General features: G+C 62.7%; 53 protein-coding genes and 1 other RNA gene (1 of these 54 only partly in view). 41 read left to right on the top strand and 13 right to left on the bottom strand.

Translation table 11 applies throughout. The features are described 5' to 3' along the window. The first annotated feature begins 59 nt into the window (after positions 1–59). The 5 genes from trxA to BGP85_RS28385 all read left to right on the top strand — a co-directional run bounded on the left by trxA (position 60) and on the right by BGP85_RS28385 (position 5,335). Positions 60–389, top strand: a complete 330-nt coding sequence (gene trxA, locus BGP85_RS28405) for a thioredoxin TrxA (RefSeq protein ID WP_016392405.1) — start codon at positions 60–62, stop codon at positions 387–389. 231 nt (positions 390–620) lie between these two features. Next, positions 621–1,880, top strand: coding sequence for a transcription termination factor Rho (gene rho, locus BGP85_RS28400; RefSeq protein ID WP_003253661.1), 1,260 nt, complete (start codon positions 621–623; stop codon positions 1,878–1,880). Positions 1,881–2,003: 123 nt separating this feature from the next. Further along, the gene (gene ubiD, locus BGP85_RS28395) at positions 2,004–3,470 is read left to right on the top strand and encodes a 4-hydroxy-3-polyprenylbenzoate decarboxylase (protein ID WP_027920866.1); all 1,467 of its coding nucleotides are present in this window, start codon (positions 2,004–2,006) and stop codon (positions 3,468–3,470) included. Beyond that, entirely contained in the window at positions 3,470–4,438 is a 969-nt protein-coding gene (locus tag BGP85_RS28390; RefSeq protein ID WP_103446192.1) for a CDP-6-deoxy-delta-3,4-glucoseen reductase, read from the top strand. The genes ubiD and BGP85_RS28390 overlap by 1 nt, the downstream gene beginning before the upstream one ends. Before the next feature lie 246 nt (positions 4,439–4,684). Next, positions 4,685–5,335, top strand: a complete 651-nt coding sequence (locus BGP85_RS28385) for a gamma-glutamylcyclotransferase (protein ID WP_103446191.1) — start codon at positions 4,685–4,687, stop codon at positions 5,333–5,335. A 96-nt stretch (positions 5,336–5,431) separates the two neighbouring features. Here the strand turns inward: BGP85_RS28385 and BGP85_RS28380 are convergent, their stop codons facing one another. Further along, a complete protein-coding gene (locus BGP85_RS28380) occupies positions 5,432–6,409 on the bottom strand; it encodes an NADPH:quinone oxidoreductase family protein (RefSeq protein ID WP_103446190.1) in 978 nt (325 codons plus the stop codon). 169 nt (positions 6,410–6,578) lie between these two features. Between BGP85_RS28380 and BGP85_RS28375 the strand changes: the two genes are divergently transcribed. After that, positions 6,579–6,983, top strand: coding sequence for a flagellar basal body-associated protein FliL (locus BGP85_RS28375; protein WP_027920870.1), 405 nt, complete (start codon positions 6,579–6,581; stop codon positions 6,981–6,983). Positions 6,984–7,074: 91 nt separating this feature from the next. Here the strand turns inward: BGP85_RS28375 and BGP85_RS28370 are convergent, their stop codons facing one another. Further along, positions 7,075–7,527: an EVE domain-containing protein gene (locus tag BGP85_RS28370; RefSeq protein WP_060485681.1), complete on the bottom strand. Its 453-nt coding sequence runs from the start codon at positions 7,525–7,527 to the stop codon at positions 7,075–7,077. Positions 7,528–7,705: 178 nt separating this feature from the next. Between BGP85_RS28370 and BGP85_RS29020 the strand changes: the two genes are divergently transcribed. Further along, a complete protein-coding gene (locus BGP85_RS29020) occupies positions 7,706–7,855 on the top strand; it encodes a hypothetical protein (protein ID WP_165837333.1) in 150 nt (49 codons plus the stop codon). Positions 7,856–7,875: 20 nt separating this feature from the next. Here the strand turns inward: BGP85_RS29020 and BGP85_RS28365 are convergent, their stop codons facing one another. The 4 genes from BGP85_RS28365 to BGP85_RS28350 all read right to left on the bottom strand — a co-directional run bounded on the left by BGP85_RS28365 (position 7,876) and on the right by BGP85_RS28350 (position 9,237). Beyond that, positions 7,876–8,484, bottom strand: coding sequence for a 5-formyltetrahydrofolate cyclo-ligase (locus tag BGP85_RS28365; protein WP_103446189.1), 609 nt, complete (start codon positions 8,482–8,484; stop codon positions 7,876–7,878). A 56-nt stretch (positions 8,485–8,540) separates the two neighbouring features. Beyond that, positions 8,541–8,720: non-coding RNA, 6S RNA (gene ssrS / locus BGP85_RS28360), on the bottom strand. 17 nt (positions 8,721–8,737) lie between these two features. Further along, positions 8,738–9,058, bottom strand: a complete 321-nt coding sequence (locus tag BGP85_RS28355) for a cell division protein ZapA (protein ID WP_103446188.1) — start codon at positions 9,056–9,058, stop codon at positions 8,738–8,740. Then, on the bottom strand, positions 9,055–9,237 hold the full coding sequence (locus BGP85_RS28350; protein ID WP_029886233.1) for a TIGR02449 family protein: 183 nt from the start codon (positions 9,235–9,237) through the stop codon (positions 9,055–9,057). The genes BGP85_RS28355 and BGP85_RS28350 overlap by 4 nt, the downstream gene beginning before the upstream one ends. 182 nt (positions 9,238–9,419) lie before the next feature. On the opposite strand from BGP85_RS28350, the gene BGP85_RS28345 reads away from it, so the two are divergent. The 10 genes from BGP85_RS28345 to gcvP all read left to right on the top strand — a co-directional run bounded on the left by BGP85_RS28345 (position 9,420) and on the right by gcvP (position 21,698). Continuing rightward, a complete protein-coding gene (locus BGP85_RS28345; protein WP_103446187.1) occupies positions 9,420–9,974 on the top strand; it encodes a YecA/YgfB family protein in 555 nt (184 codons plus the stop codon). A gap of 22 nt (positions 9,975–9,996) precedes the next feature. Further along, positions 9,997–11,331, top strand: coding sequence for a Xaa-Pro aminopeptidase (gene pepP / locus BGP85_RS28340; protein WP_103446186.1), 1,335 nt, complete (start codon positions 9,997–9,999; stop codon positions 11,329–11,331). Next, on the top strand, positions 11,328–12,527 hold the full coding sequence (gene ubiH / locus BGP85_RS28335; RefSeq protein WP_103446185.1) for a 2-octaprenyl-6-methoxyphenyl hydroxylase: 1,200 nt from the start codon (positions 11,328–11,330) through the stop codon (positions 12,525–12,527). Before pepP ends, ubiH begins: the two co-directional genes overlap by 4 nt. Beyond that, entirely contained in the window at positions 12,524–13,006 is a 483-nt protein-coding gene (locus tag BGP85_RS28330) for a DUF4442 domain-containing protein (protein ID WP_103446184.1), read from the top strand. Before ubiH ends, BGP85_RS28330 begins: the two co-directional genes overlap by 4 nt. A 9-nt stretch (positions 13,007–13,015) precedes the next feature. Continuing rightward, positions 13,016–14,233: a 2-octaprenyl-3-methyl-6-methoxy-1,4-benzoquinol hydroxylase gene (locus BGP85_RS28325; RefSeq protein ID WP_181004454.1), complete on the top strand. Its 1,218-nt coding sequence runs from the start codon at positions 13,016–13,018 to the stop codon at positions 14,231–14,233. Positions 14,234–14,349: 116 nt separating this feature from the next. Further along, positions 14,350–15,351 (top strand): extracellular solute-binding protein, encoded by a 1,002-nt coding sequence (locus BGP85_RS28320; RefSeq protein WP_103446182.1) that lies wholly within the window; start codon positions 14,350–14,352, stop codon positions 15,349–15,351. 15 nt (positions 15,352–15,366) lie between these two features. Continuing rightward, a complete protein-coding gene (locus BGP85_RS28315; RefSeq protein WP_103446181.1) occupies positions 15,367–16,989 on the top strand; it encodes an ABC transporter permease in 1,623 nt (540 codons plus the stop codon). 123 nt (positions 16,990–17,112) lie between these two features. Next, entirely contained in the window at positions 17,113–18,195 is a 1,083-nt protein-coding gene (gcvT, locus tag BGP85_RS28310) for a glycine cleavage system aminomethyltransferase GcvT (RefSeq protein ID WP_103446180.1), read from the top strand. 48 nt (positions 18,196–18,243) lie between these two features. Next, positions 18,244–18,627: a glycine cleavage system protein GcvH gene (gene gcvH, locus BGP85_RS28305; protein ID WP_103446179.1), complete on the top strand. Its 384-nt coding sequence runs from the start codon at positions 18,244–18,246 to the stop codon at positions 18,625–18,627. Between the two features lie 197 nt (positions 18,628–18,824). Then, complete coding sequence (gene gcvP, locus BGP85_RS28300; protein ID WP_103446178.1) at positions 18,825–21,698, top strand: aminomethyl-transferring glycine dehydrogenase; 2,874 nt, start codon at positions 18,825–18,827, stop codon at positions 21,696–21,698. 29 nt (positions 21,699–21,727) lie between these two features. Here gcvP and BGP85_RS28295 read toward each other — a convergent pair whose 3' ends face one another. The 3 genes from BGP85_RS28295 to BGP85_RS28285 form a co-directional block, all read right to left on the bottom strand. Next, positions 21,728–22,042, bottom strand: coding sequence for a DUF2388 domain-containing protein (locus BGP85_RS28295; protein ID WP_085676392.1), 315 nt, complete (start codon positions 22,040–22,042; stop codon positions 21,728–21,730). An 89-nt stretch (positions 22,043–22,131) separates the two neighbouring features. Then, the gene (locus tag BGP85_RS28290) at positions 22,132–23,808 is read right to left on the bottom strand and encodes a GspE/PulE family protein (RefSeq protein WP_103446177.1); all 1,677 of its coding nucleotides are present in this window, start codon (positions 23,806–23,808) and stop codon (positions 22,132–22,134) included. A 99-nt stretch (positions 23,809–23,907) separates the two neighbouring features. After that, complete coding sequence (locus tag BGP85_RS28285) at positions 23,908–24,225, bottom strand: hypothetical protein (protein ID WP_103446176.1); 318 nt, start codon at positions 24,223–24,225, stop codon at positions 23,908–23,910. A 127-nt stretch (positions 24,226–24,352) separates the two neighbouring features. On the opposite strand from BGP85_RS28285, the gene BGP85_RS28280 reads away from it, so the two are divergent. Then, on the top strand, positions 24,353–24,823 hold the full coding sequence (locus tag BGP85_RS28280) for an Lrp/AsnC family transcriptional regulator (protein ID WP_079230134.1): 471 nt from the start codon (positions 24,353–24,355) through the stop codon (positions 24,821–24,823). 84 nt (positions 24,824–24,907) lie between these two features. Here the strand turns inward: BGP85_RS28280 and BGP85_RS28275 are convergent, their stop codons facing one another. Then, positions 24,908–26,284 carry a CYTH domain-containing protein gene (locus BGP85_RS28275; protein ID WP_103446175.1) on the bottom strand — a complete coding sequence of 459 codons (1,377 nt, stop codon included), beginning with the start codon at positions 26,282–26,284 and terminating at the stop codon, positions 24,908–24,910. 114 nt (positions 26,285–26,398) lie between these two features. On the opposite strand from BGP85_RS28275, the gene argE reads away from it, so the two are divergent. Together argE and argA are read left to right on the top strand one after the other, a co-directional pair. Beyond that, positions 26,399–27,541 (top strand): acetylornithine deacetylase, encoded by a 1,143-nt coding sequence (gene argE / locus BGP85_RS28270; RefSeq protein ID WP_103446174.1) that lies wholly within the window; start codon positions 26,399–26,401, stop codon positions 27,539–27,541. A gap of 125 nt (positions 27,542–27,666) precedes the next feature. After that, positions 27,667–28,965: an amino-acid N-acetyltransferase gene (gene argA / locus BGP85_RS28265; RefSeq protein ID WP_103446173.1), complete on the top strand. Its 1,299-nt coding sequence runs from the start codon at positions 27,667–27,669 to the stop codon at positions 28,963–28,965. A 63-nt stretch (positions 28,966–29,028) separates the two neighbouring features. On the opposite strand, the gene BGP85_RS28260 is transcribed toward argA, so the two are convergent. Further along, positions 29,029–30,405: a glutamine synthetase family protein gene (locus BGP85_RS28260; protein WP_027920891.1), complete on the bottom strand. Its 1,377-nt coding sequence runs from the start codon at positions 30,403–30,405 to the stop codon at positions 29,029–29,031. A gap of 574 nt (positions 30,406–30,979) precedes the next feature. Between BGP85_RS28260 and BGP85_RS28250 the strand changes: the two genes are divergently transcribed. The 21 genes from BGP85_RS28250 (at position 30,980) to BGP85_RS28150 (ending at position 53,814) form a co-directional block, all read left to right on the top strand. Further along, positions 30,980–32,338 (top strand): glutamine synthetase family protein, encoded by a 1,359-nt coding sequence (locus BGP85_RS28250; protein ID WP_103446171.1) that lies wholly within the window; start codon positions 30,980–30,982, stop codon positions 32,336–32,338. Between the two features lie 46 nt (positions 32,339–32,384). Then, positions 32,385–33,746, top strand: coding sequence for an aspartate aminotransferase family protein (locus tag BGP85_RS28245; RefSeq protein WP_103446170.1), 1,362 nt, complete (start codon positions 32,385–32,387; stop codon positions 33,744–33,746). 169 nt (positions 33,747–33,915) lie between these two features. Next, entirely contained in the window at positions 33,916–35,013 is a 1,098-nt protein-coding gene (locus BGP85_RS28240) for a polyamine ABC transporter substrate-binding protein (RefSeq protein WP_103446169.1), read from the top strand. 174 nt (positions 35,014–35,187) lie between these two features. Then, the gene (locus tag BGP85_RS28235) at positions 35,188–36,282 is read left to right on the top strand and encodes a polyamine ABC transporter substrate-binding protein (RefSeq protein WP_103446168.1); all 1,095 of its coding nucleotides are present in this window, start codon (positions 35,188–35,190) and stop codon (positions 36,280–36,282) included. A gap of 70 nt (positions 36,283–36,352) precedes the next feature. Next, positions 36,353–37,495, top strand: coding sequence for a polyamine ABC transporter ATP-binding protein (gene potA, locus BGP85_RS28230; RefSeq protein ID WP_103446167.1), 1,143 nt, complete (start codon positions 36,353–36,355; stop codon positions 37,493–37,495). A gap of 35 nt (positions 37,496–37,530) precedes the next feature. Next, a complete protein-coding gene (locus BGP85_RS28225) occupies positions 37,531–38,412 on the top strand; it encodes an ABC transporter permease subunit (protein WP_178083369.1) in 882 nt (293 codons plus the stop codon). Continuing rightward, positions 38,409–39,302, top strand: a complete 894-nt coding sequence (locus BGP85_RS28220; RefSeq protein WP_103446165.1) for an ABC transporter permease subunit — start codon at positions 38,409–38,411, stop codon at positions 39,300–39,302. Before BGP85_RS28225 ends, BGP85_RS28220 begins: the two co-directional genes overlap by 4 nt. A 228-nt stretch (positions 39,303–39,530) precedes the next feature. Continuing rightward, positions 39,531–40,619, top strand: coding sequence for an efflux RND transporter periplasmic adaptor subunit (locus BGP85_RS28215; protein ID WP_103446164.1), 1,089 nt, complete (start codon positions 39,531–39,533; stop codon positions 40,617–40,619). Next, the gene (locus BGP85_RS28210; protein WP_103446163.1) at positions 40,616–41,680 is read left to right on the top strand and encodes an efflux RND transporter periplasmic adaptor subunit; all 1,065 of its coding nucleotides are present in this window, start codon (positions 40,616–40,618) and stop codon (positions 41,678–41,680) included. The genes BGP85_RS28215 and BGP85_RS28210 overlap by 4 nt, the downstream gene beginning before the upstream one ends. Further along, on the top strand, positions 41,677–44,742 hold the full coding sequence (locus BGP85_RS28205; protein WP_103446162.1) for an efflux RND transporter permease subunit: 3,066 nt from the start codon (positions 41,677–41,679) through the stop codon (positions 44,740–44,742). Before BGP85_RS28210 ends, BGP85_RS28205 begins: the two co-directional genes overlap by 4 nt. Positions 44,743–44,926: 184 nt before the next feature. Further along, on the top strand, positions 44,927–45,109 hold the full coding sequence (gene oscA, locus BGP85_RS28200) for a sulfur starvation response protein OscA (RefSeq protein ID WP_099814438.1): 183 nt from the start codon (positions 44,927–44,929) through the stop codon (positions 45,107–45,109). Positions 45,110–45,159: 50 nt separating this feature from the next. Next, the gene (locus tag BGP85_RS28195; RefSeq protein ID WP_103446161.1) at positions 45,160–46,167 is read left to right on the top strand and encodes a sulfate ABC transporter substrate-binding protein; all 1,008 of its coding nucleotides are present in this window, start codon (positions 45,160–45,162) and stop codon (positions 46,165–46,167) included. A gap of 99 nt (positions 46,168–46,266) precedes the next feature. Further along, a complete protein-coding gene (cysT, locus tag BGP85_RS28190; RefSeq protein WP_103446160.1) occupies positions 46,267–47,085 on the top strand; it encodes a sulfate ABC transporter permease subunit CysT in 819 nt (272 codons plus the stop codon). A gap of 10 nt (positions 47,086–47,095) precedes the next feature. Then, on the top strand, positions 47,096–47,968 hold the full coding sequence (gene cysW, locus BGP85_RS28185) for a sulfate ABC transporter permease subunit CysW (RefSeq protein ID WP_085676373.1): 873 nt from the start codon (positions 47,096–47,098) through the stop codon (positions 47,966–47,968). Between the two features lie 3 nt (positions 47,969–47,971). Further along, positions 47,972–48,961 (top strand): sulfate/molybdate ABC transporter ATP-binding protein, encoded by a 990-nt coding sequence (locus BGP85_RS28180; RefSeq protein WP_054885475.1) that lies wholly within the window; start codon positions 47,972–47,974, stop codon positions 48,959–48,961. A 296-nt stretch (positions 48,962–49,257) separates the two neighbouring features. Further along, complete coding sequence (locus BGP85_RS28175; protein ID WP_103446159.1) at positions 49,258–50,043, top strand: energy transducer TonB; 786 nt, start codon at positions 49,258–49,260, stop codon at positions 50,041–50,043. A gap of 30 nt (positions 50,044–50,073) precedes the next feature. After that, the gene (locus BGP85_RS28170) at positions 50,074–50,793 is read left to right on the top strand and encodes a MotA/TolQ/ExbB proton channel family protein (protein WP_103446158.1); all 720 of its coding nucleotides are present in this window, start codon (positions 50,074–50,076) and stop codon (positions 50,791–50,793) included. Position 50,794: 1 nt separating this feature from the next. Beyond that, complete coding sequence (locus BGP85_RS28165) at positions 50,795–51,196, top strand: ExbD/TolR family protein (protein WP_103446157.1); 402 nt, start codon at positions 50,795–50,797, stop codon at positions 51,194–51,196. A gap of 179 nt (positions 51,197–51,375) precedes the next feature. After that, positions 51,376–51,957: an alpha/beta hydrolase gene (locus BGP85_RS28160; protein WP_103446156.1), complete on the top strand. Its 582-nt coding sequence runs from the start codon at positions 51,376–51,378 to the stop codon at positions 51,955–51,957. 65 nt (positions 51,958–52,022) lie between these two features. Then, a complete protein-coding gene (locus BGP85_RS28155; protein ID WP_103446155.1) occupies positions 52,023–52,853 on the top strand; it encodes a sigma 54-interacting transcriptional regulator in 831 nt (276 codons plus the stop codon). Positions 52,854–53,028: 175 nt separating this feature from the next. After that, on the top strand, positions 53,029–53,814 hold the full coding sequence (locus tag BGP85_RS28150; protein WP_103446154.1) for a MetQ/NlpA family ABC transporter substrate-binding protein: 786 nt from the start codon (positions 53,029–53,031) through the stop codon (positions 53,812–53,814). A 246-nt stretch (positions 53,815–54,060) separates the two neighbouring features. On the opposite strand, the gene BGP85_RS28145 is transcribed toward BGP85_RS28150, so the two are convergent. Beyond that, the gene (locus tag BGP85_RS28145; protein WP_103446153.1) at positions 54,061–54,879 is read right to left on the bottom strand and encodes an alpha/beta fold hydrolase; all 819 of its coding nucleotides are present in this window, start codon (positions 54,877–54,879) and stop codon (positions 54,061–54,063) included. Between the two features lie 40 nt (positions 54,880–54,919). After that, on the bottom strand, positions 54,920–56,195 hold the 3' portion of the coding sequence (locus BGP85_RS28140) for a penicillin acylase family protein (protein ID WP_103446152.1). 1,094 nt of this gene lie beyond the right edge of the window; 1,276 of the gene's 2,370 nt are visible here — the last part of the coding sequence; its start codon lies beyond the right edge, outside the window — the gene reads right to left on this strand; its stop codon occupies positions 54,920–54,922.

Here is a 56,195-nt window from a genome sequence, read left to right as displayed (position 1 = left end):
TAGGGCCTGGGTGCCGCTATCATGGGCCACGTTTTTTGCTTACGACCCTGGAGATATCCATGAGCAGCGATCTGATCAAACACGTCACCGACGCCACCTTCGAAGCCGAAGTCCTGCAGGCTCAAGGCCCGGTGCTGGTCGACTACTGGGCTGAATGGTGCGGTCCATGCAAGATGATCGCTCCGGTTCTGGACGACATCGCCGCTACCTACGAGGGCAAACTGACCGTCGCCAAGCTGAACATCGACGACAACCAGGAAACCCCGGCCAAGCACGGCGTGCGCGGCATCCCGACCCTGATGCTGTTCAAGAACGGCAACGTCGAAGCCACCAAGGTCGGCGCCCTGTCCAAATCGCAGCTGGCCGCGTTCCTCGACGCCCACCTGTGATGTGAAGCAAAAAACCCCGCAAATGCGGGGTTTTTTCTTTTTCAGAGCACTAGACGCAGAAAAAAGCAAGTGTTACATTCGGCCTCGCACTGCTTCTCCAGTGCCCTCTGCACGCCGTCGCCGAAGCATCCCTAATTCGAATCAGTACGCGATCCTGTCGCCATCTAGCGGCGCGGCCTCATTAAGCCAAAGCTTAATTCTCCCTTCTTACATGATTACGTCACTCCCCTTATGAACCTGACTGAACTCAAGCAAAAGCCGATTACCGATCTTTTGGAAATGGCCGAACAGATGGGCATCGAAAACATGGCCCGTTCGCGCAAACAGGACGTGATTTTCGCCCTGCTGAAGAAGCACGCGAAAAGCGGCGAAGAGATCTCGGGTGACGGCGTGCTGGAGATTCTCCAGGATGGTTTCGGTTTCCTGCGTTCGGCTGATGCGTCCTACTTGGCCGGCCCCGACGACATCTACGTCTCGCCAAGCCAGATCCGCCGTTTCAACCTGCGTACCGGCGACACCATCGTCGGCAAGATCCGCCCACCGAAGGAAGGGGAGCGTTACTTCGCCCTGCTGAAGGTCGACACCATCAACTTCGACCGTCCGGAAAACGCGAAGAACAAGATCCTGTTCGAGAACCTGACGCCGCTGTTCCCGAACAAGCGCCTGAAGATGGAAGCCGGTAACGGCTCCACCGAAGACCTCACCGGTCGCGTCATCGACCTGTGCGCCCCGATCGGCAAAGGTCAGCGTGGCCTGATCGTCGCTCCGCCGAAAGCCGGTAAGACCATCATGCTGCAGAACATCGCGGCGAACATCACTCGTAACAACCCCGAGTGCCACCTGATCGTCCTGCTGATCGACGAGCGCCCGGAAGAAGTGACCGAAATGCAGCGCACTGTGCGCGGCGAAGTGGTCGCCTCGACCTTCGACGAGCCGCCAACCCGCCACGTGCAGGTTGCCGAAATGGTCATCGAGAAGGCCAAGCGCCTGGTCGAGCACAAGAAGGACGTGGTCATCCTGCTGGACTCCATAACCCGTCTGGCGCGTGCCTACAACACCGTGATCCCGAGCTCCGGCAAGGTGCTGACCGGTGGTGTCGATGCCCACGCCCTGGAGAAGCCGAAGCGCTTCTTCGGTGCCGCGCGTAACATCGAGGAAGGCGGCTCGCTGACCATCATCGCCACCGCGCTGGTCGAAACCGGCTCGAAGATGGACGAAGTGATCTACGAAGAGTTCAAGGGTACCGGCAACATGGAGCTGCCCCTGGACCGTCGCATCGCTGAAAAGCGCGTGTTCCCGGCCATCAACATCAACCGTTCCGGTACCCGCCGCGAAGAGCTGCTGACCGCCGACGACGAACTGCAGCGCATGTGGATCCTGCGCAAGCTGCTGCACCCGATGGACGAGATCGCCGCCATCGAGTTCCTGGTCGACAAGCTCAAGCAGACCAAGACCAACGACGAGTTCTTCCTGTCGATGAAGCGCAAGTAAGATCGTCGTACCACGCGAAAAGCCGGGGAAACCCGGCTTTTTGCTATCTGTACTTTGGCTATTGCGGCCCTATCGGCGCTACACTCTGCACCCCGACCGATACGGCCAACACGAGGCTCATGCATGCAGTATCGCGATTTGCGCGACTTCATCCGTGGCCTGGAGCAGCGCGGTGAACTCAAGCGCATCCAGGTTCCGATTTCCCCTGTCCTGGAAATGACCGAGGTCTGCGACCGCACCCTGCGCGCCAAGGGTCCGGCGTTGTTGTTCGAAAAGCCCACTGGCTTCGACATCCCGGTACTGGGCAACCTGTTCGGCACGCCAGAGCGCGTGGCCATGGGCATGGGCGCCGAGTCGGTCGACGAACTGCGCGAGATCGGCAAGCTGCTGGCCTTCCTCAAGGAACCCGAGCCGCCGAAAGGCCTGAAGGACGCCTGGTCCAAGCTGCCGATCTTCAAGAAGGTCGTGTCGATGGCGCCGAAGGTGGTCAAGGACGCGGTGTGCCAGGAAGTGGTCATCGAGGGTGACGATGTCGACCTCGGCCAACTCCCGATCCAGCACTGCTGGCCAGGCGACGTGGCGCCGCTGATCACCTGGGGCCTGACCGTGACCCGTGGCCCGAACAAGGACCGCCAGAACCTGGGCATCTACCGCCAGCAGGTAATCGGCCGCAACAAGGTGATCATGCGCTGGCTGAGCCACCGTGGCGGCGCCCTGGATTATCGTGAGTGGTGCGAAAAGAACCCGGGCCAGCCGTTCCCGGTTGCCGTAGCCCTGGGCGCTGACCCGGCCACCATCCTTGGCGCCGTGACGCCAGTGCCGGATACCCTTTCCGAATACGCTTTCGCCGGCCTGCTGCGCGGCAACCGCACCGAGCTGGTCAAGTGCCGGGGCAGCAACCTGCAGGTGCCGGCCACCGCCGAGATCATCCTCGAAGGCGTGATTCATCCGGGCGAAATGGCCCCGGAAGGCCCGTATGGCGATCACACCGGCTACTACAACGAAGTGGACAGCTTCCCGGTGTTCACCGTCGAGCGCATCACTCACCGGCAGAAGCCGATCTACCACAGCACCTACACGGGCCGGCCGCCGGATGAACCGGCGATCCTGGGTGTGGCGCTGAACGAAGTGTTCGTGCCGATCCTGCAGAAGCAGTTCCCGGAAATCGTCGACTTCTACCTGCCGCCGGAAGGCTGCTCATACCGCATGGCGGTGGTGACCATGAAAAAGCAGTATCCAGGTCACGCCAAGCGCGTGATGCTGGGTGTGTGGTCGTTCCTGCGACAGTTCATGTACACCAAGTTCGTTATTGTCACCGACGACGATATCAACGCCCGCGACTGGAACGATGTGATCTGGGCCATCACCACGCGCATGGACCCCAAGCGTGATACGGTGATGATCGACAACACGCCGATCGACTACCTGGACTTTGCGTCGCCGGTATCGGGGCTGGGGTCGAAGATGGGCCTGGACGCCACGCACAAGTGGCCGGGCGAGACTACACGCGAATGGGGCCGGGTCATCGTCAAGGACGAGGCCGTCACCCGCCGTATCGATGAGCTGTGGGATCAGTTGGGAATAGATTGATGCAGGTAACGTTGCAGCCGTCCGGGGCGGTGCTGGCGCTCGAACCCGGGGAAAGGATCCTGGATGGAGCGCGGCGGCTGGGCTATGACTGCCCAAACAGCTGCCGCAATGGCAATTGCCATGTCTGCGCCGCGTTGTTGGTCGAAGGAAGCGTGCGTCAGGACGGTGTAGTCCGTGACCATGGCGAGTTGTTCACCTGCATTGCCGAACCGCTGGAGGACTGTGTGTTGCTCTGGGATGGTGTGCTTGCCCTGGGCGAGCTGCCAGTGCGCAAGCTGGCGTGCAGCGTGAGCGAATGCGTCGAGGTCGGTGGCGACGTCTGGCGCGTGCGCCTGCGCGCGCCGGCCGGCAAGCCGCCGCGTTACCATGCCGGGCAATACCTTATGATCGAGCGCGAGGGCGGCAAGCCGGCGGCCTTCTCACTGGCCTCTGCGCCGCATTCCGGGCGGGACCTTGAACTGCATGTGCTGGGCCGCGAAGCCAGCGCGCTGCAGTTGCTGGCGCAACTGCAGCGTGACCGCGTGGCGCGTATCGAAATGCCGTTCGGCGATACCCACTTGGCCGAGTTGCCTGACGGGCCGCTGGTGCTGATTGCCGCTGGCACCGGCATGGGCCAGATGCACAGCCTGGTCGAACATTGCCGCGCCCAGGGCTTCAAGCATCCGGTGCACCTGTACTGGGGTGTCCGTCGCCCGGAGGACTTCTACAGCATCGAGCACTGGGCTGAATGGGAGCGCTTGCCCAACTTGTTCCTGCACAAGGTGGTCAGCGACCTGTGTGGCTGGGAAGGGCGTTGCGGCATGCTGCACGAAGCGGTGTGCGAGGACGTGAAAGACCTCAATACCGTGCATGTGTATGCCAGCGGCTCGCCGAACATGGTCTACGCCACCCTCGACGCCCTGGTCGAGGCCGGCATGGATGCGCACCGCATGCGCGCCGATGTGTTTGCCTACGCACCGCGCGGTTAATAACCGAAGTTTGAAGTAAGGGGTATAAGGCGGTCATTGTTACCGCCTTGGTCATTAACTTTCGCGGCCATCGAAATAATACTTCCCAGTCGTCGGAACTGTGCATGAAACTCTGTTCATGGGACTTGAGTATTGGCGCATTTCTATCCTATGGTTACTGCAAGCGCTGCTGGCGCGGCCGCGCAGGCCGCGTCATCAGAGCCTCCCGCTTTATGCGTAGTAAACAGGGAATAATGGCGGCAGCTTATGTCGGCACTTGAAAGTTTGTCCTGGGAAGTTGCATATCCTCCGACGCTCGACTTCGGTCAGCAACTGACCCGTGAGCAGTTGCTCAATTCCATGCAAATGACCATGTCGCGCCATGAAGGTGGCCCTGTCTGGTTGTTTGCCTATGGCTCGTTGATCTGGCGGCCTGAATGTAATTCGGTGGAGCGCCAACGGGCGCGAGTACATGGTTATCACCGTGGGTTGTACCTGTGGTCGCACGAGCACCGGGGGACGCCGGAAACGCCAGGCCTGGTGTTCGGCCTCGATCGCGGCGGCTCCTGCAGCGGTTTTGCCTACCGACTTGAAGACAGCAACCTCGATGATTCGCTGATGGCCCTGTGGCAGCGGGAAATGCCTTATCCGGCGTATCGGCCGCACTGGCTCAGCTGCCGGTTGGGCGATGGCAGCAAGGTGCAGGCGTTGGGGTTTGTGCTGGAACGGCATCTGCCGTGCTATGCGGGCAACCTGCCGGATACCTTGCTCAGCCAGATTCTAGCGAGTGCCAAGGGGCGCTATGGCACCACGCGAGACTATGTCGAGCAGACATTGAATGCGCTGCGCAGCCATCAGATGCCAGATCGGAACCTTGAGGCGCGGTTCAGGCGCTGCCATAACCTGCGCGAGGTGTGAGCAGCTGCCGGCCCTTTCGCGGGACAAGCCCGCTCCTACAGGGAAAACGCTATCCCTTGTAGGAGTGGGCTTGCCCGCGAAGGGGCCAGTCCCTGCTTATGTGGCCAACACCACCAACTTACCCACAGCCTTGCGCTGCCCCAGCTGCTCGATTGCGGCCCCCGCTTCAGCCAGTGGATAAGTCTTCGACACCAACGGTTTCAACTTGCCCTCGGCATGCCAGGCAAACAATTGCCGGAAGTTCGCCGCATTATCCTCTGGCTGGCGCTGGGCAAACGCCCCCCAGAACACCCCAAGTACCGCCGCCCCCTTGAGCAGCACCAGGTTCGCCGCCATCTGCGCAATCGTCCCGCTGGCAAATCCCACCACCAGCAGCCGGCCCTGCCACGCCAGCCCGCGCACGGCCTGGTCGAACAGCTCGCCGCCCACCGGGTCGTAGATCACGTCCACGCCCTGGCCGCCGGTCAGGCGCTTGATTTCTTCCTTGAGGCTGGCCTGGCTGTAGTCGATCAGTTCGTCAGCCCCGGCAGCCTTGGCAACGGCGAGTTTCTCGGCGCTACTGGCTGCGGCGATCACTCTTGCGCCCATGGCTTTGCCGATTTCCACCGCTGCCAGGCCAACGCCACCGGATGCGCCGAGCACCAGCAGGGTTTCGCCTGGCTGCAACTGGCCGCGCTGCTTGAGGGCATGCATCGAGGTGCCATAGGTCATGCCGAACGCCGCTGCGGTGGCAAAATCCATGTGCTCGGGGATCGGCATCACGTTGTAGAACGGGACCGCCACTTGCTCGGCGAACGCCCCCCAGCCGGTCAAGGCCATCACCCGGTCGCCCACCTTGAAAGTACCGGCCCGTTCGCCGACCGCAGCGACCACGCCGGCGGCCTCGCCACCTGGCGAGAATGGCAGCGGGGGCTGGAACTGGTATTTGCCTTCGATGATCAGCGTGTCGGGGAAATTGACCCCGGCAGCCTGCACATCGAGCAGGATCTCGTTCTTCTTCGGCACCGGGCTGGCCACGTCTTCCAGCACCAGGTCGCGAGCCGGGCCCAGGGTTTTGCACAACACAGCTTTCATCGGGGCTATTCCTTTGCGTGGAGTGGCCGATAAGTGTAGGAGGGTCGCCTGCCGGGTCAACGAGCATGCCCCGCCCTGATGTGCTGACATAAGTGCTGGCACAAGCCCGTGCTTGGGTTTGCGCGGCATGCTGGGTAAGCTGGCGCCAACTGTTTTGAGGAGCGAATTCGTGAAAGCGTGGATCTTGATGGTACTGGCGCTGATGCTGCCAGCGGCGGCCATGGCCGAAGAAGCCAAGGAAGGGGAGCCGAAAGTTTCCTACATCACCCTGAGCCCACCCTTCGTCGGCAACTACGCCCTCGATGGCAGCCCCAAGCTGCGCGTGTACAAGGCCGATGTGGCTTTGCGCGTGACCGGTGATGCCGCGGCTGCTGCGGTCAAGCACCAGGAGCCGTTGATCCGCAACCAGTTGGTGGCCCTGTTCACCCAGCAGACGGTGGATAGCATGAGCAACGTCGACGCCAAGGAGAAGCTGCGCCAGGAAGCGTTGAAGCAGGTGCAGCAGGTGATGGAATCGGAAGAGGGCAAGCCGATTGTCGAGGATCTGCTGTTCAATAACTTGATTGTGCAGTGATTGGTCTGGCTTTAGAGATCTGGCGCCTGTGATATCGAGCGTCGCCCGCGCGGCGCTCGATCGCATACGCGCTGCAACACTCAAGCCGAACTCAGCGCGCCAGTGCGATGATCGCCGCCCACTGCTCTTCAGTCACCGGCATCACTGACAACCGCGTGCCTTTCTGCACCAGTGGCAACTCTGCCAGCGCACTCTGCTGCTTCAGCAGCCCCAACCCCAGCACCTGTCGGAAGGTCTTCACATGGGCCACGTCTACCGCACTCCAAGGGTTCTTTTCGGCATTGGCCTTGGCGTCGAAGTAGTGGCTTTCCGGGTCCAGTGCCGTCGGGTCGGGGTAGGCCGCTGCAGTGATGCGGGCGATGCCGGCAATGCCCGGTTGCGGGCAACTGGAATGGTAGAAAAAGAACTCGTCGCCTACGCTCATGGCCCGCATGAAGTTGCGCGCCTGGTAATTGCGTACGCCATCCCAGCGTGCCTCGCCCAGGCGGCCCAGGCCTTCGATCGACAGCTCGTCGGGCTCGGATTTCATCAGCCAATAGGCCATGGATACTGCTCCTGAAAAGGTTTGAAATAACCTGTTGCATGAAACCGACAGCCGGTTGGCGTCAACGTTTGCGTGAAGACTCAGGTTGTCGGAAAATGCGCCGATTTTAAAGCTAGACGCTCCGGCGGCACCTAGAAGGTCGCCGAGCCTGAACGTATGCCTAGGGGGGCATTCTTCGATGAATCAACGCAAACCGGATCTACTGTGGATCCTGGTCTTCATCTTTGGCCTTGGTGTGGTCACCACCGGTTATGCCCAGGGCATCTGGGAGCGCAAGCTGGATACCGCCTATCAGACGCCAGTCGACGCCAACCCTCAGCAACGCTGATATCCCCTCGCTGACGCCGCTTACTTCGGCGCCAGGTACCAGCTACGGTCGCTGACCGTGCCCTGCAGCGGTACATCCCAACTGGCCTGCGCCAGTCGTTCGACCTTCTGGCATTCATGCGCCAGCCCCAGCAGCAACGGTTTCTTCCAGGTCTTGCGCCGTGCCTGGTAGGCCAGGCTGCGGTCGTAGAAACCCCCGCCCATGCCCAATCGCCCGCCGACTTCATCGAAGCCGACCAGCGGCAGCAGGATCAGGTCCAGCGACCAGATCGGGCGCTGGCGCCGACGATCGGTCAACGGTTCGGGAATACGGAAGCGGTTGCGCTTGAGCTTTTCGCCCTGTTCAAAACGCTGGAACACCATGCGCGTACGCGGCCAGGCATGCAGCACCGGCAGGTAGGTGCGCTTGCCCCGGCGCTGGGCCTCGCGCAGCAGCAGGCGCGGGTCGATTTCACCGTCATTGGGCAGGTACAAGGCGATATGTCGGGCGCGGCGGAACAAGGGGTGCTGCGCCAGTTGGCGGAACAGGCCGCGTGAAGCCTGGTGCTGTTGGGCGGGTGTGAGGGCGCGGCGGGCATTGCGAAGCAGGCGACGAAGCTGGGGGCGGGTGAGCGGCGCAGTTTCGGTCATGGCACTGGTTATCCCAGGTGTCGGATTGCCCAGCCGAGCGCTGGGCAGGAAGAATCAGGCTCCCCGATAAGACCGCTATCGGTGTAGCCCTTGAACCCGAAAGTTCAAGGTGGAGATTGCAGGGGGCGTTAAGGCTTTCCGTCGGGCGGACATGCACACCGGCCCCAGCGTGCAACCCCCGTGGTTGTGCGTATCGGCTCAGGGACATAACCGACTGGCGCATCCCCCAGGGAGTGGCGCCAGTATACCAATCTCAGCCGTTTTTGGTACCCGCGTCGTCGGACAAAGCCTGATCGACCCGTTCCAGCAGGTCACGCACCTGTTCACGGCTGGTGCCACTCACCGGCGCGTCACTGCGTTCCTCCTGGCGGTGCAGCATCTCGTGAGTGATGTTCAACGCCGCCATGACCGCAATGCGGTCGGCACCGATCACCTTGCCGCTGCTGCGGATCTCGCGCATCTTGCCGTCCAGGTAGCGCGCGGCGCTGACCAGGTTGTTGCGCTCTTCCGGCGGGCAGATGATCGAATACTCCTTGTCGAGGATCTGCACGGTGACGCTATTGCTTGAACTCATGAGTCTTGCTCCAGGGCCTTCAGGCGTAAAATCATCGACTCGACCTTGCGCTTGGCGATCTCGTTCTTTTCGATGAGGTGGGCGCGCTCCTCGCGCCAGGATTTTTCCTGAGCTACTAGGAGTGCATTTTGCCGTTTTAGTTGCTCGACGCGTTCAATCAGCAACTCGAATCGGCTCATCAGCGCTTGCAGGTCGTTCTCTTGCGTGGGTTGCACTCGATTCGCTCCGTCGTTGAATCACCCTGCGATGATGCCTCTCCCTGCGCAGCGGCGGCCAGTGCCGATGGTCTTGGCGCGCCTGCCGGTGCTAGGATACAAGGTCTTCATTCTAGTCAAATGCGCCGTCTGGCGCCTAGCCGACCATGCCTAATACTCAATCGCCTTACGTTGCTTTTGCCATGCTGCTCTCGAGCAATGGCCATCCTGTCACCCCTGCCGAGCTGCACGGCCTGCTGATCGGGCGCAGCTGCGCCGGTGCCGGCTTCGATGCCGAGGCGTGGCTGGCCGACGCCGCCCAACTGCTGGAAACCGAACCCGGCGACACCGTGCGCAATGCCCTGATCGGCCTGCAAGATATGGTCAAGGGCGAGCTGAACAGCGAAGACATGGCCATCATCCTGCTGCTGCCGAGCGACGATGCCGCGCTGGCCGACCGCGCAGAGGCGCTGGGCCAGTGGTGCCAGGGCTTCATCACCGGCTTTGGCCTGAACGCCGGTGGCAAGGACCTGTCTACCGAAGCCAAGGAAGTGCTGCAGGACTTGGTGGCCATTTCCCAGGTCCAGGAAGCCCTCGAAGAATCCGAAGACGGCGAGAGCGACTACATGGAAGTCATGGAGTACCTGCGCGTCGCACCGCTGCTGCTGTACACGGAGCTGGCGGCGCCTGCCGCACCTGCACCAAAACCTTCGCTGCACTGATCAACCGGGGGTAGTCCTGCCCATGAGCCACATACCCAAGGCCGAGTATGCCCGTCGGCGCAAGGCGCTGATGGCGCAGATGGTCCCCAACAGCATTGCCATCCTGCCGGCTGCCGCGGTTGCCATTCGCAACCGCGATGTCGAGCACGTGTACCGCCAGGACAGCGATTTCCAGTACCTCAGCGGCTTCCCCGAGCCAGAGGCGGTGATCGCACTGATCCCTGGCCGCGAGCATGGCGAGTACGTGCTGTTCTGCCGCGAGCGCAACCCGGAGCGCGAGCAATGGGACGGGCTGCGCGCCGGCCAGGAAGGCGCAGTCCGTGACTTTGGCGCGGACGATGCCTTCCCGATCACCGACATCGACGAGATCCTGCCGGGCCTGATCGAAGGCCGCGAACGGGTCTACAGCGCCATGGGCAGCAACGCTGAGTTCGACCGACGCTTGATGGACTGGATCAACGTGATCCGCTCCAAGGCGCGCCTCGGCGCCCAGCCGCCGAACGAGTTCGTTGCGCTGGATCATCTGCTGCACGACATGCGCCTGTATAAATCGGCAGCGGAAGTGAAAGTGATGCGGGCCGCCGCTGAGATCTCTGCGCGCGCCCATGTACGGGCCATGCAGGCCTGCCGCGCCGGGCTGCACGAATACAGCCTTGAAGCCGAGCTGGACTACGAGTTCCGCAAGGGCGGGGCGAAGATGCCGGCCTACGGCTCGATCGTCGCCGCCGGGCGCAATGGCTGCATCCTGCACTACCAGCAGAACGATGCCCCGCTCAAGGACGGTGACCTGGTACTGATCGATGCTGGCTGCGAGATCGACTGCTACGCCAGCGATATCACCCGTACCTTCCCGGTCAGCGGGCGTTTTTCGCCCGAGCAGAAGGCCATCTACGAGCTGGTGCTCAAGGCCCAGGCCGCCGCATTTGCCGAGATCGCTCCGGGCAAGCATTGGAACCACGCCCACGAGGCGACCGTGCGCGTCATCACCGAAGGCCTGGTGGAACTCGGCTTGCTCAAGGGTGAGGTGCAGGCGCTGATCGACAGCGAGGCCTACCGGGCCTTCTACATGCACCGTGCCGGGCACTGGCTGGGCATGGATGTGCATGATGTTGGCGAATACAAGGTGGGCGGCGAGTGGCGGGTGCTGGAGCCTGGCATGGCGTTGACTGTCGAGCCCGGCATCTACATTGCCGCCGACAACGAGTCGGTCGCAAAAAAATGGCGCGGCATTGGCATCAGGATCGAGGACGACGTGGTAGTGACCAGGCAAGGCTGTGACATTCTGACCTCCGGTGTGCCTCGTACGGTCGCCGAGATCGAGGCGCTGATGCAGGCTGCACGTAAGGACGCGGCATGAACCGGGTCAACCTGGCGATTATCGGTGGCGGTCTGGTCGGCGCAAGCCTGGCCCTGGCCCTGCAGGCCGGCGCCAAGGCACGTGGCTGGAAGATCCTGCTGATCGAGCCGTTCGCCCCCGGCGACAGCTTCCAGCCCAGCTACGATGCACGTTCCTCGGCATTGTCTTTCGGCACCCGGCAGATCTACCAGCACCTTGGCCTGTGGCAAACCATCAGCCCGCGCGCCGAGCCGATCCGACAGATCCAGGTCTCTGATCGGGGCCGTTTCGGTGCTACGCGCCTGGATGCCACGGAGGAGGGCGTACCGGCCCTGGGTTACGTGGTGGAGAACGCCTGGCTCGGTCAGTGCCTGTGGCAAGGGCTGGACAGCGAGGTGGTGAGCTGGCGCTGCCCGGCCGAAGTGAAGGCGATGCAGGCCGTCGAAGGTGGCTACCGCCTACTGCTGGACGACGACACCAGCCTGGAATGCGACCTGGCGGTGCTGGCTGACGGTGGCCGCTCCGGCCTGCGCGAGCAACTGGGTATCCATGTGCGCCGTACGCCCTACGAGCAGAGCGCGCTGATCGCCAACATCACCCCGGGCGAGGCCCACTGCGGCCAAGCCTTCGAACGCTTCACCGAGCAAGGCCCGATGGCCTTGCTGCCCTTGCCTGAAAACCGCTGCGCGCTGGTCTGGACGCGGCAGGGGATGGATGCCCGGCGCCTGGCCGAAATCGACGAGCGCAGCTTCCTGCGTGAGCTGCAGGATGCCTTTGGCTATCGCCTCGGCGCCCTGCGCCAGGTCGGTGCCCGGCATCTCTACCCGTTGGCGCTGATCGAAGCCCAGGAGCAGGTTCGCCCGCATCTTGTAGTGCTGGGCAACGCCGCGCACAGCCTGCACCCGATTGCCGGGCAGGGCTTCAACCTGTCGCTGCGTGACGTGCAGTCGCTGGCCGATGCGCTGCTGGCTGGCCCGCAACATCCGGGTGATCTTGCCAGCCTTCAGACCTATCACCAGCGCCAGCGCCTCGACCAGGCCCTGACCATTGGCTTCTCCGACCAGGTCACCCGCCTGTTCGGCAGCAACCAGCCGCTGCTGGCGGCGGGGCGCAATATCGGCCTGCTCGGGCTCGACCTGCTGCCACCGGCCAAAAGCTGGTTCGCCCGCCAGGCCATGGGCCTCGGCACCCGCCCCGATCCGCGGGGTCAGGCATGAGCAACCCGCGCAGGCTGGCGCGCCGGGCGCGCATGTTGCGCTGGCTGCTGAACTTCTACCCGCCGTACCTTGGCGCTGGCATCCACATCCAGCACATCAGCCTGGACATGCGCAGCGTCAAGGTGCGCATGAAACTGACCCGCTGGAACCGCAACTACGTCGGCACCCAGTTCGGCGGCAGCCTGTATTCGATGGTCGACCCGTTCTACATGCTGCTGTTGATCGAGCAGCTGGGCCGCGAGTACATCGTCTGGGACAAGGCTGCCAGCATCGATTTCATCGCCCCGGGCAAAGGCACGGTGTACGCCGAATTCCACGTCGATGACGCGTTGCTGGACGAGATCCGCCAGCAGACCGCCACCGGCAAGAAGTACCTGCCGCGTGTGCAGGTCGATATCCGTGACGAAGCCGGCGAGCTGGTGGCACGGGTCGATAAAACCCTATACGTGCGGCTCAAGCCGCAAGCGAGGCAGGCGTAAAGCATGGAAATGCGCGCAGATCTGTTGATTGTCGGTGCCGGTATGGTCGGCAGCGCCCTGGCCCTGGCGCTTCGCCACAGCGGCCTGGAAATTCTCCTGCTCGATGGCGGCCCGCTGTCGGTGAAACCGTTCGATGGCGCCGCTCCGTTCGAGCCACGGGTCAGTGCCCTGTCGGCAGCCAGCCAGCGCATCCTCGAACGCCTGGGTGCCTGGGAAGGCATCGCCGGGCGGCGCGTGTCGCCGTATTCCGACATGCATGTGTGGGACGGCAGCGGTACCGGTCAGATTCATTTCTCGGCAGCCAGCGTGCATGCCCAGGTGCTCGGCCATATCGTCGAGAACCGGGTGGTACAGGACGGTCTGCTGGAGCGCCTGCACGACAGCGACATTGGCCTGTTGCCCAATGCCCGCCTGGAGCAGCTGCGCCGCTCCGGTGACGAATGGCTGCTGACCCTGGCCGACGGCCGCCAGCTGCGGACACCGCTGGTGGTGGCCGCCGATGGCGCCAACTCGGCGGTGCGCCGGCTGGCCGGCTGCGAGACCCGCGAATGGGATTACCTGCATCACGCAATCGTCACCAGCGTGCGCTGCAGTGCTGCGCACCAAGCCACCGCCTGGCAGCGTTTCACCGATGAGGGGCCGCTGGCGTTCCTGCCGCTGTCGCGTGACGGCAAGCAGGACTGGTGCTCGATCGTCTGGTCGACGACGCCGGAGCAGGCCGAGCAGATCATGGCACTGGATGAGCAGGCCTTCCTCAAGGCCCTGGAACGCGCCTTCGAGGGGCGTCTGGGGGATGTGCTGGAGGCCGACCCGCGCGTCTGCGTGCCGTTGCGCCAGCGCCACGCCAAGCGCTACGTGGACGAAGGGCTGGTGTTGATCGGCGATGCCGCGCACACCATTCACCCGCTGGCCGGGCAGGGCGTCAACCTGGGCTTCCTCGACGCCGCAGTACTGGCCGAGGTGCTGGAGAATGCCTGCGAGCGCGGTGAGCGGTTGGCGGATGTAAAAGTGCTCAGCCGTTATGAGCGCCGGCGCATGCCGCACAACCTGGCGTTGATGGCGGCGATGGAAGGCTTTGAGCGGTTGTTCCAGGCCAATCCGCTGCCGCTGCGCTGGTTGCGTAACAGCGGGTTGAAGCTGGTGGACCAGATGCCGGAGGCCAAGGCGCTGTTCGTGCGCCAGGCGTTGGGGTTGACCGGGGACCTACCTGATCTTGCCAAGGCTTGAGATTGCTGGGGCTGCTTTGCAGCCCTCTGCAACATCCAGTAACTGCTCGGATGATGAGCTGGAAAATGGGATTCACTACCATTTGCACCTCTCATACGATCCGAGGAGTGCTTTCCATGTTGCCACGCAAGCCCCTACTAGCCGCCCTGGCCCTGACCCTGTTCGGCGGCACTGCCCAGGCGGCCGACGAAGTGGTGGTGTACTCCTCGCGCATCGACGAGCTGATCAAGCCGGTATTCGATGCCTACACCGCCAAGACCGGGGTCAAGGTCAAGTTCATCACCGACAAGGAAGCCCCGTTGATGCAGCGCATCAAGGCCGAGGGCGAAAACGGTGTGGCTGACCTGCTGCTCACCGTCGATGCCGGCAACCTCTGGCAAGCTGAGCAGATGGGGATCCTGCAGCCGATCAAGTCGGACATCATCGACCAGAACATCCCCCCGCAGTACCGCGCTTCGTCCCATGACTGGACCGGCCTGAGCCTGCGTGCACGGACCATCGTCTACTCCACCGAGCGAGTCAAGCCGGCCGAGCTGACCACCTATGAAGCCCTCGCCGACAAGCACTGGGAAGGCCGCCTGTGCCTGCGCACCGCGAAGAAGGTGTACAACCAGTCGCTGACCGCCACGCTGATCGAGAACCACGGCGAGGCCAAGAGCGAGCAGATCGTCAAAGGCTGGGTCGGCAACCTGGCCACCGATGTGTTCTCCGACGATAACTCGGTGATCCAGGCCATCGAAGCCGGCCAGTGCGATGTGGGCGTGGTCAACACTTACTACTACGGCCGCCTGCATGCCCAGAACCCGAATCTGCCGGTCAAGATCTTCTGGCCCAACCAGGGTGATCGTGGCGTGCACGTCAATCTGTCGGGCATCGGCCTGACCAAGCATGCACCGCACCCGGAAGCCGCCAAGAAGCTGGTCGAGTGGATGACTGGCGAGGAGGCGCAGAAGCTGTTCGCCGACATCAACCAAGAGTTCCCGGCCAACCCGAAGGTCAAACCGTCGGAAGAAGTGGCAGCCTGGGGCAGCTTCAAGGCTGACAGCATTCCAGTGGAAGTGGCCGGCAAGCGTCAGGCCGAGGCCATTCGCCTGATGGATCGGGCCGGCTGGAACTGAGTCGAGAACAGCATCTTGCCCCACACCTCCGAGCGCCGCTGGTACCTCCCGGTCACCCTGACAGCCGCCCTGGTCCTCCTGCCCCTGAGCGTGCTGTTGCTGTCATGGCAGTCCATCGACCTGCAGATCTGGTCGCACCTGCTCGACACCCAGATGGGTCGCCTGTTGGGCAATACCGCGACCTTGGTGGTCGGCGTCGGGATCGGCGTCACCCTGCTCGGCGTCAGCCTGGCCTGGCTGACCAGCCTCTGCGAGTTCCCCGGCCGACGCTGGCTCGACTGGGCGCTGATGCTGCCGTTCGCCATCCCTGCCTACGTGCTGGCCTTCGTCTTCGTCGGCCTGCTCGATTTTTCCGGCCCGGTACAGAGCGCCCTGCGCGAAGTGTTCGGGCCGATGCGCCTGCCGCGGGTACGCTCGACCGGTGGGGTGATCATCGTCCTGGTGCTGGTGTTCTACCCCTACGTCTACCTGCTGGCGCGCACGGCATTCCTGGCCCAGGGCAAGGGCTTGATGGAGGCCGCGCGGGTACTGGGCCTGTCGCCCCTGCAAGCCTTCTGGCGGGTGGCCCTGCCGATGGCGCGGCCAGCGATTGGTGCGGGCATCGCCTTGGCGCTGATGGAGACCCTGGCCGATTTCGGTGCAGTGTCGGTGTTCAACTTCGATACTTTCACCACGGCCATCTACAAGACCTGGTACGGCTTCTTCAGCCTGTCCAGCGCGGCCCAGCTGGCCAGCCTGCTGCTGTTGGCGGTGATGCTGGTGCTGTACGGCGAGCGCCGCGCCCGCGGCGCAACCCGCAGTGGCAACGAGCGCCCGCGTGGGCAGGCGCTCTATCACTTGCGTGGGGTCAAAGCGCTACTCGCCAGCGGCTGGTGCCTGCTGGTGTTCGCCTGCGCATTTGTCATTCCGCTGCTGCAGTTGCTGGTGTGGTTCTGGCAGCGCGGTCGGCATGATCTGGACGATCGGTATGTCGGCCTGGTGCTGCATACCTTGTACCTGGGCGGCATGGCCGCTCTGATCACCGTTTGCGTGGCCCTGCTGCTGGCCTTCGCCCGCCGTCAGGCGCCGACGGGCGGCATTCGTGCCGGCGTTGGCCTGGCCAACCTGGGCTATGCCTTGCCCGGCTCGGTGCTGGCAGTGTCGATCATGCTGGCGTTCAGTTATCTGGATAATCAGCTGGTCATTCCGCTGTCGACCTGGTTGGGCGGTGCGGGCAAGCCTCTGCTGCTGGGCAGCCTGGCCGCCTTGCTGCTGGCTTATCTGGTGCGTTTCATCGCCGTGGCCTATGGCCCATTGGAGAGCAGCCTGGAGCGTATTCGGCCCTCATTGCCGGAGGCTTCGCGCAGTCTTGGCGTCGGTGGCGTGGGTTTGTTTTTCAAGGTGTATCTGCCGCTGCTGGTGCCCGGGGCTTTGAGCGCTGCGTTGCTGGTGTTCGTCGACGTGCTCAAGGAAATGCCCGCCACCTTGCTGATGCGCCCGTTTGGCTGGGACACACTGGCGGTCAGGGTGTTCGAGATGACCAGCGAAGGCGAATGGGCGCGCGCCTCGTTGCCGGCGCTGACCTTGGTGCTGGTAGGGCTGCTGCCGGTCATCGGGCTGATTCGCCGTTCCGCTCGGCGTCCGGGTCACAGTCACTGAGGATGCCAGCTTGCGCCCTTGCGGCTACAATGCGCGGCATTCGCGCGGCGGGTCCTACAAGAAGAGCTGACGATTAAACGTCATCGACCGCCGCCGCTTCGCCACGCCCGGAAGGAGAAACCCATGGGACAGCGCACGCTTTTGTACGACTTGCACCTGGCGCTCGGTGCCAAGACGGTCGATTTCGGCGGCTGGGACATGCCGCTGCACTATGGCTCGCAGGTCGAGGAGCACCATCAGGTGCGCAGCGACTGCGGTGTCTTCGATGTTTCCCACATGACGGTCATCGACATCACCGGCGACGACGCCACACGCTGGCTGCAACGTCTGCTGGCCAACGACGTGGCCCGTCTCGACGGCACCGGCAAGGCGCTGTACAGCCCGTTGCTCAGCGAAGACGGCGGAGTCATCGACGACCTGATCGTCTACCGCACCCAAAGCGGCTACCGCCTGGTCACCAACGCGGCCACTCGGGCGAAGGTCATCGCTTGGCTGGAGGTGCAGAGTGCCGGTTTCAGCGTCACGTTCGACGTTCGCCCTGACCTCGCCATCCTCGCCATCCAGGGCCCCCATGCCCGCGAGAAAGTCGCCGCGCTGCTGACCCCGGCCCGCGCCGCGCTGATCCGTGAACTGCGCCCGTTCGAAGGTATTGCCGAAGGTGACTGGTTCATCGCCCGCACTGGCTACACCGGTGAAGACGGCCTGGAAATCATCCTGCCGGGTGATGAGGCCGTAGCGTTCTTCAACGACCTGGTTGGCGCCGGCATCGCGCCGAGCGGCCTGGGCGCGCGCGACACGCTGCGTCTGGAAGCGGGCATGAACCTGTACGGCCAGGATATCGATGAAAGCCACACCCCGCTGACCTCTAACCTGGGCTGGTCTATTGCCTGGGAGCCGGCTGCGCGCAACTTCGTCGGCCGTACCAGCCTGTTGGCGGAAATCGAGCGGGGTGTGCAGGAAAAACTGGTTGGCCTGGTGCTGGAAGAACGCGGCGTTTTGCGTGCCCACCAGGTGGTGCGTGTAGCCGGGATTGGCGAAGGGGAGATCACCAGTGGTAGTTTCTCGCCTACGCTGAGCAAATCCATCGCCTTGGCGCGCGTGCCCATGGCGACCGGGGACCGCGCCGAGGTCGAAATCCGCGGTAAATGGTACCCGGTGCGGGTGGTCAAACCGACCTTCGTGCGCCATGGCAAGATTTTGATCTGAACATTCAACGGCGGGCCGAACCGCTGACCCAAACGAGGAATTCAAGACATGAGCAATATCCCCGCCGACCTGCGTTTCGCCGAAAGCCACGAGTGGGCGCGCCTGGAAGCTGATGGCTCCGTCACCGTCGGCATCAGCGACCACGCCCAGCAAGCACTGGGTGACGTGGTGTTCGTCGAGCTGGCCGAAGTCGGCAAGGTGTTCGGCGCTGGCGACGCTGCCGGCGTGGTCGAGTCGGTCAAGGCTGCCTCCGACATCTACGCCCCGGTTGCCGGTGAAGTGATCGCGGTCAACGAAGAACTGGCGGATAGCCCGGAGCTGCTCAACGAAGAACCTTACGATTCGTGGATCTTCAAGCTGAAGCCAAGCGATAAGTCGGAGCTGGACAAGCTGTTGGACGCTGCTGGCTATCAGGCACTGATCGGCGAGTAAGACCGCGTCGCCTGGTTCGCGGGGCAAGCCCGCTCCTACAGGGACAGCATCCGCTCGCGGGGCTGTCTATGACTTGTAGGAGCGGGCTCGCCCCGCGAAAGGGCCGGGCCTGCAAACGCAAGATTCCCCGCAGAATCGGCAATCCTTCCTAGACTTATAAGTCTCCATGAGACCTGGTCTAGGAAGAGAGCGTCGACATGTCCCAGTCGCCATCCCTGCATCAACTGCAAGAGCTCAACCCATTCCTGCGCCGCCACCTGGGGCCCGATGCCTCGGAGCAGCAGGCAATGCTCAGCACCCTCGGCCTCAACAGCCGCAGCGAGCTGATCGAGCAGACCGTGCCGCCAGGCATCCGCTTCAACCGCGCCCTCGACCTGCCGCCGGCCCTGGATGAACAGGCTGCGTTGGCCAAGCTCGCCGGCTACGCCGAGCAGAACCAGGTGTGGACCAGCCTCATCGGCATGGGTTACCACGGCACCGTCACGCCCACGGTCATCCTGCGCAATGTGCTGGAAAACCCCGGCTGGTACACCGCCTACACGCCCTATCAGCCGGAAATCGCCCAAGGCCGTCTGGAGGCGCTGCTCAACTTCCAGCAGATGGTCATCGACCTCACCGGGCTTGCCCTGGCCAATGCCTCGTTGCTCGATGAAGCCACGGCCGGTGCCGAAGCCATGGCCCTGGCCAAGCGAGTGGCGCGCAACCAGAGCAACGCCTTCTTTGCCGACCAGCACTGCCACCCACAGACCTTGTCGGTACTGAAAACCCGCGCGGAAGGCTTCGGTTTCCAGCTGATCATCGACACTGTGGACAACCTTGCCAAACATCAGGTATTCGGTGCCCTGCTGCAATACCCGGACACTCACGGCGAAGTGCGCGACCTGCGGCCATTGATTGACCAGTTGCACACCCAGCAGGCCGTGGCCTGTGTGGCCGCCGACCTGCTCAGTCTGGTGATGCTGACTCCGCCCGGTGAGCTCGGAGCCGATGTGGTGCTGGGTTCGACCCAGCGCTTCGGCGTACCGATGGGCTACGGTGGCCCGCACGCGGCCTACTTCGCTTGCCGTGACGACTACAAGCGGGCGATGCCCGGGCGCATCATTGGCGTATCCCGCGATGCTCGTGGCAACACGGCTCTGCGCATGGCCCTGCAGACGCGCGAGCAGCATATCCGCCGGGAAAAGGCCAACTCCAACATCTGCACCGCCCAGGTGCTGCTGGCCAACATCGCCAGTTTCTATGCGGTGTATCACGGCCCGCAAGGCCTGCAACGCATCGCTCAGCGGGTGCATCGGCTGACCTTCGTGCTGGCTGCAGGCCTTGAGGCCAAAGGCATCAAGCGCGTCAACCAGCACTTTTTCGACACCTTGACCCTGGACGTCGGCGGCGCTCAGGCGGCGATCATCGAAAGTGCCGAGGCCGCCCGCATCAACCTGCGCATTCTGGGGCGCGGCCATCTGGGCGTGAGCCTGGACGAAACTTGTAACGAAGCCACCGTGCTGCGGCTGTTCGATATTTTCCTGGGTGTCGATCACGGCCTGGATATCGCCGCGCTCGACCAGCACGCGCTGCCCGAAGGCATCCCCGCTGCGCTGGTGCGCCGCACGCCGTTCCTCAGCCACCCGGTGTTCAACCTGCACCACAGTGAAACCGAGATGCTGCGCTACCTCAAGCAGCTGGAAAACAAGGACCTGGCACTGAACCAGTCGATGATCCCGCTCGGCTCTTGCACCATGAAGCTCAACGCCACCAGCGAAATGATCCCCATCACCTGGCCTGCTTTCGCCCAGCTTCACCCCTTTGCGCCCGCCGCACAGGCCACCGGCTACAAGGCAATGATCGATGAACTGGAAGGCTGGTTGTGCGCCATTACCGGCTTCGATGCCATCTGCATGCAACCCAACTCCGGCGCCCAGGGTGAATACGCCGGGCTCATGGCCATCACCCGTTATCACCGCAGCCGTCATGAGCCTCAGCGCACGCTGTGCCTGATCCCATCGTCGGCACATGGCACCAACCCGGCCTCGGCGCAGATGGCGGGCATGGAGGTGGTGATTGTCGATTGCGATGATGCTGGCAACGTCGACCTCGAAGACCTCAAGGCCAAGGCACATGCCGCCGGGGCCAGGCTGTCGTGCCTGATGGTCACTTATCCCTCGACCCATGGTGTGTACGAAGAAGGCATCCGCGAGATTTGCGAGGTGGTCCACCAGCACGGCGGCCAGGTGTACATGGATGGTGCCAACCTCAACGCTCAGGTCGGCCTGGCGCGACCTGCGGATATCGGTGCCGATGTTTCGCACATGAATCTGCACAAGACGTTCTGCATCCCCCATGGCGGTGGCGGCCCAGGCATGGGGCCAATCGGCATCCGCGCTCATCTTAAGCCGTTCGTCGCCAGCCACCCGGTCGTACCCGTTCCCGGCCTGGATCCGAACAACACTGCGGTCAGCGCCGCGCCCTGGGGCAGCGCGAGCATCCTGCCGATCAGCTGGATGTACATCGCCATGATGGGTCCGCAGCTTGCTGATGCCAGCGAAGTGGCGATCCTCTCGGCCAACTACCTGGCCAGCCAGCTTGGCGGTGCGTTCCCGGTGCTGTACCGCGGGCGCAACCAGCGCGTGGCGCACGAATGCATCCTCGACCTGCGCCCTCTCAAGGCGCAGACCGGCATTACCGAGGAGGACGTCGCCAAGCGCCTGATGGACTATGGCTTCCATGCCCCGACCATGTCATTCCCGGTGCCGGGGACCTTGATGGTCGAGCCCACCGAAAGCGAGTCGAAAGCCGAGCTGGATCGCTTCGTCGAAGCGATGCTGGCGATTCGCGCAGAGATTGCCGAGGTGCAGGAGGGGAACTGGCCTGCGGAAGACAACCCGCTCAAGCATGCGCCGCATACCCTGGCCGATGTGCTGGCACCCTGGAATCGGCCTTATAGCTTGGAGCAGGCGGTTGCGCCCAGTGCCCATGTGCGCCTGCACAAGTACTGGCCAGCGGTGAACCGGGTCGACAACGTGTATGGGGACAGGAATCTGTTCTGTGCTTGCGTGCCGGTAGAGGCTTACCGCTGAAAAACTGGGGGCGCAGAGCGCCCCAGGCCTTACTCAGCTACCGCGTTCTTGGCCAGGATGGCGTTGGCCAGATCCATGTCCGAGGCTTGCATCCCTGGGTTCTCGGCACGCACCTGTTGCAGTGCCTGCTCCAGGAACGGCCCGCGAATCGCGCCCTCGCTGGCGACGAAGCTGCCGGCGTCATCCTGTGCCGCGAGCACCAGCTTGTGGTCGTGCGAAGTGATGTAGCTCGACGCCGTGGTGGCGCCGGAAGTCATTACGTTACGCCAGAAGGTATCGGCCATGGCAGAGCCAACAGGCAGCGAAAGCAGGGCAGCAGCTGCGATGGCAGTTTTGAGACGCATGATGAAACACCTCGAAGGGTGAGGGTTGGGAATGGTCGTTTTGATCCCGCAAAATGGGCGTAAGTTCCTTGAATACAAGGGTTTTTTGCTCACGAACAGACCCGTAGCACCTCCTCGGAACGGGTCAGCCCACGGGCCACTTTTGCCTCCCCACAGCTGCGTAAATCCTGTAACCCTTCAGCTAGAGCCTGCCGTTGCAGCTCGGCCAGATCGTTGCAGGTGCCTATCCGTGCACGCAGGCTTTCGCTCGGGATCAGCAGTTCGAACAAGCCGGTACGGCCAAGGTAGCCGGTGCCTCGACAGACTTGGCATGGATCGTTCGATGGGCGGCCCTGGCAGGCGTGGCAGAGCAAGCGCACCAGGCGTTGGGCCATGACCCCGACCAGGGTCGCCCGGATCAGGTAATCGGCCACACCCAGCTCAAGCAGACGGGTAATGGCGCTACAGGTGTCATTGGTGTGCAGCGTCGAGAGCACCAGGTGCCCGGTGAGCGCAGCCTGAACCGCCACCAGTGCGGTCTCGCGGTCGCGGATTTCACCGATCATGATGATGTCCGGGTCCTGGCGTAGCAGGGTGCGTACGCCATCGGCAAAGCCCAGGCCCAGGGCTGGCTGCACCTGCATCTGGTTGAACGCCGGCTCCAGCCGCTCGATCGGGTCTTCGATGGTGCACAAGTTGACCTGCGGGGTGGCCAGCTGCTTGAGGCTGGCGTAGAGCGTGCTGGTCTTGCCGGAACCGGTAGGCCCGGTGACCAGCAGGATGCCTTGGCGGCGCTGCAGCAGCGTTTGCCATTGGGCCAGTGGCTCGCCCTCCAGGTCCAATTGATCGAAGTCCTCCTGCAACTGGCGCGGGTCGAACAAGCGCAGCACCAGTTTTTCACCAAAGGGCGTCGGCAGCGTCGAAAGGCGCAGCTCAACTTCGCTGCCGCCTGGCAGGCTGCTCTTCACCCGACCGTCCTGCGGGCGGCGCTTTTCGGCTACATCCATGCGGCCCAGGTGTTTCAGGCGGCTGACCACGGCCAGGGTGACACTGGCCGGGAAGGCGTAGACCGTGTGCAGCAGACCATCGATGCGGTAGCGCAGGTGGCCTTGATCACGGCGTGGCTCCAGATGGATATCGCTGGCGCGTTGCTCGATGGCGTACTGCAGCAGCCAGTCGACGATATGCACGATGTGCGCGTCATCGGCCGTTGCCTCTGCTTGCCGTTTGCCGAGCTCAAGCAAGTGCTCGAGCTCGCCCAGGCTGGTTGCTTGCTGGTGCTGCGCACCTTGTACCGAGTGGGCCAGGCGAAACAGCGACTGGCCCAGTTGGCGAATCTGCAGCGGGCTGGCCAGCACGCGGCGGATCGGTTTGCCCAGGCTACGCGCGAGGTCAGCCTGCCACAGCTGTTGGTAGGGTTCGGCACTGGCCACGGTGATGGCGTTGGCGTCGTTGGCCACGATCAGGATGCCGTGGCGTTGCGCGAAGGCTGGGGAGATCAGGCCATTGACCTGGGCCAGGTCGAGTTGCATGGGGTCAATGCGCAAGTAAGGCTGGCCGACCTTTTGTGCCAGCCATTGGCAGAGGGCGTCCAGGTTCAGCAGCTGGCCAGGCTGGCAGCGATCTTCCAGGCCCAGGGCCGCGATGGTTTCAAGCGGGTGGTGAGCGCTGTAACGGGACGCTTGTTCGCGAACCTGGCATGAATCGGTGGCGGTCAGGCGCTGGTCGGCCTGCAAGGCATCCAGCAGGCTTTTGAGATCGAGGGATTGCTCGTTGAGAGTGAACATCGGCGGCGTCCGTGCCTTGGGGGAGTCCTGGGTCAAGGCTAGCCGTGCCTGGCGGAGCGAGGCTCGGGAAAGGATTTCGGGATTTTGCGCCGCCTGGCTTCAGATCACCGCCAACTCCAATCGCGCCAGGTTTTCCAGGCTCACCTCTCCGACACACACCAGATTGCGCAGTTTTTGCGCAATCACTTGCGCCCGGTGCCAGCTCAACCCGCCGATGGCGACCTCGATGTCGAGCCAGTCTTCCTGCTGGCTGACCTGCACGCTGTGCGGCGTGAGGAACTGCAAGGCAAACAGGTTGAGCACCCGGCACAGGGTATCCGGCTCGGCTTCGGCCTGCAGGCGATAGCGTACGGTGCTGTGGCTGGCGCTGGCGGCCCAGGCATCGCTGCGGGGCAGGGGGCGTTCGAGTGCATTCATGCTGGGTCTCCGCGAATGTGGGAGAAATTCTTGCACGTCGAAGCCGGTATTTTTTCGCTATGATTCCATCGAATTACGGGTGTTACAGATTGATCAATTCGCATAAAGATATTTTGGAGAATTATTCATGCAAGGCGAACTGGATGCCTACGACCGGCGCATTCTCGAGCTCCTGCAAGAAGACGCATCGCTGTCCAGTGCGCAGATCGCCGAGCGAGTGGGGCTGTCGCAATCACCCTGCTGGCGCAGGATTCAGCGTTTGAAAGAGGAGGGGGTGATCCGTGGGCAGGTGACCCTGCTGGACCGCAAGAAGGTCGGCTTGAATACGCAGATCTTCGCCGAGGTGAAACTCAACGCTCACGGCCGCTCAAACTTCACCGAATTCACCGAGGCGATCCGCGGCTTTCCGGAGGTGCTGGAGTGCTATGTGCTGATGGGGGCGGTGGACTTTTTGCTGCGCATCGTCACCTCGGATATCGAGGCTTATGAGCGCTTCTTCTTCGAAAAACTTTCGAACGTGCCAGGTATTCAGGAAGTGAACTCGATCGTGGCGCTGTCGGAGATCAAGTCTACCACCAGCCTGCCGCTATCGAGGTGAGGCCTTCGCGGTACAACCCCGCTCCTACCGGGAAATCCGTAGCCCTGTAGGAACGGGCATGCCCGCGAAGCAGGCGACGCGGTATCAGGCCTTGAGCAGGTGCTTCCAGCCCCGGCTCTGATCAACTACCCGAGCCTGCTCGATCCGCGCTTCCAGCAGTTCATCAGGTTCTTCACCCAGTGGCAGTTCCGCCAGTTCATGCAGCTTCTTCAGGTCGCCGTACAGGCGGTCCATCTGCGGCGCTTCGAGCACTTGGCGGGCATGGTGCAGCCAGGCCAGCAGCTGTTCGATACGCGGCAGCTGTTCGGCCAGGTCTTCCGGGCGCTGGGTGTACAGCGGCAGCTTCAGCGAGCGGCCTTCTTCGCCCAGCAGGTGCGCCAGCCAGCTGGCCAGCTGCGCCTTGCCCTGGCGCTCGCCGCGGCCCTTGCGCTCCACGGTCCAGGCACGGGCCAGCAGCCAGCGCGAGGTTTCCAGGGAGAACTGGCCCCAGCGTACGTCTTCAAGCTCTTCGATGAACTGCTCGGGCGCGGCACGGCGGATGTCTTCGTCGTCGTTGCCGGCCTGCACCAGCGGGCGCCAGTCTTCCAGCAGCGCATCGAGGCTGGCGCGCAACTCGCGGGTGGTCGCGCGTGGTGCGGCCTGGCCCAGGCTGGCAACCAGTGCACGCAGTTCGGCCAGGCACTGTACCCAGTCCTGCAGCAGGCGCCAGTGGCCATTGTGGCGGTACTGCTCGGCCAGGCGCTGGCTGCTGCCCAGCAGCTGCCAGGCGAGCGCGGTGAACGCGTCGTCCACGGCCATTTCGGCGTCCAGTTCGGTGGAAGGCAGGCCCAGCTCGTAGCTGTCCGGCTCCAGCAGGCGGTAGCCGCGCTCGGCCTTGCTGATGTCGCACGGCATCAGTGGCAGGCTCGCGGCCAGCTCGGCGGCCAGCTCCAGCAGCGCTTCAGGGGCGCCTTCGCGCAGTTCCAGCTCCAGCTCGCTGATCTCTTCCTTGCGCTTGCCAGCGATCACGAAGCCTTGGTCCAGCGCGGCCTCGATCACGACCTTGCTCTTGCCGCGGCCCCAGCTGATTTCGGCGTATTCGCGGGTGAAATCGGTGGTGAACAGCGGCTTGATGGTTTTTTTGTCCAGCTCGGCCAGTTGCTCAGGCCAGCAGGTGGCGTCGAGCTTTTTCAGGTCGAGCTTGACCTTGTCCAGGTGCCATTCGTACTCGTTGCGCACGGACAGACCGGCGACGCTCTGGCCGCGGCACTTCAGGGTCTGGATGACTTCCTCGCCGTCACGCCGCAGGCGCAGGGCGACACGGGCGGCGGAGAGTTCGCGCTCGGGGGTGTCGAAGTACTGGTTGAGCAGCTCGCGAGTCTGCCAGCCGGACTTGTTGCGCTTTTTCAGCAGGGGGTGCTCGCGCAGGGCGGCCAGGGTCTCGCGGCTGGCGCGGAGCTTAAGTTCGGTTTCTTTGTGCATCACAGGCTCGAAAGAGGGCGTCGTTGCAGGGCAGTCTACAGGAGTCGGCCGGCAACGGTTTATTCCAGACGGCGGATAGTCCTATGATGGGCAACGCTTCCGAGGAGTATGCGCATGCCGTTGCCGACGTTGAAAGACCAGTTTGCCGCTTTGATCGCCGCGCCCTCGGTCAGCTGCACCCAACCCGCACTGGACCAGTCCAACCGTCAGGTTATCGACCTGCTGGCTGGCTGGCTGGGCGATCTGGGCTTCAGCTGTGACATCCAGCAGGTCAGCCCCGGCAAGTTCAACCTGCTGGCCAGTCGCGGTAGCGGCCCTGGCGGCCTGGTGCTTGCGGGTCATAGCGACACCGTGCCTTACGACGAACAGCTGTGGTCCAGCGACCCGCTCAAGCTCACCGAGGCAGACGGTCGCTGGGTCGGCCTGGGCAGTTGCGACATGAAAGGCTTTTTCGCCTTGGTCATCGAAGCGGTGATCCCGCTGCTGGAGCACGATTTCAAGCAACCGCTGCTGATCCTCGCCACCTGCGATGAAGAAAGCTCCATGTCCGGCGCCCGCGCCCTGGCCGCTGCCGGCCAGCCGCTCGGCCGCGCGGCGGTGATCGGCGAGCCCACGGGCTTGCGGCCGATCCGCATGCACAAGGGCATCCTCATGGACCGCATCGATATCCTCGGGCGCAGCGGCCATTCGTCCGACCCGAGCCTGGGCCGCAGCGCGATGGAGGCCATGCACGAGGTGATGGGCGAGCTGATGGGCCTGCGCCGGCAGTGGCAGGCAACCTTCAGCAACCCGCAGTTCACCGTGCCTACGCCCACCATGAACTTCGGCTGCATCCATGGCGGTGACAACCCCAACCGCATCTGCGGCCAGTGCGCCCTGGAGTTCGACCTGCGCCCGTTGCCAGGCATGGATGTCGAACAGCTGCGGGCCGCCATTCGCGGCAAGCTGCAGCCGGTGGCCGAGCGCCATGAGGTACGTATCGACTACGCACCGCTGTTCCCTGAGGTGCCACCCTTCGAGGAGGCCGCCAATGCCGAGCTGGTGCAAGTGGCGGAGCGCCTTACCGGTCATCGGGCCGAAGCGGTGGCGTTCGGTACCGAAGCGCCTTATCTTCAGCAGCTGGGTTGCCAGACCATCGTGCTTGGCCCCGGCGACATCGCCTGCGCCCACCAGCCCGGCGAATACCTTGAAATGTCACGAATCGAGCCTACCGTGCGTCTATTGCGTGACCTGATCCGGCACTACTGCCTGAATTAAACGTTCACCCTGTTGATTCGTTCTTGCCTAGAGGAGAGCGCGCGTGACCGCAAGCCTGTTCCGACGATGATCCTGAACGCCGTGTGATTCACCGTTCTCCGTCCACTTTATCCACAGGCCCTGTCATGCCCGAATACGTCAACTGGCTACGTCATGCCTCCCCATACATCAATGCCCATCGCGACTGCACCTTTGTGGTGATGCTCCCCGGCGATGGGGTTGAACACCCGAATTTCGGCAATATCGTCCACGACCTGGTGCTGCTGCACAGCCTGGGTGTGCGCCTGGTGCTGGTGCATGGTTCGCGCCCGCAGATCGAGAGCCGCCTGGCTGACCGCGGCCTGACCCCGCACTACCACCGGGGCATGCGCATTACCGATGCCGCCACCCTGGACTGCGTGATCGACGCCGTCGGCGCCTTGCGCCTGGCCATCGAGGCGCGCCTGTCGATGGACATCGCCGCCTCGCCGATGCAGGGCTCACGCCTGCGCGTGGCCTCCGGCAACCTGGTCACCGCACGGCCGATTGGCGTGCTTGAAGGGGTGGACTACCACCACACCGGCGAAGTGCGTCGGGTCGACCGCAAGGGCATCAGCCGCCTGCTCGACGAGCGCTCCATCGTGCTGCTGTCGCCGCTGGGCTACTCGCCCACTGGCGAGATCTTCAATTTGGCCTGCGAAGACGTCGCCACGCGCGCGGCCATCGAGCTGGGCGCCGACAAGCTGCTGCTGTTCGGTGCCGAGCCGGGCCTGCTGGACGAGAACGGCAAGCTGGTGCGGGAACTGCGCCCGCAGCAGATCGCCCCGCACCTGGCGCGCCTGGGCAGTGATTACCAGGGCGAGCTGCTGGATGCCGCTGCCGAGGCCTGCAAAGGTGGTGTGGCGCGTAGCCATATCGTCAGTTATGCCGAGGACGGTGCGCTGCTGACCGAGCTGTTCACCCGCGAAGGTGGCGGTACGCTGGTGTCGCAGGAGCAGTTCGAAGTGGTGCGCGAGGCGACCATCGATGATGTCGGTGGCTTGCTGGAGCTGATCAGCCCGCTGGAGGAGCAGGGCATTCTGGTGCGTCGTTCGCGTGAGGTGCTTGAACGTGAGATCGAGCAGTTCAGCGTGGTCGAGCGCGAGGGCATGATCATCGCCTGTGCGGCGCTGTACCCGATTGCCGATTCCCAAGCGGGAGAACTGGCGTGCCTGGCGGTGAACCCGGAGTACCGCCATGGCGGGCGCGGGGACGAGCTGCTCGAACGCATCGAGGGGCGGGCGAAGCAGATGGGGTTGGCTACTTTGTTCGTGCTTACCACGCGCACGGCGCACTGGTTCCGTGAACGCGGGTTTGCGCCTAGCGGCGTAGAGCGGCTGCCGGCGGCGCGGGCTTCGCTGTACAACTACCAGCGCAATTCGAAGATTTTCGAGAAATCGTTGTAAGCCTGTACCGGCCTCTTCGCGGGCTGGAATGAAAAACGCCGCCCCTAGGGGCGGCGTTTTTGCTTACACGGTATGCAGATACCAGTTGTACTCGAGGTCGGAGATCGAGTGCTCGAACTCCTCCAGCTCGCTCTCCTTGCACGCGACGAAGATGTCGATGTACTTCGGATCGATGTACTTGTTCAGGATCTCGCTGTCGTCCAGCTCGCGCAGGGCATCGCGCAGGTTGTTCGGCAGGCTCTGTTCCAGCTGCTCGTACGAGTTGCCTTCAATTGGCGTGCCTGGCTCGATCTTGTTGGTCAGGCCGTGGTGCACGCCTGCCAGCACGGCAGCCATCATCAGGTATGGGTTGGCGTCGGCGCCGGCTACGCGGTGCTCGATGCGCACGGCATCTGCAGAACCGGTTGGCACCCGCAGGGCCACGGTACGGTTGTCCAGGCCCCAGCTCGGCGCATTCGGCACGTAGAACTGCGCGCCAAAGCGGCGGTACGAGTTGACGTTCGGGCAGAGGAACGCCATGGACGCAGGCAGGGTCTCGAGCACACCGCCGACAGCGTGACGTAGCGCGGCGTTCTGCTCGGGATCCTCGCTGGTGAAGATGTTGTTGCCATCTTTGTCCAGCACGGAGATGTGTACATGCAGGCCGTTGCCTGCCTGGCCCGGGTAGGGCTTGGCCATGAAGGTGGTGTCCATTTCATGGTCGTAGGCGATGTTCTTGATCAACCGCTTGAGCAGTACCGCGTAGTCGCAGGCCTTGAGCGGGTCGGCAACGTGGTGCAGGTTGACTTCGAACTGCGCCGGGGCGCTTTCCTTGACGATGGCGTCAGCCGGGATGCCTTGCTCTTTCGCGCCTTCCAGGATGTCCTGCAGGCAATCGGCATATTCGTCGAGGTCGTCGATCAGGTACACCTGGGTCGACTGTGGGCGCTTGCCCGAGATTGGCGAGCGTGGTGGCTGCGGACGGCCGTTCACGTTCTCCTGGTCGATCAGGTAAAACTCCAGCTCGAACGCGGCGCAGATGGTCAGGCCCATATCGGTGAATTTGCTCACCACCTGACGCAGTACTTCGCGCGGGTCGGCGAAGAACGGCTCGCCTTCCAGTTCGTGCATGGTCATCAGCAGCTGCGCGGTCGGGCGCTTTTGCCATGGCTCATTACACAGCGTGTCGGGGATTGGATAGCAGATGCGGTCAGCATCGCCGATGTCCAGGCCCAGCCCGGTGCTTTCAACGGTGGAACCGTTGATGTCCAGGGCGAAGAGGGAGGCAGGCAGGTTGATGCCTTTCTCGTAAACCTTGTGGAGGCTGGTGCGCTCAATGCGCTTACCACGCACCACACCATTCATATCTGCAATCAGAAGGTCAACGTAGAGAACCTCAGGATGTTCCTTAAGGAACGCGTTCGCTTCGTTAAGCTGAACGGCACGCGGGGGTACCGACATGATGCAACACCTTTGTTGTTAAAAATATCAATCAAGGGGGGCTTGCAGGACCAGTCAATCGAAAAGACAAACTGATGTCAAGCCAACCCCATGATGCCTCGAAATGGCACATCGACGGCAGATTTGCTGCATATCGGGGCGTGCCATTATCCGCTATTTCCCTCACAAAGGGCTATCTCCAAGACGCCGTGTTTTATTTTTTACGGAGGTGTTGTGTAAAAAAATTAACAAGGCTAAGCTCGGACTCAACCCAAAACACAATAATACGAGGGTCACATGGTCCGCTTGTCGCGACCTGAGCGCGCTGCCTGTGCAGTGCTGTCGGGTATCCCTGCCGTTCCCGCACGCATCAGTCGAGTTGTAGCCTGCATGGCCGCAATAATTGACGTTTTGCGCATATGGACCACACCTCGTAACGCTTTTTCGTTGCTCTTCTCGTATATCTGCCCTTTGATCTCACTACGGACACGCTTGACTTCAGTGTATCCACAGTGCGCCTGCGCGTGGGTTTTTGCTTTAGCAATCTACTCCCTCCAGAATCAGAGCGCGGACCACCTTACCTCCTGAGGTATTTATGAGTAACAACCTCGACCAGCTCACCGATTGGTTGAAAGAGCACAAGATCACCGAAGTCGAATGCCTGATCAGCGACCTGACTGGCATCACTCGCGGCAAGATATCGCCGACCAACAAATTCATCGCCGAAAAAGGCATGCGCCTGCCCGAGAGCGTGCTGCTGCAGACCGTGACCGGCGACTATGTCGACGATGACATCTATTACGACCTGCTCGACCCGGCCGACATCGACATGATCTGCCGTCCCGACCAGGACGCTGTATTCCTGGTGCCGTGGGCCATCGAGCCGACCGCCCAGGTGATCCACGACACCTACGACAAGAAGGGCAACCCGGTCGAACTGTCGCCGCGCAACGTACTGAAGAAAGTCCTCAAGCTCTACGCCGACAAGGGCTGGCAGCCGATCGTCGCGCCGGAGATGGAGTTCTACCTGACCAAGCGCAGCGAAGACCCTGACTTCCCGCTGCAGCCGCCGGTCGGTCGCTCTGGCCGCCCGGAAACCGGCCGCCAGTCGTTCTCGATCGAAGCCGCCAACGAATTCGATCCCCTGTTCGAAGACGTCTATGACTGGTGCGAACTGCAGCGCCTGGACCTCGACACGCTGATCCACGAAGACGGCACGGCGCAGATGGAGATCAACTTCCGTCATGGCGACGCCCTGCACCTGGCCGACCAGATCCTGGTGTTCAAGCGCACCATGCGCGAGGCCGCGCTCAAGCACAACGTGGCCGCCACCTTCATGGCCAAGCCGATGACCGGCGAGCCGGGCAGCGCCATGCACCTGCACCAGAGCGTGGTCGACGTGGCCACCGGCAAGAATATCTTCAGCAATGAAGATGGCAGCATGAGCGAGCTGTTCCTGCACCACATCGGTGGCCTGCAGAAGTTCATCCCCGAAGCGCTGCCGCTGTTCGCCCCCAACGTCAACTCGTTCCGCCGCTTCCTGCCCGACACCTCGGCGCCGGTGAACGTCGAGTGGGGCGAGGAGAACCGCACCGTCGGCCTGCGCGTACCGGATGCCGGCCCGCAGAACCGTCGTGTCGAAAACCGCCTTCCGGGTGCCGATGCCAACCCTTACCTGGCCATCGCCGCCAGCCTGCTGTGCGGCTATATCGGCATGGTCGAGGGCATCGACGCCAGTGCGCCAGTCCAGGGCCGAGGCTATGAGCGCCGTAACCTGCGCCTGCCATTGACTATCGAAGACGCCCTCGAACGCATGGAAAACAGCGGTGCCCTGGTGCAGTACCTGGGCAAGAAGTTCATCACCGGCTATGTCGCCACCAAGCGCGCTGAGCACGAGAACTTCAAGCGCGTCATCAGCTCCTGGGAGCGTGAATTCCTGTTATTCGCTGTCTGATCAACCCTGAGGCCGCTGGTGCGGCCGCCGGAAAATGGAGAGGCACATGAGCGTCAACAACCCGCAAACCCGTGAATGGCAGACCCTGAGCGGCGAGCACCACCTTGCCCCCTTCTCTGACTACAAGCAGTTGAAGGAGAAGGGGCCGCGCATCATCACCAAGGCGCAGGGTGTGCATTTGTGGGACAGCGAGGGGCACAAGATCCTCGACGGCATGGCCGGCCTGTGGTGCGTGGCGGTCGGCTATGGCCGTGAAGAACTGGTGCAGGCGGCAGAAAAGCAGATGCGTGAGCTGCCGTACTACAACCTGTTCTTCCAGACCGCTCACCCGCCAGCCTTGGAGCTGGCCAAGGCGATCACCGAGGTGGCGCCGGAAGGCATGACCCATGTGTTCTTCACCGGCTCCGGCTCCGAAGGCAACGACACCGTGCTGCGCATGGTTCGCCACTACTGGGCGCTTAAGGGTAAGCCGCACAAGCAGACCATCATCGGCCGCATCAACGGCTACCACGGCTCCACCTTCGCCGGTGCTTGCCTGGGTGGCATGAGTGGCATGCATGAGCAGGGCGGCTTGCCGATCCCGGGCATCGTGCATATTCCACAACCGTACTGGTTCGGCGAAGGCGGTGACATGGACCCGGACGCGTTCGGGGTATGGGCTGCCGAGCAGCTGGAGAAGAAGATTCTGGAAGTCGGCGAAGACAATGTCGCTGCCTTCATCGCCGAGCCGATCCAGGGCGCCGGCGGGGTGATCATTCCGCCAGAAACCTACTGGCCGAAGGTCAAGGAGATCCTGGCCAAGTACGACATCCTGTTCGTCGCCGACGAAGTGATCTGCGGTTTCGGTCGCACCGGCGAGTGGTTCGGCTCCGACTACTACGACCTCAAGCCCGACCTGATGACCATCGCCAAGGGCCTCACTTCCGGTTACATCCCCATGGGCGGTGTGATCGTGCGTGACAAGGTGGCCAAGGTAATCAGCGAAGGTGGTGACTTCAACCACGGCTTCACCTATTCCGGCCACCCGGTGGCGGCTGCGGTGGGCCTGGAAAACCTGCGCATCCTGCGTGACGAGAAGATCGTCGAGAAGGCGCGCACGGAAGTGGCACCTTACTTGCAAAAACGTCTGCGTGAGCTGCAGGACCACCCGCTGGTGGGCGAGGTGCGCGGCCTGGGCATGCTCGGTGCCATCGAGCTGGTCAAGGACAAGGCGACCCGCAGCCGTTACGAGGGCAAAGGTGTGGGCATGGTGTGCCGCAACTTCTGCTTCGAGAACGGCCTGATCATGCGCGCGGTGGGCGACACCATGATCATCGCCCCGCCGCTGGTGATCAGCCATGCCGAAGTGGATGAACTGGTGGAAAAGGCGCGCAAATGCCTCGATTTGACCCTTGAGGCGATTCGATAAGCGTTTGCTAGGCTAGCGATGTGACATTAAGTCGTTACAAGGCCCTGCTTTCCTTGAAACAGAGCCTTGTAACTTGCCAGACTAGCGGTTGTTTCAGTCGCCGCGCGCTCTGCACCGTGGGTTCTGGCTGCTGGACAGTTGCTAACATAAAAATTCTGGAGCATTACGCATGAATAAAATGGGCAAAACGTTGCTGGCCGCCGCCCTGATGGGTGCCATGGCCTCCGCTGTTCAGGCTGAAGACAAAGTGTTGAACGTTTACAACTGGTCGGACTACATCGCTCCGGACACCATCGCCAAGTTCGAAAAGCAGACCGGTATCAAGGTCAAGTACGACGTCTTCGACAGCAACGAAACCCTGGAAGCCAAGCTGCTGGCCGGCAAGTCGGGCTACGACATCGTCGTGCCGTCGAACAACTTCCTGGCCAAGCAGATCAAGGCCGGCGTCTACGAGGAACTGGACCGTTCCAAGCTGACCAACTGGAACAACCTCGACAAGGACCTGCTCAAGGCCGTTGGCGACGCCAGCGACAAGGACAACAAGCACGCATTCCCGTACATGTGGGGCTCGATAGGCATCGGCTATAACCCGGAGAAGGTCAAGGCCGCGCTGGGCGTGGACAAGATCGACTCGTGGGACGTGGTGTTCAAGCCTGAGAACATCGCCAAGCTCAAGAGCTGCGGCGTGAGCTTCCTGGATGCCCCGACCGAAATGCTGCCGGCCGCGCTGCACTACCTGGGCAAGCCAAGCAACAGCACCAGCAAGGAAGACCTGAAGGCCGCCGAGGAGCTGTTCCTCAAGGTCCGCCCTTCGATCACCTACTTCCACTCGTCAAAGTACATCGGCGACCTGGCCAACGGCAACATCTGCGTGGCCGTCGGTTACTCGGGTGACGTCGAGCAGGCCAAGGCCCGTGCCCACGAAGCTGGCGACAAGGTGAAAGTGGATTACATCATTCCGAAAGAAGGTGCCGGTACCTTCTACGACATGGTCGCCATCCCGAAAGATGCCGAGCATAAAGATGCCGCCTACCAGTTCATGAACTTCCTGCTGCAGCCGGAAGTCATGGCCGAGATCACCAATGCCGTACGCTTCCCTAACGGCAACGAGGCCGCTACCCCGTTGGTCGACAAGGCCATCACCAGCGACCCGAGCATCTATCCGCCAGCTGACGTGAAGAAACAGCTGTATGCCATCGCCGCACCGGATGCCAAGGTTCAGCGTGACATCACCCGTAGCTGGACCAAGATCAAATCGGGCAAATAACCCCGATGCATGACCTCTGGGCCGGGGTTTTCCGGCCCAGAACCAGTGAATGGCAATTGTTGATTGCGGCATCGAAGCTGCGCAGGTAAGTTGCGCGCCGGTTTTGTGCGCGGGGCAACGCTTGTACCCAATAAGTACGCCGTCACCCAGGCACTGATAGTGAGGACCACCCACTTGTCTATTTCTGTTTTACGCAAGGCCTTGATGGCTGGAGCGGGCCTGACGCTGGCATGCAGCGTCCAAGCGGCGCCTACGGTGCACTTCTACAACTGGTCGGACTATATCGGCCCGAATACCCTCGCGGACTTCGAGAAAGAAACGGGCATCAAGCCCGTGCAGGACGTTTTCGATTCCAACGAAACCCTGGAAGGCAAACTGCTGGCCGGCAATACCGGCTATGACGTGGTGGTGCCGTCCAACCATTTCCTCGGCAAGCAGATCAAGGCGGGCGCGTTCCAGAAGCTCGACAAGAGCCTGCTGCCCAACTATTCCAATCTCGACCCGGCGCTGATGAAACGCCTGGAAAAGAACGACCCGGGCAACCAGTACGCCGTGCCTTACCTGTGGGGCACCAACGGCATCGGTTACAACGTCGACAAGGTCAAGGCCGCGCTGGGCGTGGACAAGATCGACTCCTGGGCCGTGCTGTTCGAACCCGAGAACATGAAGAAGCTCTCCAAGTGCGGAGTGGCCTTCCTCGACTCGGCGGACGAAATGCTCCCGGCGGTGCTCAACTACATGGGGCTCAACCCCAACAGCACCGACCCCAAGGATTACGCCAAGGCCGAGCAGAAGCTGCTGGCCGTGCGCCCGTACGTGACTTACTTCCACTCGTCCAAGTACATCACCGACCTGGCCAACGGCGACATCTGCGTCGCGGCAGGTTTCTCGGGTGATGTGTTCCAGGCCAAGGCCCGCGCTGAAGAAGCGAAGAAGGGCGTGAACCTGGCCTACGCCATTCCCAAGGAAGGCGGCAACCTCTGGTTCGACGTGCTGGCGATCCCCAAGGACGCCAAGAACCTCAAGGAGGCCCACGCCTTCATCAACTATTTGCTGAAACCTGAGGTTATCGCCCAGGTCAGTGATTACGTCGGTTACGCCAACCCGAACCCCAAGGCTGGCGACCTGATGGACCAGGCCGTGAGGACTGACGCTGCGGTTTACCCACCGCAGGAAGTGCTGGACAAGATGTTCGTGAACTCAGAGTTGCCGCCCAAGGTGCAGCGTCTGATGACCCGTAGCTGGACCAAGGTCAAGTCGGGCAAGTAATTATCCAGACCCGCTGCGGTACCTGAACACAGGCCGCGCGGGCACAAAAATCTTGTTGGGAGTTTCACTCATGGCAGTTGCCTCCGGTGCCTATAAAAAAGCCCTCGAGGGTGGCCAGCAACCCAAGCAGGTGCTGGTCAAGATCGACCGGGTTACAAAAAAGTTCGACGAAACGGTCGCCGTGGACGATGTGTCCCTGGAAATCCGCAAAGGCGAGATCTTCGCCCTGCTGGGTGGCTCCGGTTCCGGCAAATCGACCTTGCTGCGTATGCTGGCCGGCTTCGAGCGTCCGACTGAAGGGCGGATCTTCCTCGACGGCGTCGACATCACCGACATGCCGCCGTACGAGCGGCCGATCAACATGATGTTCCAGTCCTACGCGCTGTTCCCGCACATGACCGTGGCGCAGAACATCGCCTTCGGCCTGCAGCAGGACAAGATGCCAAAGGCCGAGATCGACGCCCGCGTGGCCGAGATGCTCAAGCTGGTACACATGACCCAATACGCCAAGCGCAAGCCGCACCAGCTCTCCGGTGGCCAGCGCCAGCGGGTGGCCCTGGCCCGTTCCCTGGCCAAGCGCCCCAAGCTGCTGCTGCTCGACGAGCCGATGGGCGCGCTGGACAAGAAACTGCGTTCGCAGATGCAGCTGGAACTGGTGGAAATCATCGAGCGCGTAGGTGTGACCTGCGTGATGGTGACCCACGATCAGGAAGAGGCCATGACCATGGCCCAGCGCATCGCCATCATGCACCTGGGCTGGATCGCCCAGATCGGCTCGCCGGTGGATATCTACGAGACCCCGACCAGCCGCCTGGTGTGCGAATTCATCGGTAACGTCAACCTGTTCGACGGTGAAGTGGTCGACGACGCCGAAGGCCACGCGATCATTGCCAGCCCGGAGCTGGAGCGCAAGATCTACGTTGGCCACGGCATCACCACATCGGTGGAAGACAAGCACATCACTTACGCCCTGCGCCCGGAAAAGATGCTGGTCACCTCCCAGCAGCCTACCTGCGAGCACAACTGGTCGCGCGGCAAGGTCCACGACATCGCCTACCTGGGCGGCCACTCGGTGTTCTACGTCGAACTGCCGAGCGGCAAGATCGTCCAGTCGTTCGTCGCCAACGCCGAACGCCAAGGCACCCGCCCGACCTGGGGCGATGAAGTGTACGTGTGGTGGGAAGACGACAGCGGCGTGGTACTACGGTCATGAAAGCTCGCAAGCTCAAGCGAGCCTTCCAGCGCCTTATCCCGGAGGGGCGGCACCTGGTGATCGGCGTGCCGTTCATCTGGCTGTTCCTGTTCTTCATGCTGCCGTTCTTCATCGTGTTGAAGATCAGCTTCGCCGAAGCCGACGTGGCGATCCCGCCGTATACCGAGATCTACACCTACGTTGAAGACAAGATCCAGTTGGTGCTCAACCTGGCCAACTATGGCCTGTTGACCGAGGATGAGCTGTACATCTCGGCCTACCTGGGCTCGCTGAAGATGGCCTTCTTCAGCACCCTGCTGTGCCTGCTGATCGGCTACCCGATGGCTTACGCCATCGCCAACGCCAAGAAGGAGACCCAGACGGTCCTGCTGCTGCTGATCATGATGCCGACCTGGACCGCGATCCTGATCCGCGTCTATGCCTGGATGGGCATCCTCAGCAACAACGGGCTGCTCAACGGCTTCCTGCTGTGGACCGGGTTGATCGACCAACCGCTGCAGATCCTCAATACCAACCTGGCGGTTTACATCGGTGTGGTCTATTCGTACCTGCCGTTCATGATCCTGCCGCTGTTCGCCAACCTGGTGAAACACGATCAGAGCCTGCTCGAAGCTGCTTCGGACCTGGGGTCGAGCACCTTCAACAGCTTCTGGAAGATCACTGTTCCGCTGTCGAAGAACGGCATCATCGCCGGCTGCATGCTGGTGTTCATCCCGGTGGTGGGCGAGTTTGTGATTCCTGAACTGCTCGGCGGCCCGGAAACCCTGATGATCGGTAAAGTGCTGTGGCAGGAATTCTTCAACAACCGTGACTGGCCGGTGGCATCCGCCCTGGCGGTGGTGATGCTGGCGATCCTGATCGTGCCGATCCTGCTGTTCAACCGTAGCCAGGCCAAAGAGATGGAGGGCCGCGCATGAAACGCTTCAGTTTCTCCAAGCTGATGCTGGTGCTCGGCTTGCTGTTCATCTACCTGCCGATGCTGATCCTGGTCATCTACTCTTTCAACGCCTCCAAGCTGGTGACTGTGTGGGGTGGTTGGTCGGTGAAGTGGTACGTTGGCCTGCTCGACAACACGCAGCTGATGGGTTCGGTGATGCGCTCGCTGGAAATCGCCTGCTACACGGCGGTGGCTGCAGTGGCGCTGGGTACCCTGGCGGCCTTCGTGCTGACCCGGGTCACCCGCTTCAAGGGCCGCACGCTGTTCGGCGGCCTGGTCACCGCACCGCTGGTCATGCCCGAGGTCATCACTGGTCTGTCGCTGTTGCTGCTGTTCGTGGCCATGGCGCAGATGATTGGCTGGCCGCAGGAGCGTGGCATCGTCACCATCTGGATCGCCCACACCACTTTCTGCGCAGCGTATGTGGCGGTGGTAGTGTCGGCTCGCCTGCGTGAGCTGGACCTGTCGATCGAGGAAGCGGCGATGGACCTGGGTGCCAAGCCGTGGAAGGTGTTCTTCCTGATCACCATCCCGATGATCGCACCATCGCTGGCGGCGGGTGGCATGATGTCGTTCGCCCTGTCGCTGGATGACCTGGTGCTGGCCAGTTTCGTATCCGGCCCTGGCTCGACCACCTTGCCGATGGAAGTCTTCTCGGCGGTGCGTCTGGGCGTGAAGCCGGAGATCAACGCCGTGGCCAGCCTGATCCTGCTGTCGGTGTCGTTGGTGACTTTCTTCGTCTGGTTCTTCAGCCGCCGGGCCGAAGAAAACCGCCGCAGGGCGGTTCAGCAGGCGATCGAAGAGGGTGCGGCGGCCAACGCCTCGCAGCCACAGGTCAAGCGCCCGACCCAAGTGACCGCTTCGGCTTGATCTTGAGGGCACCCTGCAGGGCTTTGGCTCTGTGGGGTGTCTGGTGCCTGCCTCAACATCTTCAGCGCCTGTGAAAGCGCGCGGCGCTCGGTCTCACAGGCGCCGAAAATGCCATGGTATGCACTAACACCCTCCCATACCTGACGCTAGTCAGTGCCGTTTATCCAACCCTGAACTACGCTGACACTCGCATTCCACGATTCATTTGCGCGCAAGCAAGGAGCCTGCATGACGTTGATGCGTCCACTGTTGGTCGTTTGCCTGGGGCTGTTGTCTCTGTTGTCAGGCTGTAGCAAGGAAGAAACCACCGAAACACCACCAAGGGTTGGAGTACAACAGGTTTCTCCCACCGATTTCGCTGCCAGGGTCACCCTGACCGGCGACGTGCAGGCACGGGTGCAGACCGACCTGTCGTTCCGTGTGGGCGGCAAGATCATTTCCCGTAGCGTCGATGTCGGCGACCACGTGAAGGCTAACCAGGTGTTGGCGCGGCTCGATCCAAAAGACCTGCAGAACAATGTCGACTCGGCCAAGGCCGAGGTGTTCGCTGCCCAGGCACGGGTCACCCAGACCAGCGCCGCCTTCGTGCGCCAGCAAAAGCTGCTGCCCAAGGGCTATACCAGCCAGAGCGAGTACGATTCCGCCGAGGCCGCGCTGCGCAGCGACCAGAGTGCGCTCAAGGCTGCTCAGGCGGAACTGGCCGATGCCAAGGAGCAACTGGGCTACACCGCGCTGGTGTCCGAAGCCGATGGCGTGATCACCGAGCGCCAGGCCGAGGTCGGCCAGGTAGTGCAGGCGACCATGCCGATCTTCAGCCTGGCCCGCGACGGCGACCGCGATGCGGTGTTCAACGTCTACGAGTCACTGTTGGTGGCGCCGCCGAGCGACGTCGGTGTCATCGTGAGCTTGCTGGACGACCCCAAGGTCCAGGCTCACGGCTTTGTCCGCGAGATCACCCCTACCGTGTCGGCACAAAGCGGCACCGTGCAGGTCAAGGTGGGGCTCAAGGACGTGCCACCGGGCATGCAGTTGGGCGCGCCGGTCACTGCCAGTACCAATGCGGTGGGGCGGCCAAGCATCGAGCTGCCATGGTCGGCGCTGACCAAGGCGCTGCATGAGCCGGCAGTCTGGGTGGTGGGCGAGGGCGACAAGGTCGAATTGCGCAAGGTTGAAGTCAGCCGCTACCTGACCGGCAAGATCGTGGTCGCCAGCGGCCTGAAGGCCGGTGAGACCGTGGTGGTGGCCGGTAGCCAGCTGCTGCACCCCGGCATGCAGGTACAGAAGGTCGATGCCAAGGCTAAGGGGGGGGTGCTATGAAGCGCCTGCTGATACTGTCGGCCGGCCTGCTGCTGGCTGCCTGCGGTAGCGAGGAAGAAGCGCCCGAGCCGATCCGGCCGGTGCTGTCGGTCAAGGTGGAACCCCAGGTGCAGTCGCAGCTTGGCCGCTTCGCTGGCGTTATCCAGGCGCGCTTCGAAAGTACCTTGGGCTTCCGGGTTGGCGGGCGCATTGCCCGGCGTTGGCTGGATGTGGGCGCCCGGGTGAAGCCGGGCGACACCCTGGCCACGCTCGATCCCACCGACCAGCAGAACCAGCTGCGCGCCGCCGAAGGCGACCTGGCCAAGGTGCAGGCGCAGTGGATCAATGCCCAGGCCGATGCCCGCCGCCAGCAACAGCTGTACGACCGTGGCGTGGGCGCCCAGGCCCAGCTGGATATTGCCCAGACCAACCTGAAAACCACCAGCGCAGCGCTGGAACAGGCGCGCTCTGCGCTTAGCCAGGCCCGTGACCAGCTCGACTACAGCACCTTGCGCACCGACCACGCCGCAGTGATCACGGCTTGGCAGGCTGAAGCCGGGCAAACCGTTACCGCAGGCCAGTCTGTGGTCACCCTGGCCCGGCCGGACGTCAAAGAGGCTGTGATCGACTTGCCCATCGGCCTGGCCGAGCAGCTGAACAAAGACCTGACCTTCACCGTCGCCTCGCAACTCGACCCGACCATCAACACCACGGCCTCCCTGCGCGAACTGGAGCCCCAGGCCGATGCCGCCACCCGTACCCGCCGCGCCCGACTGACACTGGCGAGCACACCGGCCGCTTTCCACCTGGGCACTGCGATCAGTGTGATCCTGAGTTCGCAAGTGTCCCCGCGCAGCGAGCTGCCGTTGAGTGCTTTGTTGGAGCGTGACGGCAAGACCCAGGTCTGGGTGATCGACACCCAGCAGAAGACCGTGGGCACCCGTGACGTCACCCTGATCGATCGTACTGCCGACAGCATCGTCCTGGCTTCGGGCGTGCAGCCTGGCGAGCGTGTGGTGACGGCGGGCGTGAACAGCCTCAAGCCTGGCCAGAAGGTCACCTTCGACGAGGATGCGCAATGAAAGGAAGCTTCAACCTGTCCGAATGGGCACTCAAGCATCAATCGTTCGTCTGGTACCTGATGTTCGTCGGCCTGCTGATGGGCATTTTTTCGTACTTCAACCTCGGCCGTGAGGAAGACCCGTCGTTCACCATCAAGACCATGGTGATCCAGACCCGCTGGCCGGGCGCGACCCAGGACGAAACCCTCTACCAGGTCACCGACCGTATCGAGAAGAAGCTCGAAGAGCTGGACTCCCTCGACTACACCAAGAGCTACACCCGCCCGGGCGAATCCACGGTGTACGTGTACTTGCGCGACACTACCAAGGCCAAGGACATCCCGGAAATCTGGTACCAGGTGCGCAAGAAGATCCAGGACATCCGCGGCCAGTTCCCGCAGGGTATCCAGGGCCCCGGGTTCAACGACGAATTCGGCGACGTGTTCGGTACGATCTACGCCTTCACCGCCGACGGCCTGACCCTGCGTCAGCTGCGAGACTACGTGGAGCAGGCGCGGGCAGAAGTGCGCGATGTGCCCAATATCGGCAAGATCGAATTCATCGGTACTCAGGACGAAGTGCTGTACCTGAACTTCTCGACCCGCAAGCTGGCAGCCCTGGGCATCGATCAGCGCCAGGTCATGCAGGCCCTGCAGCAGCAGAACGCGGTGACCCCGGCCGGGGTGATCGAAGCAGGCCCCGAGCGCATTTCGGTACGCACCACCGGGCAGTTTGCCTCGGAAAAGGATCTGCAGACCGTCAACCTTAAGATCAACGACCGCTTCTTCCGCCTGGCCGACATTGCCGACATCCAGCGCGGCTATGTCGACCCGCCGTCGCCGATGTTCCGCTACAACGGCCAGACCGCCATCGGCCTGGCCATCGGCATGAAGGCCGGTGGCAACATGCAGGTATTTGGCGCGGCGCTGAAAAAGCGCATGGACCGGGTGATCCAGGACCTGCCGGTCGGCGTTGGCGTCCACACCGTGTCGGACCAGGCCGTGGTGGTCAAGCAGGCGGTCGGCGGCTTCACCAGCGCGCTGTTCGAAGCGGTGGTGATCGTGCTGGCGGTGAGCTTCGTCAGCCTGGGCATGCGCGCCGGCCTGGTGGTGGCCTGCTCGATTCCACTGGTGCTGGCGATGGTGTTCGTGTTCATGGAATACAGCGGCATCACCATGCAACGGATTTCGCTGGGGGCGCTGATCATCGCCCTCGGCCTGCTGGTGGATGACGCGATGATCACGGTCGAGGTGATGGTCACGCGCCTGGAAATGGGCGAGAGCAAGGAGCAGGCGGCCACGTTCGCCTATACCTCGACGGCGTTCCCCATGCTGACCGGTACCTTGGTGACAGTGGCCGGCTTCGTGCCTATTGGCCTCAATGCAAGTTCCGCGGGTGAGTACACCTATACCTTGTTCGCGGTCATTGCCGTGGCCTTGCTGGTGTCGTGGATCGTGGCAGTGTTCTTCGCCCCGGTGCTGGGTGTGCACATTCTCAGCAGCAGCAAGCTCAAGGCCCACGAAGCTGAGCCTGGGAGGGTCGGCAGGGCGTTCGAAGGGGGGCTGGTGTGGTGCATGCGCCATCGCTGGCTGACGATTATCGGCACCATCCTGCTGTTTGCCTTGTCGCTGTTCAGCATGCGCTTTGTGCAGAACCAGTTTTTCCCCTCTTCGGACCGCCCGGAGATCCTGGTCGATCTGAACCTGCCGCAAAACGCTTCGATCGAGGAGACGCGCAAGGTGGTCGACCGCTTCGAAGCTCGCATAAAGGACGACCCCGACCTGGTGCACTGGAGCACCTACATCGGCCAAGGCGCTATCCGCTTCTACCTGCCTCTGGACCAGCAGCTGCAGAACCCGTATTACGCCCAGCTGGTGATCGTCAGCAAGGGCTTCGAAGAGCGTCAAGGCATGATGGAGCGCTTGCAGAAGATCCTGCATGAAGAGTTCGTTGGCATCGGTACCAACGTGCAATCGCTGGAAATGGGGCCGCCGGTGGGCCGGCCGATCCAGTACCGGGTAAGCGGGGCCAGTATCGATGAGGTGCGCAAGCATGCCATCGACCTGGCCACCATGCTCAACCAGAACGAGCATATTGGCGAAATGATCTATGACTGGAACGAACCGGGTAAGGTGCTGCGCGTGGAAATCGCTCAGGACAAGGCTCGCCAGCTGGGGCTGTCGTCGGAAGACGTGGCCAATGTAATGAACAGCATCGTCAGTGGCGTGAATATCACCCAGGTCAACGACAATATCTACCTGGTCAACGTGGTCGCCCGCGCCGAGGACAGCGAGCGCGGTTCGCCCGATACCCTGCAGAACCTGCAGATACTCACCCCCAACGGCACCTCGATTCCGCTGCTGTCGTTCGCCACCGTGCGTTACGAGCTGGAGCAGCCGCTGGTGTGGCGTCGTGACCGCAAGCCGACCATCACCATCAAGGCCTCGGTCAACGGCGATATCCAGCCCACCGACCTGGTGGCCCAGCTGAAACCGAACATCGACGAGTTCGCCAGCAAGCTGCCGGTCGGTTACGAAGTGGCCACTGGCGGTACGGTGGAGGAAAGCGGCAAGGCCCAAGGGCCGATCGCCAAGGTCATCCCGTTGATGTTGTTCCTCATGGCGACCTTCCTGATGATCCAGCTGCACAGCGTGCAGAAACTGTTCCTGGTGATCAGCGTGGCACCGCTGGGGCTGATTGGTGTGGTGCTGGCGCTGGTGCCAACGGGTACGCCGATGGGCTTTGTGGCGATCCTCGGTATCCTGGCGCTGGCAGGCATCATCATTCGTAACTCAGTCATCCTGGTGACGCAGATCGACGAGTTTGAAGCGCAGGGTTACTCCCCTTGGGACGCGGTCATGGAAGCGACCAACCACCGGCGCCGTCCCATCTTGCTGACGGCGGCGGCGGCGAGCCTGGGCATGATCCCGATTGCCCGCGAGGTGTTCTGGGGGCCGATGGCCTACGCAATGATTGGCGGCATCATCAGCGCAACGCTGCTGACGCTGTTGTTCCTGCCGGCGCTGTACGTGGCTTGGTACAAGATCCGCGAGCCTGAGCACACGACCAAGCCCCAACACTGATCCCCTGTAGGAGCGGGGCAAGCCCGCTCCTACAAAGGCGTCGTGCCCGGATTTAAAAATGGTTATATAAACATTCTTAAACAGTATTTTTAAGAATAACTCCGCCTCACTACTATTGCCTTCAAGCCAGGCAATAACCCCCTTCAAATCCATGCCCGGCACCCTCACTCCAAGGAGAACGAGCATGAGTGCATCGCTGCGTAGCATCGACGGTCAGGACGAAGCCACCATTCTGCGTGAGATCCAGAGCGCTTTGCGCGATCTGCGTTTCGGTGCGGTGGAAATCACCGTGCACAACGCCCAGGTCGTGCAGATCGAACGCAAGGAGAAGTTCCGCCTGCAACAGCCCGCCAACAAGGCCGGCTGATTCGCGCTACAACATCCAAAACTAGAAAAATGCCAATCGGGAGCTTCACCATGTCCATCCGCCGTTATGCGCTCGCCGCCCTGGCCAGTGCTGTTTTTGCCGGTTCCGCCATCGCCAAGGACTACGAACTGCTGAACGTGTCCTACGACCCGACCCGTGAGCTGTACCAGCAGTACAACGCCGAGTTCATCAAGCACTGGCAGCAGGCCCATCCGGGCGACAAGGTGAAGATCCAGCAATCCCACGGTGGCTCGGGCAAGCAGGGCCGGGCGGTGATCGACGGCCTGCGCGCCGACGTAGTGACCCTGGCCCTGGCCGGTGACATCGATGAAATCGCCAAGCTCGGCAAGACCCTGCCGGACGACTGGCAGACCCGCCTGCCGAACGCCAGTACCCCGTATACCTCGACCATCGTGTTCCTGGTGCGCAAGGGCAACCCGAAAGGCATCAAGGACTGGGGCGACCTGATCAAGAAGGATGTCTCGGTTATCACTCCTAACCCGAAAACCTCCGGTGGTGCCCGCTGGAACTTCCTCGCCGCCTGGGCCTACGGCCTGAAGACCGGCGGCAGTGAAGACAAGGCCAAGGCCTACGTGCAGGAGCTGTTCAAGCACGTCCCCGTGCTGGATACCGGCGCTCGCGGCTCGACCATCACCTTCGTCAACAACGGCCAGGGCGACGTGTTGCTGGCCTGGGAAAACGAAGCCTTCCTGGCGCTGAAGGAAGACGGTGGTGCCGACAAGTTCGACATCGTCGTGCCGTCGCTGTCGATCCTCGCCGAGCCGCCCGTGGCAGTGGTCGACAAGAATGCCGAGAAGAAGGGCACTACCGAGATCGCCACCGAATACCTCAAGCACCTGTACAGCCCGGCCGGGCAGAAGATCGCCGCCGAGAACTTCTACCGTCCGCGTGATGAAAAGGTGGCTGCCGAGTTCGCCAAGCAATTCCCTAAACTGGACCTGGTGACCATCGACAAGGACTTCGGTGGCTGGAAGACTGCACAACCGAAGTTCTTCAATGATGGCGGTGTGTTCGACCAGATCTATCAGGCACAGTAAGGGCCAAGGAAAAGCGGGGCTGCAAAGCAGCCCCAGGATTCAGACGCTTGCACCGCCCCGGCATCAACCGGGGCTTCGTGCGTTCAACCAGGGATATTTATGTCACGTCGCATTTCCCCCGTCATACCCGGCTTCGGGCTGACGCTGGGCTACACCTTGGTGTACCTCAGCCTGATCGTGCTGATACCGCTGGCGGCCATGTTCATCCATGCCTCGCAGCTCACCTTCGAGCAGTTCTGGAACGTCATCAGCGCGCCGCGGGTGATCGCCGCGCTCAAGCTGAGTTTCGGCACCGCCCTGTTCGCCGCCATCATCAATGGTGTGATCGGTACCCTGCTGGCCTGGGTGCTGGTGCGCTACACCTTCCCCGGTCGCAAGGTCATCGATGCAATGATCGACCTGCCGTTCGCCTTGCCCACCGCCGTTGCCGGTATCGCCCTGACCGCCCTGTACGCGCCTGCGGGCTGGGTTGGCCAGTTCGCCACCGACCTCGGTTTCAAGATCGCCTACACGCCGCTGGGTATCACCCTGGCGCTGACCTTCGTCACCCTGCCGTTCGTGGTGCGCACTGTGCAACCGGTGCTGGCGGATATCCCGCGTGAAGTCGAAGAGGCTGCGGCATGCCTGGGCGCGAAACCGTTGCAGGTGTTCCGCCATATCCTCGCGCCAGCGCTGCTGCCTGCCTGGCTCACCGGTTTCGCCCTGGCCTTTGCCCGTGGCGTTGGCGAGTACGGTTCGGTGATCTTCATCGCCGGCAACATGCCGATGAAGACCGAGATCCTGCCGTTGCTGATCATGGTCAAGCTCGACCAGTACGACTATACGGGCGCTACTGCCATCGGCGTGTTGATGCTGGTGGTTTCCTTCATCCTGCTGCTGCTGATCAACCTGTTGCAGCGCCGCATCGAAACCCCTTGAAGGAGGCCGCATGTCCAGTTCAACCCTGAGTGCAAGCGCCGCCGCCAACGCCGCCCGGCGTGGCAGCGCCACCTCGCGGCGCGTCCTGATCGGCCTTGGCTGGCTGGTGTTCGCGCTGTTCCTGCTGCTGCCGCTGGTGATCGTGGTGTCGCAGGCGCTGAAGAACGGCTTCGGCACCTTCTTCGAGGCGATCTTCGAGCCGGATGCCTTGTCGGCGCTCAAGCTCACCTTGCTCGCCGTGGTCATCTCGGTGCCGCTGAACCTGGTGTTCGGTGTCAGCGCCGCCTGGTGCGTGAGCAAGTACAGCTTCCGCGGCAAGAGCATCCTGGTGACCCTGATCGACCTGCCGTTCTCGGTGTCGCCGGTGATCGCCGGCCTGGTCTACGTGCTGATGTTCGGCGCCCAAGGCCTGTTTGGCCCCTGGCTGCAGGACCATGACATCCAGATCGTGTTCGCCCTGCCGGGCATCGTCCTGGCGACCATCTTCGTCACCGTACCGTTCGTGGCCCGTGAGCTGATCCCGCTGATGCAGGAGCAGGGCACGCAGGAGGAAGAAGCCGCGCGCCTGCTCGGCGCCAATGGCTGGCAGATGTTCTGGCACGTGACCCTGCCGAACATCAAGTGGGGCCTGATCTACGGCGTGGTGCTGTGCACTGCGCGGGCCATGGGTGAGTTTGGCGCGGTGTCGGTGGTATCGGGCCATATCCGTGGCGTGACCAACACCTTGCCGCTGCATGTGGAGATCCTCTACAACGAGTACAACCACGTCGCAGCCTTCAGCGTGGCCAGCTTGTTGCTGATCCTGGCGCTCTTCATCCTGCTGCTCAAGCAGTGGAGCGAGAACCGTATTAACCGCCTGCGCCACAGCGCCGCGGAGGAATGATTCATGTCGATCGAAGTTCGTAACGTCAGCAAGCGCTTCAACAGCTTCCAGGCCCTGAACGCCATCAACCTGGACATCAACAGCGGCGAGCTGGTGGCCTTGCTTGGCCCGTCCGGCTGCGGCAAGACCACCCTGCTGCGCATCATCGCCGGCCTGGAAACCCCGGACCAGGGCAACATCGTGTTCCATGGCGAGGACGTGTCCGGCCATGACGTGCGTGATCGCAACGTCGGTTTCGTGTTCCAGCACTACGCGCTGTTCCGCCACATGAGCGTGTTCGACAACGTCGCCTTTGGCCTGCGCATGAAGCCCAAGGGCGAGCGCCCTAGCGAAAGCAAGATTGCCGAGAAGGTTCACGAACTGCTGAACATGGTGCAACTGGACTGGCTGTCCGACCGCTACCCGGAGCAGCTGTCCGGTGGCCAGCGCCAGCGTATCGCCCTGGCCCGTGCCCTGGCGGTGGAGCCCAAGGTACTGCTGCTGGACGAGCCGTTCGGTGCGCTCGATGCCAAGGTGCGCAAGGAGCTGCGCCGCTGGCTGGCGCGGCTGCACGAGGACATCAACCTGACTTCTGTTTTCGTTACCCATGACCAGGAAGAAGCGATGGAGGTGGCCGACCGCATCGTGGTGATGAACAAGGGTGTGATCGAGCAGATCGGCTCACCGGGTGAGGTGTACGAGAAGCCGGCCAACGATTTCGTCTACCACTTCCTTGGTGATTCCAACCGCCTGGCTTTGAGCGAGGGGCACCATGTGCTGTTCCGCCCGCACGAGGTATCGTTGTCGCGGCATGAGACCGAGGGCCACCATGCGGCCGAGGTGCGTGATATCCGGCCTTTGGGCGCCACTACGCGGGTGACCCTGAAGGTGGAAGGGCAGAGCGAGCTGATCGAAGCCGAGGTGGTCAAGGATCACGACAGCCTGACCGGGCTGGCGCGAGGGGAGACGCTGTTCTTCCGGCCGAAGGTGTGGCAGAAGGTGGCGGATATCTGAGTCGCTTTGAGCGAAAAAAGCCCGGGGCCTGGTCCTGGGCTTTTTTTTGCCCGCAAGATCGATGGCGCAGCCCTCGCGGCAATGTGATGCCTTGCGAGAATATTTCATATGCCCACAAAGCATCAGCCAGACACCCTATCGCCACATCCCGCGAACCCCGTGGTCTAGAGGCATTCTCTAGAAATTTATATTCCTAAAGGATCTAACTTTAATTTTAAACATTACTTTAAGAGATAAGCCCCTGCCCCTGATGATTCAGCCACACACCTGAATCAAGAACCCCAGGAGTTTGATCAATGGGTAATGTCCAGTCGGCCGTCAGGGCCTACGACCTGCCATCGCGCCCGAGCCCGGGTGATCTGGTCGAGCTGGGACGGACGCTTCGCCTGCCGCTGGGCCAGCTGCGCCTGCAGCGCACCCCGGTCAGCGGCCTCAAGCGCCGTGACAAGCTGGCGTTGGGGCTGCTGGTGCTGGCCCTGCACGGCGCTGCCGCCTACTGGGTCAGCCAGGCGCCGACGCCCGCGCTGCCCGTGGTGCCGCCACAGATTCCACCCATGACCATCGAGTTCGCCGCCCCAGCGCCGCCCCTTGTGGAGCCGCCGCCACCTGCGCCCGCGCAACCGGTGGCCGAGCCGCCGCCGGTGATCGACGAACTGGCCGCCAAGCCCAAGCCCAAGCCTAAGCCAGTGGCCAAACCGATCGCCAAGCAAGCGCCCAAGCCCCAGCCCAAACCGGTCGACGCGCCACCGCCTGCTCCGGTCGCGGCCCCGGCGCCGCCTGCGCCACCCGCGCCGGTACCGGTCACGCCGCCCTCGGCCAACGCCGCGTACCTGAAGAACCCGGCGCCGGAATACCCGCAAATGGCCCTGCGCCGTGGCTGGGAAGGCACCGTGCTGCTGCGCGTTGAGGTGCTGCCCAGCGGCAAGCCGGGGCAGATCCAGATCCAGCAGAGCAGCGGCCGCGATGCCCTCGACGCCGCCGCGCTGGCTGCGGTCAAGCGCTGGAGCTTCGTCCCCGCCAAGCAGGGTGACGTGGCCCAGGCCGGCTGGGTCAGCGTGCCGATCGATTTCAAGCTTCGCTAACTTTTTCGCAGAACACAGGAAGACATCATCATGAGCCTGCTGGCATCCCCCCTCGAATCCGTTGAAAGTGCAGTCATCTGGCTGCTGGTCGGTTTTTCCGTCGTCACCTGGGGCCTGGCCCTGGTCAAGGCCGCGCAGTTCATACGGCTGAAGAACCAGGACAAGCGCTTCCACCAGCAATTCTGGGCCGCATCGAGCCTCGATTCGGCGGCAGAAATCAGCCACGAGCTGCCTGGCCCGGCCGCCCGCGTCGCTCAGTCCGGCTATGCCGCGATTGCGGTCGGTGAAGCGCACGCCAGTGACCTGAGCCACGCCATCAACCATCAGGACCGCCTAGAACGCGCCCTGCGCCAGCAGATCGTGCGTGAACGCCGCTCGCTGGAAACCGGCCTGGCTGTGGTCGCCAGTATCGGCAGCACCTCGCCCTTCATCGGCCTGTTCGGCACCGTGTGGGGCATCATGGAAGCGCTCAAGGGCATCAGCGCGGCCGGCTCCGCCAGCCTGGAAACCGTGGCCGGGCCGATCGGCGCGGCGCTGGTCGCCACCGGTGTGGGTATCGCCGTCGCGGTACCGGCGGTGCTGGTCTACAACTACTTTCTGCGCCGCCTCAAGCTGACTGCGGCCGACCTCGATGACTTCGCCCACGACTTCTACAGCCTGGCGCAGAAGAGTGCCTTCCGCGTGCTGGTGCACCCGGCCGTGCACAAGGCCCAGGGCGGTTTCACCCAGCCGGTGAAGGAGGCGTCCTGACATGGCCTTTTCGACCCAGGACAGCGACGAAGTCCTCAGTGAAATCAACGTCACGCCGCTGGTGGACGTCATGCTGGTGCTGCTGGTGGTGTTCATCGTCACCGCGCCACTGCTGACCAACGCCATCCCGATCAACCTGCCCAAGACCGAGGCCGTGGCCCCGGTGGAGCAGAAAGACCCACTGGTGGTGAGCATCGACGGTGGCGGCAAGCTGTTCATCAACAAGGACGAGATCCAGCCAGACCTGCTGGAAACCCGCCTCAAGGCAGCCAAGGACAAGGACGCCGACGTGCGCGTGCAGCTGCAGGCCGACGATGGCGTGAACTATGGCGAAGTGGCACGGGCCATGGCGGCGATCGAGCGCGCCGGGATCAGCAAACTGGCGGTAATAACTGCACGGTAATCTTCACCCTCTTCAGGCAAGTGCTCAGGGGCCACATCTCTTGGCAGGGGTTGGCCCTTTTTTTTGCCTGTCATTCGTATGTTATTTTGGTTATTAATAAATAGCTTCTTATTCCTTTACGAATATAACTGGGTCCCTATACTGGTCCCCAAGCACGCAAACTTACTGGAGGCGTCCCCATGCGCAATGAGTCGATTCGTTACCTGATTGTGCCGGGCTGGCAAGGATCGCCAGACAACCATTGGCAGAGTCACTGGCAGCGCACGCTGCCCAACAGTGCCCGGGTCGAGCAGCAAGACTGGCTCAACCCCCAGCGCCGCGACTGGGTGCAAGCGCTGGAGCAGGCGATTGTCGCCGAACGCTCGCCGGTGATCCTCATCGCTCACAGCCTGGGCTGTGTCACCGTCGCTCACTGGGCCGCACAGGCCAGCCCGGCGCTGCTGCGTCGGGTGCGCGGCGCATTGCTGGTGGCCCCGGCGGATGTCGAGCGGCCCACCTGCGCGCCGGCCTTGCGCAACTTCGCGCCGATCCCGCTGCAGGCGCTGCCGTTCCCCAGCCAGGTGGTCAGCTCCGACAACGATCCGGCAGTGAGCGTGCCGCGTGCCTTGTCCCTGGCCCAGGCCTGGGGCGCTGAGGCGGGCCTGCTGAGCAATGCCGGGCACATCAACGTGAAGTCCGGCCACGAGCGTTGGGAACAAGGCTTCGCCTACCTGTATCGCCTGCAAAGCCGGGTCGAGCAGCGCGCATTGCGCCGCGCCTGATCGGCCCCGACCGTTCACCGTTTGCCTGACGCCCGGCCACCGATGGCCAGGGGCGGGAGTTCGTCATGACTATTCAAAACCCGTTCGACCAGCCGCTGCTGACTTTTCCTGAACTGGACAAGAGCCCCCTGAGCATCCGTGCCAAGGCGCTGGTATTCATCGACCCGCGCTCGCAGCAGTTGCGCCAGGCCCTGGAGCAGCTGGCGCCGCAACCGGTACCGGTGCTGATCCGCGGCGAGACCGGTACCGGCAAGGAACTGCTGGCACGGCAGATCCACCGGGCCAGTGACCGCCCCGGGCTGTTCGTCTCGGTGAACTGCGCGGCCATCAGCCCGACCTATGCCGACGCCGAGCTGTTCGGCTACAGCGCCGGCAGCCAGGGCGGCACGGCCAGCAGCCGCGCCGGCTGGTTCGGCTCGGCCAATGGCGGCACCTTGTACCTGGACGAGATCGCCGACTTGCCGCTGGCGATCCAGGGCAAGCTGCTGGCGGCGTTGGAAAATCGTGAGGTCACCCGTGTCGGCGCGCAGCAACCGCAGCCGGTGGACGTGCGCCTGGTGGCTGCGACCAGCATCGACCTGGCTCGGGTGGTGAAGGCTGGGCGCTTCAACGAGCGCCTGTACCAATACCTGCGCGAGGGCGCGCTGGAGTTACCGCCGCTGCGCGAACGCCCGGGCGATATCCTGCCGCTGGCCGAGTACTTCGCAGGTATCTACAGCGTGCGCCTGCAGCGCCCGCTGGCACTGATCAGCGAGGCCGCGCAGCAGGTGCTGGAAGCGCATGCGTGGCCGGGCAACACCCGCGAACTGGAGAACGTGATCCACTTCGCGTTGTTGGTGAACGACGGGGACGAGCTGCTGCCGGAGGACCTCGATCTGCTCAACCCCTCAGGCTAGACGAGCTAATAAGCAAACTGGATGGTGGCAGATTGCTTTTGGAATAAGCAGCTAATTAAAAGATATTGTTACGGAATAAAAAATCTCGGTATTGTCCGCCTCACGCCCGCCAGTGAAACGGTTGGGCACCCGAATTCGCCATCCGTGATGGCTCAGATCCAGAATAAGGAACACCATGAAGAAGACCCTGCTGACCACTGCCTTGGCCGCCGCCCTGTCGTTTGCTGGCCTGGCCTCTGCCGCCGAGAAACTGGTGGTTGCCGCCACCCCGGTTCCGCACGCCGAGATCCTTGAGCTGATCAAGCCGACCCTGGCCAAGGAAGGTGTGGACCTGCAGATCAAGGTCTTCACCGACTACGTGCAGCCGAACGTGCAGGTTGACCAGAAGCGCCTGGACGCCAACTACTTCCAGACCCTGCCTTACCTGCAGAGCTTCAACGAAGGCAAGGGCACTCACCTGGAAACCGTGGTCGGCGTGCACGTCGAACCGTTCGGTGGCTACTCGAAGAAGGTCAAGAGCCTGAGCGAGCTGCAAGACGGCGCTACCGTTGCCATCCCGAACGAAGGCAGCAACAGCGGCCGCGCACTGATCCTGCTGCAGAAGGCTGGCCTGATCACCCTGAAGGACCCGAAGAACGCCCTGGCGACCCCGAAAGACATCGCCGAGAACCCGAAGAAACTGAAGTTCCGCGAGCTTGAGTCGGCCATGCTGCCGCGCGTGCTGGACCAGGTCGACCTGGACATGATCAACACCAACTATGCCCTGGAAGCCGGCCTGAACCCGGCCAAGGATGCGCTGGTGATCGAAGGCAGCGACTCGCCGTACGTGAACTTCCTGGTAGCCCGCCCGGACAACAAGAACAGCGAAGCCATCCAGAAGCTGGCCAAGGCGCTGACCAGCCCTGAGGTGAAGGAATTCATCGCCAAGAAGTACCAGGGTGCGGTACTGCCTGCGTTCTGATTGTGTGATGGCTTCATGAAAACGCCGACGCATTTGCGTCGGCGTTTTTGTGTGTGGCTGGCAGCCGGTCAGCGCGGGTTGCCCAGCGCCCGGCGCAATGCCAGCAGCCACAGCAGTTGTTCGTTGGCATCAGGCGAGCAGGGGCTGTTCATCGTTATCGTCCTTGTTGGTGATGGCCGTGCAAGTCATGGTTTGAGGCGATTTGAGAAGCTTGTTGCAGGAAAGTTTCAGGCTGCGTCGACAATCTCAAGGATTGCGCGGTAGCCAGTTCAACAAGAACTCATTCACCACCTTGGGGTTCTCCAGGCTGGAGATATGTCCCGCAAACGGAATCTGCGCCGCCAGGCACCCAATGATCCGCGACATCTCGTTGGACTCTTCAGGCGGTCGTGGAATGTCCTGGTCACCACAGACCACAATGGTCTTGTTACCTTTCAGTTCACCCAGCCGCCCCAGCAGGTCGAGCCGCCCGAAGATCACCCGTCCCATTGGGTCCAGGCTGTTGTGAATCACCTCGGCGCTGCTTGCCTTCAATGCCGCCCGAAAGCTTTCACGAATTTCGGGCACTGTCTGCCCGCCAGCATGGAAGAAGATCGGCACGATGATGTCCAGCAGCGGGTCCGGGAAGAAACCAGCCTCACTCGCCGCATCCAGCATGGCGAAGTACTTCAGCCGGGTCGCCTCCGGTTCGGCGCCGAGGTACGTATCCATCAGCACCAGGCGATCGACCCGTTCGGGGTTTTCGATAGCCAGCTGAGCACCCCACATGCCACCGACCGACAGGCCGACCAGGTGGCACTTGGCGATATCCAGCGCGTCCAGCAGTGCCAGGTGCTGGCGGGCCAGGGCGCTCATATCGGTGGTGGTGGCGGGTGGGGCATCGGAGTCGCCGTGGCCCCAGAGCTCGGGGACGATGACCCGGAAGTGTTGTGACAGGGCCTCGATCTGGGGCTGCCACATCTCGGCCGACCACAGGTAGCTATGGCCGAGCAGCACCGGGAAGCCCTGGCCCTGGTCGACATAGCTCATGCGTGCGCCGTCGATTTCGATGAAGTGTTTTTGCATATGGAAAAGTCTCTGCGGCAAGTTTCAAGGGTTTTCAAGATTACTCACGGGTGCCGGGAACAAGCCTGAGGGTGCTCTGCGCCGGGATCACGCCCATCTGCGCTCGTTGGTACTTCCCTTCAACATACCCTTCGGCCTGGTCGGCAAAATATCGGTCGAACGGCACGCCACTCTGCCCGACCGGGTTGCTGGTCAGCGCCTGCCCGGCATCGGCGAAGTCGATCAGGCGCCGGGTCGACGGGCCATAGGTCACCGGCCATGGCGCCGGGCCGATCTTCGCCGACAAGTTGTTCGGTACCTCATGGGTGCCGGGGGCGGCAAACGGACCGACATTGAACAGCAGGTTCAGCGGCTTTTTCGCGCCCAGTGGATGGTTGTGGGTCAGGGTATGGCCCTTGCCCCATTGCCAGCTGGCCGGGTCCTTGCCAAGCGTGTTGCGCAAGTGGCCAAGGCTCTTCTGCCAAGCCACGCGCACGATGGCGGTGCGGTCAGTGCGCTGGCTCGCGCCGCGGGTGTTCCACCAGGGCGAATCGGCGTCGGCGGCCAGGCGCGGCAGTGCGGCATCGATGGCGCGGGTGCTGATCAGTACCGGGAACCAGGTGTCGCCCAATTCGTCATGCAAGGCGGCATAGGCCAGCTCGTAAAGGAACTGGTTGAACAACGTAGCGTTGGTGGAGTCCAGCGGATAGTCGCCGCGCCAGGCGGCAAGCTGTTCGACCAGTTCCTTTTCCTCGTCACCCTGGGCGATCTGGCGCAGGGTCGCCAACAAGGGCGCCAAGGTGCGCGGGCCATAATCGCTCGCCGTATCGAGTTGCAGCGCCTGGCTGTTCTGGGTGTCCCATTTCACTTCCGGGTTGGCCAGCTGGTGATCGAGCTGGCGGCCGCGGTCGGGGAGGTTGTAGTAGCCGGGTATCGGCACCACGGCCGGTGGCTGGTAGTTGGCCGAGACGATATAGCCGCTGGCCGGGTTCTCCTGCTGCGGGTTGACGCTGAACGGGTAGAAACCGGGTTTGTCGGCCTGGCTGCTGGCGCCGTCGAGGATGAACGCCGGGTTCACACCGTCGGGGCGAATCGGCAACTTCGCCGCCGCCCACCAGCCGATATCGCCACGGGCATTGGCCCAGACGAAGTTCAGCCCCGGTGCCTGCACCTTGGCCGCCGCTTCGCGCATCTTGCCCAAGGTGTCGGCGCGATTGAGCTGGTAGAAGCCTTCGAGAATCGGGTTCTCGGTTTCGAGGAACGCCCACCACATGGCAATGGGCGTGGTTCCGGCCATTGCGCCGAGGACGTCGTTGACGATCGGCCCGTGGGGTGAA

The organism is Pseudomonas putida (genome assembly GCF_002906855.1).
GTDB classification, from domain to species: domain Bacteria; phylum Pseudomonadota; class Gammaproteobacteria; order Pseudomonadales; family Pseudomonadaceae; genus Aquipseudomonas; species Aquipseudomonas putida_N.
This window is presented reverse-complemented; position numbering and strand designations above follow the sequence as displayed.

What these genes read in the sequence shown, in the direction of transcription:
- trxA (WP_016392405.1), top strand. Translation starts at nt 60, where the DNA reads ATGAGCAGCGATCTGATCAAACACGTCACCGACGCCACCTTCGAAGCC.
- rho (WP_003253661.1), top strand. Translation starts at nt 621, where the DNA reads ATGAACCTGACTGAACTCAAGCAAAAGCCGATTACCGATCTTTTGGAA.
- ubiD (WP_027920866.1), top strand. Translation starts at nt 2,004, where the DNA reads ATGCAGTATCGCGATTTGCGCGACTTCATCCGTGGCCTGGAGCAGCGC.
- BGP85_RS28390 (WP_103446192.1), top strand. Translation starts at nt 3,470, where the DNA reads ATGCAGGTAACGTTGCAGCCGTCCGGGGCGGTGCTGGCGCTCGAACCC.
- BGP85_RS28385 (WP_103446191.1), top strand. Translation starts at nt 4,685, where the DNA reads ATGTCGGCACTTGAAAGTTTGTCCTGGGAAGTTGCATATCCTCCGACG.
- BGP85_RS28380 (WP_103446190.1), bottom strand. Translation starts at nt 6,409, where the DNA reads ATGAAAGCTGTGTTGTGCAAAACCCTGGGCCCGGCTCGCGACCTGGTG.
- BGP85_RS28370 (WP_060485681.1), bottom strand. Translation starts at nt 7,527, where the DNA reads ATGGCCTATTGGCTGATGAAATCCGAGCCCGACGAGCTGTCGATCGAA.
- BGP85_RS29020 (WP_165837333.1), top strand. Translation starts at nt 7,706, where the DNA reads ATGAATCAACGCAAACCGGATCTACTGTGGATCCTGGTCTTCATCTTT.
- BGP85_RS28365 (WP_103446189.1), bottom strand. Translation starts at nt 8,484, where the DNA reads ATGACCGAAACTGCGCCGCTCACCCGCCCCCAGCTTCGTCGCCTGCTT.
- BGP85_RS28355 (WP_103446188.1), bottom strand. Translation starts at nt 9,058, where the DNA reads ATGAGTTCAAGCAATAGCGTCACCGTGCAGATCCTCGACAAGGAGTAT.
- BGP85_RS28350 (WP_029886233.1), bottom strand. Translation starts at nt 9,237, where the DNA reads ATGAGCCGATTCGAGTTGCTGATTGAACGCGTCGAGCAACTAAAACGG.
- BGP85_RS28345 (WP_103446187.1), top strand. Translation starts at nt 9,420, where the DNA reads ATGCCTAATACTCAATCGCCTTACGTTGCTTTTGCCATGCTGCTCTCG.
- pepP (WP_103446186.1), top strand. Translation starts at nt 9,997, where the DNA reads ATGAGCCACATACCCAAGGCCGAGTATGCCCGTCGGCGCAAGGCGCTG.
- ubiH (WP_103446185.1), top strand. Translation starts at nt 11,328, where the DNA reads ATGAACCGGGTCAACCTGGCGATTATCGGTGGCGGTCTGGTCGGCGCA.
- BGP85_RS28330 (WP_103446184.1), top strand. Translation starts at nt 12,524, where the DNA reads ATGAGCAACCCGCGCAGGCTGGCGCGCCGGGCGCGCATGTTGCGCTGG.
- BGP85_RS28325 (WP_181004454.1), top strand. Translation starts at nt 13,016, where the DNA reads ATGCGCGCAGATCTGTTGATTGTCGGTGCCGGTATGGTCGGCAGCGCC.
- BGP85_RS28320 (WP_103446182.1), top strand. Translation starts at nt 14,350, where the DNA reads ATGTTGCCACGCAAGCCCCTACTAGCCGCCCTGGCCCTGACCCTGTTC.
- gcvT (WP_103446180.1), top strand. Translation starts at nt 17,113, where the DNA reads ATGGGACAGCGCACGCTTTTGTACGACTTGCACCTGGCGCTCGGTGCC.
- gcvH (WP_103446179.1), top strand. Translation starts at nt 18,244, where the DNA reads ATGAGCAATATCCCCGCCGACCTGCGTTTCGCCGAAAGCCACGAGTGG.
- gcvP (WP_103446178.1), top strand. Translation starts at nt 18,825, where the DNA reads ATGTCCCAGTCGCCATCCCTGCATCAACTGCAAGAGCTCAACCCATTC.
- BGP85_RS28295 (WP_085676392.1), bottom strand. Translation starts at nt 22,042, where the DNA reads ATGCGTCTCAAAACTGCCATCGCAGCTGCTGCCCTGCTTTCGCTGCCT.
- BGP85_RS28290 (WP_103446177.1), bottom strand. Translation starts at nt 23,808, where the DNA reads ATGTTCACTCTCAACGAGCAATCCCTCGATCTCAAAAGCCTGCTGGAT.
- BGP85_RS28285 (WP_103446176.1), bottom strand. Translation starts at nt 24,225, where the DNA reads ATGAATGCACTCGAACGCCCCCTGCCCCGCAGCGATGCCTGGGCCGCC.
- BGP85_RS28280 (WP_079230134.1), top strand. Translation starts at nt 24,353, where the DNA reads ATGCAAGGCGAACTGGATGCCTACGACCGGCGCATTCTCGAGCTCCTG.
- BGP85_RS28275 (WP_103446175.1), bottom strand. Translation starts at nt 26,284, where the DNA reads ATGCACAAAGAAACCGAACTTAAGCTCCGCGCCAGCCGCGAGACCCTG.
- argE (WP_103446174.1), top strand. Translation starts at nt 26,399, where the DNA reads ATGCCGTTGCCGACGTTGAAAGACCAGTTTGCCGCTTTGATCGCCGCG.
- argA (WP_103446173.1), top strand. Translation starts at nt 27,667, where the DNA reads ATGCCCGAATACGTCAACTGGCTACGTCATGCCTCCCCATACATCAAT.
- BGP85_RS28260 (WP_027920891.1), bottom strand. Translation starts at nt 30,405, where the DNA reads ATGTCGGTACCCCCGCGTGCCGTTCAGCTTAACGAAGCGAACGCGTTC.
- BGP85_RS28250 (WP_103446171.1), top strand. Translation starts at nt 30,980, where the DNA reads ATGAGTAACAACCTCGACCAGCTCACCGATTGGTTGAAAGAGCACAAG.
- BGP85_RS28245 (WP_103446170.1), top strand. Translation starts at nt 32,385, where the DNA reads ATGAGCGTCAACAACCCGCAAACCCGTGAATGGCAGACCCTGAGCGGC.
- BGP85_RS28240 (WP_103446169.1), top strand. Translation starts at nt 33,916, where the DNA reads ATGAATAAAATGGGCAAAACGTTGCTGGCCGCCGCCCTGATGGGTGCC.
- potA (WP_103446167.1), top strand. Translation starts at nt 36,353, where the DNA reads ATGGCAGTTGCCTCCGGTGCCTATAAAAAAGCCCTCGAGGGTGGCCAG.
- BGP85_RS28220 (WP_103446165.1), top strand. Translation starts at nt 38,409, where the DNA reads ATGAAACGCTTCAGTTTCTCCAAGCTGATGCTGGTGCTCGGCTTGCTG.
- BGP85_RS28215 (WP_103446164.1), top strand. Translation starts at nt 39,531, where the DNA reads ATGACGTTGATGCGTCCACTGTTGGTCGTTTGCCTGGGGCTGTTGTCT.
- BGP85_RS28210 (WP_103446163.1), top strand. Translation starts at nt 40,616, where the DNA reads ATGAAGCGCCTGCTGATACTGTCGGCCGGCCTGCTGCTGGCTGCCTGC.
- BGP85_RS28205 (WP_103446162.1), top strand. Translation starts at nt 41,677, where the DNA reads ATGAAAGGAAGCTTCAACCTGTCCGAATGGGCACTCAAGCATCAATCG.
- oscA (WP_099814438.1), top strand. Translation starts at nt 44,927, where the DNA reads ATGAGTGCATCGCTGCGTAGCATCGACGGTCAGGACGAAGCCACCATT.
- BGP85_RS28195 (WP_103446161.1), top strand. Translation starts at nt 45,160, where the DNA reads ATGTCCATCCGCCGTTATGCGCTCGCCGCCCTGGCCAGTGCTGTTTTT.
- cysT (WP_103446160.1), top strand. Translation starts at nt 46,267, where the DNA reads ATGTCACGTCGCATTTCCCCCGTCATACCCGGCTTCGGGCTGACGCTG.
- cysW (WP_085676373.1), top strand. Translation starts at nt 47,096, where the DNA reads ATGTCCAGTTCAACCCTGAGTGCAAGCGCCGCCGCCAACGCCGCCCGG.
- BGP85_RS28180 (WP_054885475.1), top strand. Translation starts at nt 47,972, where the DNA reads ATGTCGATCGAAGTTCGTAACGTCAGCAAGCGCTTCAACAGCTTCCAG.
- BGP85_RS28175 (WP_103446159.1), top strand. Translation starts at nt 49,258, where the DNA reads ATGGGTAATGTCCAGTCGGCCGTCAGGGCCTACGACCTGCCATCGCGC.
- BGP85_RS28170 (WP_103446158.1), top strand. Translation starts at nt 50,074, where the DNA reads ATGAGCCTGCTGGCATCCCCCCTCGAATCCGTTGAAAGTGCAGTCATC.
- BGP85_RS28165 (WP_103446157.1), top strand. Translation starts at nt 50,795, where the DNA reads ATGGCCTTTTCGACCCAGGACAGCGACGAAGTCCTCAGTGAAATCAAC.
- BGP85_RS28160 (WP_103446156.1), top strand. Translation starts at nt 51,376, where the DNA reads ATGCGCAATGAGTCGATTCGTTACCTGATTGTGCCGGGCTGGCAAGGA.
- BGP85_RS28155 (WP_103446155.1), top strand. Translation starts at nt 52,023, where the DNA reads ATGACTATTCAAAACCCGTTCGACCAGCCGCTGCTGACTTTTCCTGAA.
- BGP85_RS28150 (WP_103446154.1), top strand. Translation starts at nt 53,029, where the DNA reads ATGAAGAAGACCCTGCTGACCACTGCCTTGGCCGCCGCCCTGTCGTTT.
- BGP85_RS28145 (WP_103446153.1), bottom strand. Translation starts at nt 54,879, where the DNA reads ATGCAAAAACACTTCATCGAAATCGACGGCGCACGCATGAGCTATGTC.